This is a genomic window from Enterobacter sp. H2G27 (genome assembly GCF_054403075.1).
The window spans coordinates 1-57,671 of the sequence record NZ_JBSVSI010000001.1; the positions used below are offsets into that span (position 1 = coordinate 1).

A 57,671-nucleotide genomic window follows, 5' to 3' on the forward strand; every position below is an offset into this window, starting at 1 on the left:
ACTCCCTATAATGCGCCTCCATCGACACGGCGGATGTGAATCACTTCACAAACAGCCCGGTCGGTTGAAGAGAAAAAATCCTGAAATAACGGGTTGACTCTGAAGGAGGAAAGCGTAATATACGCCACCTCGCAACGGTGAGCGAAAGCCGCGTTGCACTGCTCTTTAACAATTTATCAGACAATCTGTGTGGGCACTCAAAGTGACATGGATTCTTAATGTCTTCGGACAATAAATGAATACCAAGTCTCTGAGTGAACATACGTAATTCATTACGAAGTTTAATTCACGAGCATCAAACTTAAATTGAAGAGTTTGATCATGGCTCAGATTGAACGCTGGCGGCAGGCCTAACACATGCAAGTCGAGCGGTAACACAGGGAGCTTGCTCCTGGGTGACGAGCGGCGGACGGGTGAGTAATGTCTGGGAAACTGCCTGATGGAGGGGGATAACTACTGGAAACGGTAGCTAATACCGCATAACGTCGCAAGACCAAAGAGGGGGACCTTCGGGCCTCTTGCCATCAGATGTGCCCAGATGGGATTAGCTAGTAGGTGGGGTAACGGCTCACCTAGGCGACGATCCCTAGCTGGTCTGAGAGGATGACCAGCCACACTGGAACTGAGACACGGTCCAGACTCCTACGGGAGGCAGCAGTGGGGAATATTGCACAATGGGCGCAAGCCTGATGCAGCCATGCCGCGTGTATGAAGAAGGCCTTCGGGTTGTAAAGTACTTTCAGCGGGGAGGAAGGCGTTGAGGTTAATAACCTCAGCGATTGACGTTACCCGCAGAAGAAGCACCGGCTAACTCCGTGCCAGCAGCCGCGGTAATACGGAGGGTGCAAGCGTTAATCGGAATTACTGGGCGTAAAGCGCACGCAGGCGGTCTGTCAAGTCGGATGTGAAATCCCCGGGCTCAACCTGGGAACTGCATTCGAAACTGGCAGGCTAGAGTCTTGTAGAGGGGGGTAGAATTCCAGGTGTAGCGGTGAAATGCGTAGAGATCTGGAGGAATACCGGTGGCGAAGGCGGCCCCCTGGACAAAGACTGACGCTCAGGTGCGAAAGCGTGGGGAGCAAACAGGATTAGATACCCTGGTAGTCCACGCCGTAAACGATGTCGACTTGGAGGTTGTGCCCTTGAGGCGTGGCTTCCGGAGCTAACGCGTTAAGTCGACCGCCTGGGGAGTACGGCCGCAAGGTTAAAACTCAAATGAATTGACGGGGGCCCGCACAAGCGGTGGAGCATGTGGTTTAATTCGATGCAACGCGAAGAACCTTACCTACTCTTGACATCCAGAGAACTTTCCAGAGATGGATTGGTGCCTTCGGGAACTCTGAGACAGGTGCTGCATGGCTGTCGTCAGCTCGTGTTGTGAAATGTTGGGTTAAGTCCCGCAACGAGCGCAACCCTTATCCTTTGTTGCCAGCGGTTAGGCCGGGAACTCAAAGGAGACTGCCAGTGATAAACTGGAGGAAGGTGGGGATGACGTCAAGTCATCATGGCCCTTACGAGTAGGGCTACACACGTGCTACAATGGCGCATACAAAGAGAAGCGACCTCGCGAGAGCAAGCGGACCTCATAAAGTGCGTCGTAGTCCGGATTGGAGTCTGCAACTCGACTCCATGAAGTCGGAATCGCTAGTAATCGTAGATCAGAATGCTACGGTGAATACGTTCCCGGGCCTTGTACACACCGCCCGTCACACCATGGGAGTGGGTTGCAAAAGAAGTAGGTAGCTTAACCTTCGGGAGGGCGCTTACCACTTTGTGATTCATGACTGGGGTGAAGTCGTAACAAGGTAACCGTAGGGGAACCTGCGGTTGGATCACCTCCTTACCTTAAAGAACCTGCCTTTGTAGTGCTCACACAGATTGTCTGATGAAAAGTAAATAGCAAGGCGTCTTGCGATTGAGACTACACGTCCCCTTCGTCTAGAGGCCCAGGACACCGCCCTTTCACGGCGGTAACAGGGGTTCGAATCCCCTAGGGGACGCCACTTGCTGGTTCGTGAGTGAAAGTCACCTGCCGTCATATCTCAAAACTGACTTACGAGTCACGTTTGAGATATTTGCTCTTTAAAAATCTGGATCAAGCTGAAAATTGAAACGACACATCTTTAATGGTGTGTTCGAGTCTCTCAAATTTTCGCAATCATGAAGTGAAACATCTTCGGGTTGTGAGGTTAAGCGACTAAGCGTACACGGTGGATGCCCTGGCAGTCAGAGGCGATGAAGGACGTGCTAATCTGCGAAAAGCGCCGGCGAGGTGATATGAACCTTTGACCCGGCGATGTCCGAATGGGGAAACCCAGTGCAATTCGTTGCACTATCGTTAACTGAATACATAGGTTAACGAGGCGAACCGGGGGAACTGAAACATCTAAGTACCCCGAGGAAAAGAAATCAACCGAGATTCCCCCAGTAGCGGCGAGCGAACGGGGAGCAGCCCAGAGTCTGAATCAGCTTGTGTGTTAGTGGAAGCGTCTGGAAAGTCGCACGGTACAGGGTGACAGTCCCGTACACGAAAGCACACAGGTTGTGAACTCGAAGAGTAGGGCGGGACACGTGGTATCCTGTCTGAATATGGGGGGACCATCCTCCAAGGCTAAATACTCCTGACTGACCGATAGTGAACCAGTACCGTGAGGGAAAGGCGAAAAGAACCCCGGCGAGGGGAGTGAAAAAGAACCTGAAACCGTGTACGTACAAGCAGTGGGAGCACCTTCGTGGTGTGACTGCGTACCTTTTGTATAATGGGTCAGCGACTTATATTCTGTAGCAAGGTTAACCGTATAGGGGAGCCGAAGGGAAACCGAGTCTTAACTGGGCGTTAAGTTGCAGGGTATAGACCCGAAACCCGGTGATCTAGCCATGGGCAGGTTGAAGGTTGGGTAACACTAACTGGAGGACCGAACCGACTAATGTTGAAAAATTAGCGGATGACTTGTGGCTGGGGGTGAAAGGCCAATCAAACCGGGAGATAGCTGGTTCTCCCCGAAAGCTATTTAGGTAGCGCCTCGTGAACTCATCTTCGGGGGTAGAGCACTGTTTCGGCTAGGGGGCCATCCCGGCTTACCAACCCGATGCAAACTACGAATACCGAAGAATGTTATCACGGGAGACACACGGCGGGTGCTAACGTCCGTCGTGAAGAGGGAAACAACCCAGACCGCCAGCTAAGGTCCCAAAGTCATGGTTAAGTGGGAAACGATGTGGGAAGGCACAGACAGCCAGGATGTTGGCTTAGAAGCAGCCATCATTTAAAGAAAGCGTAATAGCTCACTGGTCGAGTCGGCCTGCGCGGAAGATGTAACGGGGCTAAACCATGCACCGAAGCTGCGGCAGCGACACTATGTGTTGTTGGGTAGGGGAGCGTTCTGTAAGCCGTTGAAGGTGTGCTGTGAGGCATGCTGGAGGTATCAGAAGTGCGAATGCTGACATAAGTAACGATAAAGCGGGTGAAAAGCCCGCTCGCCGGAAGACCAAGGGTTCCTGTCCAACGTTAATCGGGGCAGGGTGAGTCGACCCCTAAGGCGAGGCCGAAAGGCGTAGTCGATGGGAAACAGGTTAATATTCCTGTACTTGGTGTTACTGCGAAGGGGGGACGGAGAAGGCTATGTTAGCCGGGCGACGGTTGTCCCGGTTTAAGCATGTAGGCGGAGGTTCCAGGTAAATCCGGTACCTTATTAACGCTGAGGTGTGATGACGAGGCACTACGGTGCTGAAGTAACAAATGCCCTGCTTCCAGGAAAAGCCTCTAAGCATCAGGTAACACGAAATCGTACCCCAAACCGACACAGGTGGTCAGGTAGAGAATACCAAGGCGCTTGAGAGAACTCGGGTGAAGGAACTAGGCAAAATGGTGCCGTAACTTCGGGAGAAGGCACGCTGATATGTAGGTGAAGCCCCTGCGGGTGGAGCTGAAATCAGTCGAAGATACCAGCTGGCTGCAACTGTTTATTAAAAACACAGCACTGTGCAAACACGAAAGTGGACGTATACGGTGTGACGCCTGCCCGGTGCCGGAAGGTTAATTGATGGGGTTAGCGGCAACGCGAAGCTCTTGATCGAAGCCCCGGTAAACGGCGGCCGTAACTATAACGGTCCTAAGGTAGCGAAATTCCTTGTCGGGTAAGTTCCGACCTGCACGAATGGCGTAATGATGGCCAGGCTGTCTCCACCCGAGACTCAGTGAAATTGAACTCGCTGTGAAGATGCAGTGTACCCGCGGCAAGACGGAAAGACCCCGTGAACCTTTACTATAGCTTGACACTGAACACTGGTCCTTGATGTGTAGGATAGGTGGGAGGCTTTGAAGCGTGGACGCCAGTCTGCGTGGAGCCGTCCTTGAAATACCACCCTTTAATGGCTGGTGTTCTAACGTAGACCCGTGATCCGGGTTGCGGACAGTGTCTGGTGGGTAGTTTGACTGGGGCGGTCTCCTCCCAAAGAGTAACGGAGGAGCACGAAGGTTAGCTAATCCTGGTCGGACATCAGGAGGTTAGTGCAATGGCATAAGCTAGCTTGACTGCGAGAGTGACGGCTCGAGCAGGTGCGAAAGCAGGTCATAGTGATCCGGTGGTTCTGAATGGAAGGGCCATCGCTCAACGGATAAAAGGTACTCCGGGGATAACAGGCTGATACCGCCCAAGAGTTCATATCGACGGCGGTGTTTGGCACCTCGATGTCGGCTCATCACATCCTGGGGCTGAAGTAGGTCCCAAGGGTATGGCTGTTCGCCATTTAAAGTGGTACGCGAGCTGGGTTTAGAACGTCGTGAGACAGTTCGGTCCCTATCTGCCGTGGGCGCTGGAGAATTGAGGGGGGCTGCTCCTAGTACGAGAGGACCGGAGTGGACGCATCACTGGTGTTCGGGTTGTCATGCCAATGGCACTGCCCGGTAGCTAAATGCGGAAAAGATAAGTGCTGAAAGCATCTAAGCACGAAACTTGCCCCGAGATGAGTTCTCCCTGACCCTTTAAGGGTCCTGAAGGAACGTTGAAGACGACGACGTTGATAGGTCGGGTGTGTAAGCGCAGCGATGCGTTGAGCTAACCGATACTAATGAACCGTGAGGCTTAACCTTACAACGCCGAAGGTGTTTTGGCGAAGAGACGCGATATTTTTAGCTTTGATACAGATTTAACAGAATTTGCCTGGCGGCTTTAGCGCGGTGGTCCCACCTGACCCCATGCCGAACTCAGAAGTGAAACGCCGTAGCGCCGATGGTAGTGTGGGGTCTCCCCATGTGAGAGTAGGGAACTGCCAGGCATCAAAATAGAAGAACCCCGTACCGAAAGGTGCGGGGTTTTTTGCTTTTGTTTTTCACTCTCTCCCTGCGGGAGAGAGACGGGGCGAGGGGCATCAAACCGTACCATTCTCTCCTTGAAACTTTCTCACCTTCCGCTTGCAGACTCGACATTCAAACCGTTTCTGAGTATTGTTAGCTATCTGGATGTCTAAACGTTTATACGTATGCTGTGAGGATATAAAGCTATGCCGATTCGGGTGCAGGACGAGCTACCAGCCGTCAATTTCTTGCGTGAAGAAAATGTATTTGTCATGACGACTTCACGTGCGACAGGTCAGGAAATTCGCCCGCTGAAGGTGCTTATTCTCAATCTGATGCCAAAAAAGATCGAAACAGAGAACCAGTTCCTGCGTCTTCTGTCGAACTCCCCGCTGCAGGTCGATATTCAGCTGCTGCGAATCGATGCCCGTGAGTCACGCAACACGCCTTCCGAGCATCTGAACAACTTCTACTGTAACTTCGATGACATTCAGGGTGAAAATTTCGACGGACTGATTGTGACCGGCGCGCCGCTCGGTCTGGTTGAATTTAACGATGTCGCCTACTGGCCGCAGATCAAACAGGTTCTGGAGTGGGCAAAAGATCACGTCACGTCCACGCTGTTTGTCTGTTGGGCGGTACAAGCCGCACTGAATATTCTTTATGGCATCCCGAAGCAAACCCGCACTGAAAAGCTCTCCGGCGTATACGAACACCACATTCTCCATCCACATGCGTTGCTGACGCGTGGTTTCGATGATTCTTTCCTGGCCCCACATTCTCGCTACGCCGATTTCCCGGCCCAGCTAATTCGTGATTACACCGATCTGGAGATCCTGGCCGAAACGGAAGATGGGGACGCTTACCTGTTTGCCAGTAAAGATAAGCGCATTGCCTTTGTGACCGGACATCCTGAGTACGATCCGCACACCCTTGCGGCAGAATATTTCCGTGATGTCGAAGCGGGTCTTAACCCGGATGTCCCGTACAACTATTTCCCGAAGGACGATCCACAAAACAAACCGAGAGCGACCTGGCGCAGCCACGGGAATTTGCTTTTTACTAACTGGCTCAACTATTACGTCTACCAGATCACACCATACGATCTGCGTCACATGAATCCAACTCTGGAGTAATCGTCTGCACTAAACGATCCTAAAGCGTTTCAGCTATTCAAATCAGGCACCTTCGGGTGTCTTTTTTATTTCCGAAATACCACTCATCATTCTTTAAAATTTTAATTTCAATAAAATCAAACAATTAAATTCAATTTATAATTAAAATGGAAATTGTTTTTGATTTTAGAAGAAATAGAGATAGTCTTAATTCTGCTGAGCGAAAACTACCCAACGATCTTTCGTTCGCATCGGGAGCGTGATTTTGGATCTTTGATGAGGAGCAGAGTAATGACTCAACAGGCAACGACGGTCGATGAACTGGCCTTTACCCAGCCGTATGGTGAGCAAGAACAGCAGGTATTGACGGCAGAAGCGGTAGAATTTCTGACTGAACTGGTGACCCGCTTTACGCCGCAGCGTAATAAGCTGCTGGCGGCACGCATTCATCAGCAGCAGGAAATTGATAACGGCAAGTTGCCTGGTTTTATTTCGGAAACCGCTTCCATTCGCCGTGGCGAGTGGAAAATCCGCGGTATCCCTGAAGATTTACAGGATCGTCGCGTTGAGATCACCGGTCCGGTAGAGCGCAAAATGGTGATCAACGCCATGAACGCGAACGTTAAGGTCTTCATGGCCGATTTTGAAGATTCCCTGGCGCCGGACTGGCGTAAGGTCATCGAGGGGCAGATCAACCTGCGCGACGCCGTGAACGGCACCATCAGCTATACCAACGAAGCCGGTAAAATTTACCAGCTCAAACCGAACCCGGCGGTGCTGATCTGCCGCGTGCGCGGCCTGCACCTGCCTGAAAAACATGTCACCTGGCGTGGGGAAGCCATTCCGGGCAGCCTGTTTGATTTCGCGCTCTATTTCTTCCACAACTATAAAGCCCTGCTGGCGAAGGGCAGCGGCCCGTATTTCTATCTGCCTAAAACGCAGGCCTGGCAGGAAGCAGCCTGGTGGAGCGAGGTCTTCAGCTACGCGGAAGATCGTTTCAACCTGCCGCGCGGCACCATCAAAGCCACGCTGCTGATTGAAACGCTGCCTGCCGTATTCCAGATGAATGAAATTCTGCACGCCCTGCGTGACCACATTGTCGGTCTGAACTGCGGACGCTGGGACTATATTTTCAGCTACATCAAAACCCTAAAAAACTATCCCGATCGCGTACTGCCGGATCGCCAGGTCGTGACCATGGATAAACCGTTCCTGAGCGCCTACTCGCGTCTGCTGATCAAAACCTGCCACAAGCGCGGCGCCTTTGCGATGGGCGGCATGGCGGCTTTTATCCCGAGCAAAGACGCAGAGCGCAACAATCAGGTGCTCAACAAGGTGAAAGCCGATAAAGAGCTTGAAGCCCGTAACGGTCACGACGGCACGTGGATTGCGCATCCCGGCCTGGCCGATACGGCAATGGAGGTCTTCAACCGCGTCCTCGGTGACAACAAAAACCAGCTGTTTGTCACGCGTGAAGACGATGCCCCAACGGCTGAAGAACAGCTGCTGGCCCCGTGCGCGGGCGAACGGACGGAAGAGGGGATGCGGGCCAATATTCGCGTTGCGGTGCAGTACATCGAAGCGTGGATCTCCGGCAACGGCTGCGTACCGATCTACGGCCTGATGGAAGATGCCGCGACGGCGGAGATCTCACGTACCTCTATCTGGCAGTGGATCCACCATCAAAAAACGCTCAGCAACGGCAAGCCGGTGACCAAATCCCTGTTCCGCCAGATGCTGGCCGAAGAGATGCGGGTGATCCAGGACGAGCTGGGCGAACACCGCTTCAGCAGCGGACGCTTTGACGACGCCGCGCGCCTGATGGAGCAAATCACGACATCAGATGACTTAATCGACTTCCTGACCCTGCCGGGCTACCGCTTCCTGGCGTAATCCACCACATAACAATATGGAGCATCTGCACATGAAAACCCGTACCCAACAAATCGAAGAATTGAAGAAAGAGTGGACACAACCTCGCTGGGAAGGCATCCGCCGTCCTTACAGCGCTGAGGAAGTGGTGAAATTACGCGGCTCGGTCAATCCGGAATGCACGCTGGCGCAAAATGGCGCGGCGAAAATGTGGAAGCTGCTGCACGGCGGTTCCAAAAAAGGCTACATCAACAGCCTCGGTGCGCTGACCGGCGGTCAGGCCCTGCAGCAGGCGAAGGCGGGTATTGAGGCTATTTACCTCTCCGGCTGGCAGGTCGCGGCGGACGCCAACCTGGCCTCCAGCATGTATCCGGATCAGTCGCTCTATCCAGCTAACTCCGTGCCGTCGGTCGTGGATCGGATCAACAACACCTTCCGTCGTGCGGATCAGATCCAGTGGGCTGCCGGTATCGAACCTGGCGATCCGCGCTTTATTGATTACTTCCTGCCGATCGTTGCGGATGCGGAAGCGGGCTTCGGCGGCGTGCTGAACGCCTTCGAGCTGATGAAATCGATGATTGAGGCCGGTGCAGCGGCCGTTCACTTCGAAGACCAGCTGGCGTCAGTGAAGAAGTGCGGACATATGGGCGGTAAGGTGCTGGTTCCCACACAGGAAGCGGTTCAGAAGCTGGTTGCCGCGCGTCTGGCTGCTGACGTGCTCGGCGTGCCGACGCTGGTCATTGCCCGTACCGATGCGGACGCGGCTGACCTGATCACCTCTGACTGCGATCCGTACGACAGCGAGTTCATCACCGGCGAGCGTACCAGTGAAGGTTTCTATCGTACCCACGCGGGTATCGAGCAGGCGATCAGCCGCGGTCTGGCGTACGCGCCGTACGCGGATCTGGTCTGGTGTGAAACGTCCACGCCGGATCTGGCGCTGGCAAAACGCTTTGCTGATGCCATTCATGCGAAGTATCCGGGCAAACTGCTGGCCTATAACTGCTCGCCGTCCTTCAACTGGCAGAAAAAGCTGGATGACAAAACCATCGCCAGCTTCCAGCAGCAGCTGTCCGACATGGGCTACAAATACCAGTTCATTACCCTGGCCGGTATCCACAGCATGTGGTTCAACATGTTCGACCTGGCGCACGCCTACGCGCAGGGTGAGGGCATGAAGCACTACGTTGAGAAGGTGCAGCAGCCGGAGTTTGCGGCGGGCAAAGATGGCTACACCTTCGTCTCTCACCAGCAGGAAGTGGGCACCGGCTACTTTGATAATGTGACCACGATTATTCAGGGCGGCACCTCCTCCGTCACCGCCTTGACGGGTTCAACGGAAGAAGCACAGTTCTAATCTTTTCCCCCTCTCCCCCCTGGGGAGAGGGCTGGTGGTGAGGGGGAATATATGTCGCGTGGCCTGGAATTACTGATTGCCCAAACTATTTTGCAGGGCTTCGATGCCCAGTATGGTCGTTTTCTTGAAGTGACCTCCGGCGCGCAGCAGCGCTTCGAACACGCAGACTGGCATGCGGTTCAGCAGGCCATGAAGCAGCGTATCCATCTTTATGACCACCACGTGGGTCTGGTGGTGGAGCAGCTGCGCTGTATTACCGACGGTAAAAGTCCGGACGCGGAATTTTTACTGCGCGTGAAGGAGCACTACACCCATCTGTTACCCGACTACCCGCGCTTCGAGATTGCGGAGAGCTTTTTCAACTCCGTCTATTGCCGGTTATTTGACCACCGCTCATTATCTCCTGAGCGGTTATTTATCTTCAGCTCCCAGCCCGAGCGGCGCTTTCGTACCATTCCGCGTCCGCTGGCGAAAGATTTCTTTCCCGATCGCGGATGGGAAAAGCTCCTGCACCGCGTGCTAACGGATTTGCCGCTGCGCCTGCCCTGGGAGAATAAAACCCGAGATATTGGTTATATCCACGCGCATCTCAACGAAACCTTCGGCGCGGAGTTGCTCAGCCACAGCCATTTGCAGGTTGCCAACGAGCTTTTCTACCGCAATAAAGCCGCCTGGCTGGTGGGTAAACTGGTTACCCCTACGGCCATTGTGCCGTTTCTGCTGCCCATTCACCGCACCGACGGTGGGGAACTGTTTGTCGATACCTGTCTGACCACCGGCGCCGAGGCCAGCATCGTGTTTGGCTTCGCACGCTCCTATTTTATGGTCTATGCACCGTTACCTGCCGCGCTGGTGGAGTGGCTGCGCGAGATCCTGCCGGGCAAAACCACCGCCGAGCTGTATATGGCTATTGGCTGCCAGAAGCACGCCAAAACGGAAAGCTACCGGGAATACCTGCGTTATGTCACCACGGCCGATGAGCAGTTCATCGAAGCGCCCGGCATTCGCGGCATGGTGATGCTGGTGTTTACGCTGCCGGGTTTCGACCGGGTATTTAAGGTGATCAAAGACAGATTCGCGCCGCAGAAAGAGATGACCGCCGCGCACGTCCGCGCCTGCTATCAGCTGGTTAAAGAGCACGACCGCGTCGGTCGCATGGCGGATACCCAGGAATTTGAAAACTTTGTGCTGGATAAGCAGCAGATCGACCCGGCGCTCATGGCGCTATTAATGCAGGAAGTACCGGCTAAGATCACCGATCTTGGTGATAAAATCGTGATTAGCCATCTCTATATTGAACGCCGCATGGTGCCGCTGAATATCTGGCTGGAGCAGTCCGAAGGTCAGGCTTTAAGAGATGCGATTGAAGAGTACGGCAACGCGATTCGCCAGCTTGCCGCCGCCAATATCTTCCCGGGCGATATGCTGTTCAAAAACTTCGGCGTTACCCGTCACGGGCGGGTGGTGTTCTACGATTACGACGAAATTTGCTACATGACTGAAGTGAATTTCCGCGATATCCCACCGCCCCGCTACCCGGAAGATGAGCTTTCCAGCGAGCCGTGGTACAGCGTCTCGCCGGGCGATGTTTTTCCCGAAGAGTTTCGCCACTGGCTGTGCGCCGACCCGCGCATCGGGCCGCTATTCGAAGAGATGCATGCCGATCTGTTTCGCGCCAGCTACTGGCGCGGCCTGCAAACGCGGATCAAAAATGGGCATGTCGAAGATGTGTATGCATACCGCCGCAAGCAGCGGTTTTGCATCAGGTTTTCAGAGGGCATCATGTAGGCCGGGTATGGCGAAGCCGCCACCCGGCAATGCATGCTTAACGAATCCCACCGTACGCCAGCGTCACCTCTTTCGCCGCCTTAATTACCAGTGCGCCCAGCTCGGTAACCCGGTCATCGGTCATGCGCGAAATCGGTCCGGAGATGGAGATGGCGGCAAACGGCTCGCGGTGCTCGTCAAAAATACAGGCTGCGATACAGCGCAGGCCGAGGGCGTGCTCCTCGTCGTCAAACGAATAGCCGCGCTTGCGGGTCAGGGCCAGATCTTCTTTCAGATGGACGGGTGACACCAGCGTGGCGTGGGTATAGGCGTGCAGCCCTTTACGGTGCAGCAGCCCCGTCACCTGCTCCTCGCTCAGCTGCGAGAGAAATGCCTTTCCCGCGCCGGAGGCGTGCATCGGCAGCTTGCCGCCAATCGGCGCGGACATGCGCATCAGCTGCGTGCACTGCACCTGGTCGATGATAATCGCCTGATGGTCGCTCTGGTCCAGCACCGCCAGGTTTACGGTCTCGCCGGAGTCCTCCATCAACTTGCGCAGAATCGGGTGAACAATCGCCAGCAGGTTGCGGCTCTGCAGGAAGCTGCTGCCAACAATAAATGCATGCGCGCCCACCGCCCAGTGCCCCAGCTCGCCCACCTGGCGGACAAAGCCCAGCTGCTGCATGGTGGTCAGAAGACGGTGCGTCGTGGAGTTCGGCAGGCCAGCCTGCTGGGCAAGCTCCGTCAGGGCCACGCTGCTGTGCGACTCGGCTATCCACTCCAGCAGCTTCAAACCGCGCGTGAGCGATTGAACCTGTCCGCCCTGTTGTGCGGTGGTGGCAGCAGCAGGTTTTCTGCCGCGTTTAGCGGGAACGGTCGCGACCATGACGATCTCCTTTTTCTGTATCGTGGAAATCATTTTCGTTTTATTTGGTGAATTTGCAACCGTTCTCCTGACTGATCGGAGGAGTGATGGTGAACATGTCTCATGTTACCGCTGAGCGGCTTTTCCACCCTGCGAGATTGTGCCAGTATGGAACGCAGCCTTTTGGCCTTGTTGAGCGTTGTCGGGAGCAAGTGTGAGCAGCAAAGTAGAGCAACTGCGTGCGCAGTTAAATGAACGAATTCTGGTGCTGGACGGCGGCATGGGCACCATGATCCAGGGGTATCGTCTGAGTGAAGGCGATTTCCGCGGCGAACGCTTTGCCGACTGGCCCTGCGACCTGAAAGGGAACAACGACCTGCTGGTGCTCAGCAAGCCGTCCGTCATTAAGGATATCCACAACGCCTACTTCGAAGCGGGTGCGGATATCATTGAAACCAACACCTTTAACTCGACAACCATCGCCATGGCGGATTACCAGATGGAATCCCTGTCGGCGGAAATCAACCTGGAAGCCGCGAAGCTGGCGCGCGCCTGCGCCGACGAGTGGACGGCCCGCACGCCGGACAAGCCTCGCTACGTTGCCGGGGTGCTTGGCCCAACCAACCGCACCGCGTCGATTTCACCGGACGTCAACGACCCGGCGTTTCGTAATATCACCTTTGACCAGCTGGTTGCTGCCTACCGTGAATCGACCAAAGCGCTGGTGGAAGGCGGTTCCGATCTGATCCTGATTGAAACGGTATTCGACACCCTCAACGCCAAGGCCGCGATTTACGCGGTAAAAGAGGAGTTTGAGGCGCTGGGCGTTGACCTGCCGATCATGATTTCCGGTACCATCACCGACGCTTCCGGGCGCACTCTGTCCGGCCAGACCACCGAAGCGTTTTATAACTCCCTGCGTCATGCCGACGCGCTCTCCTTCGGCCTGAACTGCGCGCTGGGGCCGGATGAACTGCGCCAGTACGTGCAGGAGCTTTCGCGCATTGCGGAATGCTACGTCACCGCCCACCCGAACGCCGGTCTGCCGAACGCCTTCGGCGAATACGATCTTGATGCCGATACCATGGCGGCGCAAATCCGCGAGTGGGCCGAGTCTGGGTTTCTGAACATCGTCGGCGGCTGCTGCGGCACCACGCCTGAACATATCGCTGCTATGAGCAACGCCGTGGCGGGGCTGCCGCCGCGCAAGCTGCCCGAGCTTCCGGTTGCCTGTCGTCTCTCCGGCCTTGAGCCGTTGACCATCGGCGAAGACAGCCTGTTTGTGAACGTGGGCGAGCGTACGAACGTTACCGGTTCCGCGAAGTTCAAACGCCTGATCAAAGAAGAGAAGTACAGCGAAGCGCTGGACGTCGCGCGTCAGCAGGTGGAAAACGGCGCGCAGATTATTGATATCAACATGGATGAGGGGATGCTCGACGCCGAAGCGGCGATGGTGCGTTTCCTCAACCTGATTGCCGGTGAGCCGGACATTGCCCGCGTGCCGATCATGATCGACTCCTCCAAATGGGAAGTGATCGAGAAGGGGCTCAAGTGCATTCAGGGAAAAGGCATCGTCAACTCTATCTCGATGAAAGAGGGCGTGGATATCTTTATCCACCACGCGAAGATGGTGCGCCGCTACGGTGCCGCCGTGGTGGTGATGGCTTTTGACGAAGTGGGCCAGGCCGATACCCGCGCGCGTAAAATTGAGATTTGCCGCCGCGCGTACAAAATACTGACCGAAGAGGTGGGCTTCCCGCCGGAAGACATCATCTTTGACCCGAACATCTTCGCCGTGGCGACCGGTATCGAAGAGCACAATAACTACGCCCAGGACTTTATCGGCGCGTGCGAGGACATTAAGCGCGAGCTGCCGCATGCGCTGATCTCCGGCGGCGTGTCGAACGTGTCGTTCTCGTTCCGCGGTAACGACCCGGTGCGCGAAGCGATCCACGCCGTGTTCCTCTACTACGCCATCCGCAACGGGATGGACATGGGGATCGTCAACGCCGGCCAGCTGGCGATTTACGACGACCTGCCCGCAGAGCTGCGCGACGCGGTAGAAGACGTGATCCTTAACCGTCGCGACGACGCCACCGAGCGCATGCTGGACCTGGCGGAAAAATACCGCGGCAGCAAATCGGATGAATCGGCCAACGTTCAGCAGGCCGAGTGGCGCGCCTGGGACGTGAAAAAGCGTCTGGAATATTCGCTGGTAAAAGGCATCACCGAGTTTATCGAGCAGGATACCGAAGAGGCGCGTCAGCAGTCAGCCCGCCCGATCGAGGTGATCGAAGGGCCGCTGATGGACGGCATGAACGTGGTGGGCGATCTGTTCGGTGAGGGCAAAATGTTCCTGCCGCAGGTGGTGAAATCCGCCCGAGTGATGAAGCAGGCCGTGGCGTACCTGGAGCCGTTTATCGAGGCCAGCAAAGAGAAAGGCTCCAGCAACGGCAAAATGGTCATTGCCACCGTCAAGGGCGACGTGCACGACATCGGCAAGAACATTGTCGGTGTGGTGCTGCAGTGCAATAACTACGAGATTATCGACCTTGGCGTCATGGTCCCCGCGGATAAAATCCTCAAGACCGCGCGCGAAGTGAATGCCGACCTGATTGGCCTCTCCGGGCTGATCACCCCGTCGCTGGACGAAATGGTTAACGTGGCGAAGGAGATGGAGCGCCAGGGCTTCACCATTCCTCTGCTGATTGGCGGCGCGACCACCTCCAAAGCGCACACGGCGGTCAAAATCGAGCAGAACTACAGCGGGCCGACGGTCTACGTTCAGAACGCCTCGCGCACGGTGGGCGTGGTGTCCGCGCTGCTCTCTGACACCCAGCGCGACGAGTTTGTTGAGCGCACCCGCAAAGAGTACGAAACCGTTCGCATCCAGCACGGGCGCAAGAAACCGCGCACCCCGCCAGTTTCACTCCAGGCGGCGCGCGATAACGATCTGGCTTTTGACTGGTCGAGCTATACGCCGCCGGTCGCGCATCGGCTGGGCGTTCAGGAGGTCAGCGCCAGCATAGAAACGCTGCGCAACTACATCGACTGGACGCCGTTCTTTATGACCTGGTCGCTGGCGGGCAAATATCCGCGCATCCTGGAAGATGAGGTCGTAGGTGAAGAAGCGAAACGCCTGTTTAAAGATGCCAACGATATGCTCGACACGCTGAGTGCTGAGAAAACCCTCAATCCGCGCGGCGTGGTGGGGCTATTCCCGGCCAACCGCGTGGGAGACGACATCGAAATTTATCGCGATGAAACCCGCACCCACGTGCTGGCGGTCAGCCGCCATCTGCGTCAGCAAACCGAGAAAGTGGGCTTTGCCAACTACTGCCTGGCCGATTTTGTCGCGCCGAAGCTGAGCGGAAAAGCCGACTATATCGGCGCCTTTGCGGTAACCGGCGGTCTGGAAGAAGATGCGCTGGCGGACGCGTACGAAGCGCAGCACGACGATTACAATAAAATCATGGTGAAAGCGATAGCCGACCGCCTGGCAGAAGCCTTCGCCGAGTACCTGCACGAGCGCGTGCGCAAGGTGCACTGGGGCTACGCGGCGAATGAAAACCTCAGCAACGAGGAGCTGATCCGCGAAAACTACCAGGGTATTCGTCCGGCACCGGGATATCCGGCCTGTCCGGAACACACCGAAAAGGGCACTATCTGGCAACTGCTGGACGTCGAAGCCCATACCGGAATGAAGCTCACCGAGTCGTTCGCCATGTGGCCGGGTGCGTCCGTCTCCGGCTGGTACTTCAGCCACCCGGACAGCAAGTACTTTGCCGTGGCGCAGCTGCAGCGCGATCAGATTGAAGATTACGCCCTGCGCAAAGGCATGAGCGTATCAGAAGTCGAGCGCTGGCTGGCACCGAATTTAGGCTACGACGCAGACTAACGTCACTTTTCCTTACAACAAACAGGGCACCTCAAGGGTGCCTTGTCTCTTTCTTACGCTTAAACCCTTATACTGAACCTATGGAAAACGAATAACGATAAGGAGGAAAACCTTTCGTGCTGACCTTGTTACACCTGCTTTCTGCAGTCGCACTGCTCGTATGGGGCACCCATATCGTTCGTACCGGCGTGATGCGCGTCTTTGGCGCGCGCTTGCGTACCGTTCTCAGCAGCAGCGTTGAGAAGAAGCCGCTCGCCTTCTGCGCGGGTATTGGCGTAACGGCACTGGTGCAGAGCAGTAACGCCACAACCCTGCTTGTCACCTCCTTTGTGGCGCAGGATCTGGTGGCGCTGGCTCCGGCGCTGGTCATTGTGCTGGGGGCCGACGTGGGGACCGCGCTGATGGCGCGTATCCTGACCTTCGATCTCTCCTGGCTGTCGCCGCTGCTGATTTTTGTCGGCGTCATCTTCTTCCTCGGCCGCAAACAGACGCGCGCCGGCCAGCTTGGACGCGTGGGCATTGGCCTGGGGCTGATTCTGCTGGCGCTGGAGCTGATTGTGCAGGCGGTCACCCCTATTACCGAGGCCAACGGCGTTCAGGTCATCTTCGCTTCCCTGACCGGGGACATCATGCTCGACGCGCTGATTGGCGCGGTGTTTGCCATCGTCAGCTACTCCAGCCTGGCCGCCGTGCTGCTGACGGCCACGCTTACTGCCGCCGGGGCGATCTCCTTCCCGGTGGCGCTGTGTCTGGTGATAGGTGCCAACCTCGGCTCTGGCCTGCTGGCGATGCTCAATAACAGCGCGGCCAACGCTGCCGCCCGCCGCGTGGCGCTCGGTAGCCTGCTGTTTAAGCTGGTGGGCAGCCTGATTATCCTGCCCTTTATCCATCCGCTGGCGAACCTGATGGACAACCTCCCGCTGCCGAAGGCGGAGCTGGTGATCTACTTCCACGTGTTCTATAACCTGGTGCGCTGCCTGGCGATGGTGCCTTTTGCCGGGCCGATGGCCCGCTTCTGCGAACGTCTCATTCAGGACGAACCGGAGCTGGATGCGCGCCTGAAGCCGAAGCACCTGGATACGTCCGCGCTGGATACCCCGGCACTGGCGCTGGCGAATGCCGCGCGCGAGACGCTGCGCATGGGCGACGCGATGGAAACCATGCTCGAAGGCCTGCAAAAGGTGATGCACGGCGAGCCGCGAGAGGAGAAAGAGCTGCGCAGACTGGCGGACGATATCAACGTGCTCTATACCGCCATTAAGCTTTACCTGGCGCGCATGCCGCAGGACGAACTGGCGGAAGAGGAGTCCCGCCGCTGGGCGGAAATCATTGAGATGTCGCTTAACCTTGAGCAGGCCTCCGATATTGTTGAGCGCATGGGCAGCGAGATAGCCGATAAATCGCTGGCCGCACGCCGGGCGTTCTCCGTTGAAGGCTTAAAAGAGCTTGAAGCGCTGCACGAACAGCTGGTCAGCAACCTCAAGCTGGCGATGCTGGTCTTCTTTTCCAGCGACGTGCCGAGCGCGCGCCGCCTGCGCCGCAACAAGCATCGTTTCCGTATCCTGAACCGCCGCTATTCGCACGCCCACGTTGAGCGTCTTCACCAGCAGAACGTGCAGAGCATCGAAACCAGCTCGCTTCATCTGGGGCTGCTGGGGGATATGAAGCGTCTCAACTCGTTGTTCTGCGCGGTGGCCTACAGCGTGATGGAACAGCCGGATGAAGATGACGAGCGGGATGAGTATTAATCTCTGAAAGCGCCTCGCAAAACTTTTTTGCGAGGCGTGACACCTTATCATGCGCCATTTACACACTACACTTCGCCAATTCATGCGCATTCCGATGGGGGGCTCATGCGCACTACTCATGGCTGCACTGCAGGAGCAGTTTCGTGCGCATCAGCGCGCAGAGTGGTTAGCAGAAAATAAAGTTTCTATCGAGGCCATTAACCAGTGGGTTGATGAAAACGGCTCCTTTAGTGACTTTCAGAGGTCATTCTGATGGATCAATAGGCAGGCATATCGCCAAAAGAGTTAGGCGAGCGTGTCGCCGATCTTACGCAAAACAGTGCTTCATTGCGGGATGCACTCGATTTTTTGATCAACGGTTACTAACACTTTTTTGTCAGCCGCAAGGTAAGGTATATTTCGCCCTTCACAGGAGAAACTATGCTGCCAACTCAATCAACCCGATTAAACAAATACATCAGCGAGAGCGGAATCTGCTCACGTCGCGAGGCTGACCGTTACATTGAACAAGGTAACGTGTTTCTTAACGGCAAACGCGCCACCATCGGCGATCAGGTGGTCCCTGGCGATGTGGTTAAAGTGAATGGTCAGGTCATCGAACCGCGTGATGCTGAAGACCTGGTGTTTATCGCGTTGAACAAACCGGTTGGGATTGTCAGCACCACGGAAGACGGCGAGCGGGACAACATCGTTGATTTCGTGAACCACAGCAGCCGTATCTTCCCGATCGGCCGTCTGGATAAAGACTCTCAGGGGCTGATTTTCCTCACCAACCACGGCGATCTGGTCAACAAAATTCTGCGTGCCGGTAACGACCACGAGAAAGAGTATATCGTGACGGTGAATAAGCCGATCACGGACGACTTTATTCGCGGCATGGGCGCCGGTGTGCCGATCCTCGGTACCGTTACGAAAAAGTGTAAGGTGAAAAAAGAAGCGCCGTTCGCGTTCCGTATTACCCTGGTGCAGGGCTTAAACCGCCAGATCCGCCGCATGTGCGAGTATTTCGGTTATGAAGTGACGAAGCTTGAGCGCACGCGCATCATGAACGTTAGCCTGTCCGGCATCCCGCTGGGTGAGTGGCGCGACTTAACGGACGACGAGCTGATCGAGCTGTTCAAGCTTATCGAGAACTCCTCGTCCGAAGCGAAGCCGAAGGCCAAAGCAAAACCGAAAGCTCAGGCGATTAAGCGCCCGGTCGTGAAGGCGCCGCAGGCGGAAGAGAAAGGGCGAGGCAAGCCGGGCAACGGAAAACGCTTTACCCAGCCGGGGCGTAAAAAGAAAGGGCGCTGATTAGCGCCTTCCACGGGTTGATGTGGTGGCGGACCAGGAAAAGGTCGCTTCTGCATCAGGTTTATAAGCCTGCTCTTTTTTCAGCTTGCGGGCCTTTTTCGCCGCGGCGTCACGTTGCGCCATCAGCTTATCGATGTACTCTTTTTTCACCTGATTGGTTTCGGCGTTCGTCAGCGTGCGGCCATGTGCGATACGAGCGCGGTCGAGAAGCGTTTTCAGCTCGCGCTGCTCGGCTTCCGTCATGTCTTTCTGGGTCAAACGTGGTGTAGCCATTGCTGAAGCCTCCTGATGTGGAGGCTTCAGTGTAAAGCAAGCAGCGTAAATTAACCCTGCTTCACCGCATCTTTTTTCGTTTGTTCCTCAATCGGTTTGCCGGACCAGTAGCCCGCCAGCAGAGAGCCGGAGAGATTGTGCCAGACGGAGAACAGCGCACCCGGCAGGGCCGCCAGCGGCGAGAAGTAGATTTTACCGAGCGCCGCCGCCAGGCCGGAGTTCTGCATCCCTACCTCGATTGCCAGCGTGCGGCAGGTCGATTCGTCGAAGCCAAACAGTTTCCCGCCCCAGTAGCCGCCCAGCAGGCCGATGGTGTTATGCAGCACAACCGCGACGATCACCACAAAGCCTACGGAAGCAATGTGCGAGGCGGAGCCCGCCACCACGGCGCTGATGATGGCCAGAATGCAGATCATCGAAAACGCGGGCAGATACGGCTCAACGGCCTTCACCACGCGAGGGAACAGGTGGTGAATGACCAGCCCAAGCGCAATCGGGATCACCACGATTTGCAGAATGCTCAGCAGCATCCCCATCACGTCCACCTGAATATGCGCATCCACGTACAGGCGGGTTAACAGCGGCGTGGCAATCACGCCCACCAGCGTGGAGACGGACGAGATAGTGACGGAGAGCGCCACGTCGCCTTTCGCCAGATAGATCATGACGTTGGACGCCGTGCCGCTGGCCACGCTGCCCACCAGCACCATCCCGGCGGAGAGATCGGGCGGCATCTTAAAAGCCATCGCCAGCAGCCACGCCGCGAGCGGCATCACCAGGTAGTGCAGAAATATCCCTGCCGCGACGGGCGCAGGGCGAGACAGCACGCGCTTAAAATCGTCTACTTTCAGATGCACACCCATACCGAACATGATCAGCATCAGCAGCGTGGCGACCCACGGACCAATACCGGTGAACGTGGTGGGCGTGTAATACGCGAGTACGGAGAGCAGCAGCGCCCATAACGGGAACAGCCGCGTAATAGCGGATAACATAATGATTTCCTTGCGATGAATGTTGCGTGTGTTTGTTATAAAAAGCCGGGATCGAGCCCGGCTATAGTTATTGTTTATCGCGTAAGGAAGTAATATTCAAATGAATTATGACCGGATGCTTTCCCAGCTCAGACTAAAGCGAGCCAGATATTTACGCAGTCGGTCGGCGTCGTTAGGATTGGCTTTTTTGAGCCGTGAAACGGCAAACAGCTCACGTCCGGCTTCAGACAACGATGCGCTGCGGCGACATACCTCCAGCACCGTTTCCAGTTGCCGCTGGTCAAAGAGGTCAATCTCCATGTCAGTTGCAGGCTGCGTCACGTCAGTTTGCCAGTCGGTCTGAAGACGTGAGATCTCCTCCAGCACCAGATCCTGAGTAATACGCCCTCGTTCCGCCAGCGTCGCCATGCGTGCGACGCTGGCGCTCAGTTCGCGAAAGTTGCCCCGCCACAGCGCTCTGCTGGAACAGGCAAAGGCCAGATAGCCTTCGCGTGCCTCTTTATCGAAGCGGATTTGCGTCTGGCTTTCGCGAGAGAAACGTTGAAGTTCGTAGTCAACATTCGGCGTGATGTCTTCTTTCCGTTGGGCAAGGCCGGGTAATGCAAAGCTCCACATATTAATACGGGCATAGAGATCTTCTCGAAAACGTCCTTCTGCCACCCACTGGCGCATATCACGGTGGGTTCCGGCGATAAGTTGAAAATCGCTGTGAACTTCTTTATCGGAGCCAAACGGGAAAAAAGTTTTCTCTTCAATGGCTTTGAGCAGCATCGCCTGTTCATCCAGGCCTAGTTCGGCAATCTCGTCGAGGAAAAGGACACCGCCATCGGCTTCACGCAGCAGGCCGCTGCGCGCCGACAGTGCGCCGGTAAAGGCCCCTTTCACATGGCCGAACAGCGTGGACATGGCGTTATCACCGCGCAGGGTCGCGCAGTTGACGGAAACCAGTTTGCCGGAAACCTGATGGCGTGACTGCTTCAGCTGATAAATGCGGTTCGCGAGGAACGACTTGCCCGCGCCGGTGGGGCCGGTCAGCAGGATCGGGGCTGTTGAACGTAGCGCCACGCGTTCAATCTTGTCGATCAGACTGTTAAAGGTGGCATTTCGCGTCTCAATACCCGCTTTCAGAAATGAGATTGACTGCTGCTGCTCGCGCTGAAAACGGTTGGTAAGGGTCGTGTAGCGGCTTAAATCCAGGTCGATAATTGAGTAAGTTCCGGCTGCAGTCTCCTCAGCAGAGGCTTCTTTTCTGGCAGGGCCAGTCTGCAAAAGGCTGGCGGGAAGATAGCGGGCTTCCGTCAGCAGGAACCAGCAGATCTGCGCCACATGCGTGCCGGTGGTGATGTGGACGAAATACTCTTCGCGATCGGTATCAAAAGTGTACTGGGTGGCGAAATCGAGAAACGCGGCATAAACCTCTTCGAAATCCCACGGGTCTTCAATGATTACCGTGCTGGGACGCACCTCGGTGTGGGGGGAAACCAGCACAATATCTTCCGCCAGTTGCTGAGCCATGCCGAGATCTCGCGGTTGATGTAGCAGCTCCAGCCTGTCGACCGGGAAATCCGGCTGTTGGCACAGCCCGACGGTCGGTCGCCATTTGCGAAAGCGATTAGCCCGCTTTCCCCGTTTATCCATCACGGTGCCAAGCACCCCGATCACCACCTTCCGCTTCTTCATGTTTATCCAGAAAGATAATTGTCGATATAGCAGGATAAGAAATGTTGAGCCGAACAGCAATGCATGAAAAGCGCGATAAATAAAAATCATTAATTATCAATAAAATAAAAAAATAAAACAGCGATTTTTGTTTTTGGCACGCTTCTGGCAATACAGATAACGTCACGACGTTGAGCACACTGGGGGTTAAGGCCCCGTCGGCGCACCAGGAACGGCAAGGCTGTTTTCCGGGGGCGTTCCGTCAACCAATGACAGATAGAAGGGTTCGATTCCCGATTCATTCTCCCAATGAAAACTGGTTGTAAACATCAAAGTAAAAACGGGTATTGCGCAGTCAGCAATCCCAATGAAGGTCGCCGGTAATGGCGCCGGATCGCAGGCGAAAAGGCATTCCCCTGTGATTTCGTGCCTGCACCCGCGCCTGACTTTAAGGAATATAAAATGGCTAAAAAAATCACGATAAAAAAAGGTCAGTTAGGACTGGTAGCAAAAGCTGGCGATTATTACCGGGTACTGGAGGCGGGTGAACACCGTCTGGGTTGGTTCAATACTGACGACGTGCTGGTGGTGAGCCAGGATGGCAGCGAGGTGCCGGGTGCGCTGGCGGATTATCTGCGCCGCTTTCAGCCTGACTGGGTGGTACGTTACTGCCTGGCGGTTGACCTTACTGCAGATGAAATCGGGGTGTTATCGAACAACGGCGTATTGCAGGAAATTGTGCCGCCTTCGACTCGTCGTCTGTACTGGCAGCAGGATGCGGCGTTGAGCCTGCAAAGAATCGATACCCGCGACGTGCGGGTGCCAGTGGACGTGATGAATGCTGCTCTGCAACCGCGTCGTAATGGCGCGCTAAAGGGGCGCGACGCGATGCTGGTCGTACAGGTACCTGCCTGGCACGTCGGGGTGGTGAAAATCGACGGAGAAATTCAGGCACTGTTACCGCCGGGACTGACGGCTTACTGGAAAATTAACCATCTGGTTGAGGCAGAGGTAGTGGATACGCGCCTTCAGGTGGTGGAAGTGAGCGGGCAGGAGATCCTGACGAAGGACAAAGTTAACCTGCGCCTGAACCTGGCGGCTAACTGGCGCTACAGCGACGTGCTGCAGGCCTGCGGACAGCTTACGAAACCGCTGGAACATTTGTACCGCGAACTCCAGTTCGCACTGCGTGAGGCGGTCGGCACCCGCACGCTCGATGAGTTACTGGAAGATAAGCAGATCATTGATGAGGTGGTCAGCAAACAGGTGCAAGGCCGCCTGTCATCCTTTGGAATGGAAATTGCGTCGCTTGGGGTAAAAGATATTGTTTTACCTGGTGATATGAAAACGATTTTATCCCGTCTGGTAGAGGCCGAAAAATCGGCCCAGGCGAATGTTATTCGCCGACGTGAAGAAACGGCGGCGACACGATCGCTGTTAAACACCGCAAAGGTGATGGAGAACAACCCGGTGGCGCTGCGTTTAAAAGAGCTGGAAACCCTGGAAAGGGTCGCGGAGCGTATCGACAAAATTTCAGTATTTGGTGGCCTGGACCAGGTATTACACGGCCTTGTTAACCTGAAAGGATAACGCAATGCAACAGAATGATTTTGAATTACTGACGGCGTCAAACGGCGCCCCGATCAAAATGTGGACTCACGGCGTTCCCGTGGAGCCAGAGGCACAGGCGCAGTTACTGAATACTGCAAAGATGCCGTTTATTTTCAAACACCTTGCGGTGATGCCCGACGTTCATCTCGGTAAAGGCTCAACCATCGGCAGCGTGATTCCGACCAAAGGGGCAATTATTCCTGCGGCGGTTGGCGTGGATATTGGCTGCGGGATGATTGCCGTTCGCACTTCGCTGGTGGCCGGTGATTTGCCGGATAATCTCAGCGGTTTACGTAGCGCCATTGAACAGGCAGTACCGCATGGGAGAACCAATACGCGTTCTCGACGGGATAAAGGCGCGTGGGAAACGCCACCGAAAGAAGTGGACGATCGCTGGTTGGTGTTGGCCCCACGTTTTAAACAACTCACGGATAAATACCCGCAGTTGCGGAAAACCAACAACTACCAGCATCTGGGCACGTTGGGTACCGGAAACCACTTTATTGAAATTTGCCTCGATGAGCAGCAGCGCGTCTGGGTGATGTTGCACAGCGGCTCGCGCGGCGTAGGAAACGCCATCGGTAATGTGTTTATCGCCCTGGCACAGCAGGATATGCAGCATCACCTGGGACATCTGCCGGATAAAAATCTGGCCTATTTTCAGGAGGGGAGTCGTCACTATGAGGACTACATTGAGGCGGTGGAGTGGGCGCAGGATTTTGCCCGCCACAATCGGGAAGTGATGATGTCGCGCGTGCTGGCGGCGCTCTCTCGCGAAGTGACAAAGCCCTTTATTACGCAGCAGGAGGCGGTTAACTGCCATCACAACTATGTGCAGAAAGAGCATCACTTTGGGGAAGAGGTACTGATCACGCGCAAAGGTGCGGTGTCGGCGCAGAAAGGGCAGATGGGGATTATTCCGGGCTCAATGGGCGCAAAGAGCTTCATCGTGCGTGGCCTCGGCAACGAGCAAAGCTTCTGTTCCTGCAGCCACGGCGCCGGGCGAGTGATGAGCCGAACGGCGGCAAAAAAACGCTATACCCTTAGCGACCATATTCAGGCGACCTCTCACGTAGAGTGTCGCAAAGACAATGAGGTGATCGATGAAACGCCGATGGCCTATAAAGACATTGACGCCGTGATGGCCGCGCAATCGTCGCTGGTGGAGATCGTTCACACCCTGCGTCAGGTAGTGTGTGTAAAAGGATAAAAAAATGAGCAACAACGATGTTGATAGCGCGATGCGCGCACGTGTCTGCGCGCAACTTCGCGATATAGAGCAGCGCTATAACGTGCGCGTGCTCTACGCCTGTGAATCGGGCAGCCGGGGATGGGGATTTGCCTCACCGGATAGCGATTATGATGTGCGGTTTTTGTACGTTCACCACCCAGAATGGTATCTGCGCGTCGAATCCCAGCGGGATGTGATCGAGCTGCCGATAGATGATGAACTGGACGTTTGTGGCTGGGAATGGCGCAAGGCACTGGGCCTGCTGAAGGGGGCAAACCCGACGCTTATCGAGTGGCTGGATTCCCCTGTTGTTTATCAGGAGGATGAGACGGTAGTGGCCGAGTTGCGTGCGCTGATACCTGCGTGGTTTTCGCCATTGCGCGCCCGCTGGCATTATTACTCAATGGCCCGAAAAAACTTCCGTGGATATTTACAGGGGGAAACGGTTCGGCTGAAAAAGTACTTTTATGTTCTGCGCCCTTTGCTGGCGGCGCGGTGGGTAGAAGCGGGGAAAGGCGTTCCACCGATGCGTTTTGCCGAACTGCTTGCCGGGAGCGAACTGTGCGCGCCGTTACGTGCGGAAATCGATGCATTACTGGAAATAAAACAGCGCGCAGGTGAAGCGGAATATGGTCCTAAACGGCCCTTACTCCACGCTTTTTTGCAAAGTGAGCTGGTGAGAGGAGAAGTGCCGCCGGTACTACCCGACAGCAGAGAAGGAAATTTAAAAGATCTGGATTCGCTGCTGATGAGAACAGTTATGAAAAGCTAGAGAATGGCCCGGTAGTGAAAACGCCCGGGCCACTCTTGCGCTTATTCAAACAAATTCTGATGAAGTTTCTGCACGACCTGCTCGGCCTGATCGGCTGGCACCAGGAAGCAGAGGTTATAGCTGGACGCACCGTAGCAAATCATGCGGATGTTGAACGGGTCGAGCACGCCAAATACCTCTTTGCCCACGCCGCAGGCGCGCGACAGCTTGTTGCCGATGATGGCAACCAGCGCCAGGTCTTCTTCCACTTCCACGCGGCACAGCTCAGACAGCTCAATCAGCAGCGACTGCGTCAGCAGGGTATCACCGGTTGAGGTTGAACCGGTGGTGTCCAGCGTCAGCGCAATGCTCACTTCCGAGGTGGTGATCAGATCCACGGAGATGTTGTGGCGTGCCAGAATGCCAAACACTTCCGCCAGGAAACCGCGGGAGTGCAGCATATTGTGACTGTGGAGCGTCACCAGCGTCTGGCGACGGCGCAGGGCAAGGGCGCGGAACAGCGGTGGGTTTTCCGTTTTCTTGCAGACCAGCGTCCCGCCGGCTTTTGGATCTTTACTGGAGCCGACGAAGACCGGGATATCGCTGCGTACGGCAGGCAGCAGCGTGGCCGGGTGAAGCACTTTCGCGCCGAAGGTGGCCATTTCCGCCGCTTCTTCAAAGGCGATCACATCAATACGTTTCGCCGCGGAAACGACGCGCGGGTCGGTGGTGTAAATGCCCGGAACGTCAGTCCAGATATCCACGCGAGTGGCATGCAGGGCCTCGCCCAGTAGCGCTGCGGTGTAGTCGCTGCCGCCACGGCCAAGCGTGGTGGTGCGGCCCTTCGCTTCGCTGCCGATAAAGCCCTGTGTGATTACGATGCCGTCTGCCAGACGCGGGGCCAGCTGCTGATTGGTCAGTTCCGCCAGCGCCTCAACGTCCGGCTCGGCGCGGCCAAAGCGGTCGCTGGTACGCATGATTTTGCGCACGTCAAACCACTGCGCCTGAACGTTACGCTCGCGCATGATTTCAACAAACAGCAGGGTGGACATCAGCTCACCGTGGCTGACCAGCTCGTCGGTCAGGGCGGTGGAGGTTGCCAGAGAAGCCGCTTCTGCCAGGGTAGTGATATTTTCCAGCAAACGTTCCACTTCCTCGCGGATGACGTTAGGGTTCTGCAGACGTTCAAGAATGTCGAACTGAATTTTGCGCAGTGCATCCAGCTTCACGAAACGTTCTGTCGCTTCCAGTCCTTCAGACAGAGAAACCAGCAGGTTCGTCACGCCGGCGGAGGCAGACAGCACCACCAGGCGGGTATTCGGATCGGCCAGCACCACATCGGCGCTGCGGTTCATGGCATCGTAATCGGCCACACTGGTGCCGCCAAATTTGGCGACCACAAAACTCGTCATAACAACCTCGTGTCAGGGAATGAATAAGCGACCTTGGCACAAGAGTGAAACGAAAACAGGTGCAGGCGCAAAATACGGCCCTATAAATAAAATGCGGGGGAGGTCCTGTCAATGCTGGGATTATGCGGATTTTTTATGGGGGGGTACCCCTGAGAAACAGGACTTATAACAGGGCCAGATTTTATGCTCCGTTTTAGGGCATTTTGACCGACATTTATCCGCTCCGGGAGGGCGCTTCAGCAGCTATACTTTTCGGGTCTTTTCACCTGTGTTTGATGCAGGCCAGGGCAATGGCATAAAAACCATCACAATTTTTATTTGCAGGCGCTACAATCGACCGCAGTCACAATTCTCAAATCAGAAGAGTATTGCTAATGAAAAACATCAACCCAACGCAGACCGCTGCCTGGCAGGCACTCCAGAAACATTATGATGAAATGAAAGACGTCACCATCGCGGATCTTTTCGCGAAAGATGCCGATCGTTTCAACAAGTTCTCCGCGACCTTCGACGACCTGATGCTGGTGGATTTTTCTAAAAACCGCATTACCGAAGAGACGCTGGCAAAACTGCAGGATCTGGCGAAAGAGACTGAGCTTGCAGACGCCATCAAATCCATGTTCTCCGGCGAGAAGATCAACCGCACCGAAGATCGTGCCGTGCTGCACGTGGCCCTGCGTAACCGTAGCAATACGCCAATCATCGTTGACGGCAAAGACGTCATGCCGGAAGTGAACGCGGTGCTGGAAAAGATGAAAGCGTTCTCCGAAGCGATTATCTCCGGTAGCTGGAAAGGCTACACCGGCAAACCGATCACCGACGTGGTTAACATCGGTATCGGCGGTTCTGACCTCGGCCCGTTCATGGTGACCGAAGCGCTGCGTCCGTATAAAAACCACCTCAACATGCACTTTGTGTCTAACGTCGATGGTACCCACATCGCCGAAGTGCTGAAAAACGTGAACCCGGAAACCACCCTGTTCCTGGTTGCGTCTAAAACCTTCACCACTCAGGAAACCATGACCAACGCCCACAGCGCGCGCGACTGGTTCCTGAAAACCGCTGGCGACAACAAGCACGTGGCGAAACACTTCGCGGCGCTTTCTACCAACGGTAAAGCCGTCAGCGAGTTCGGTATCGACACCGCGAACATGTTCGAGTTCTGGGACTGGGTTGGTGGCCGCTACTCTCTGTGGTCTGCAATTGGCCTGTCCATCATCCTGTCCGTGGGCTTCGACAACTTCGTTGAGCTGCTCTCCGGCGCCCACGCGATGGACAAACACTTCTCCACCACCGCGCCTGAGAAAAACCTGCCGGTGCTGCTGGCGCTGATCGGGATCTGGTACAACAACTTCTTCGGCGCTGAAACCGAAGCGATCCTGCCGTACGACCAGTATATGCACCGCTTTGCGGCTTACTTCCAGCAGGGCAACATGGAATCCAACGGTAAGTACGTTGACCGTAACGGCAACGCGGTGGACTACCAGACTGGCCCAATTATCTGGGGCGAGCCGGGCACTAACGGTCAGCATGCTTTCTACCAGCTGATTCACCAGGGCACCAAAATGGTACCGTGCGATTTCATCGCTCCGGCTATCACCCATAACCCGCTGTCCGACCACCATCCGAAGCTGCTGTCCAACTTCTTCGCCCAGACCGAAGCGCTGGCGTTCGGTAAATCCCGCGAGGTGGTTGAGCAGGAATACCGTGACCAGGGTAAAGATCCTGCCACGCTGGAGCACGTGGTACCGTTCAAAGTGTTTGAAGGCAACCGTCCAACCAACTCCATCCTGCTGCGCGAAATCACGCCGTTCAGCCTGGGCGCGCTGATTGCCCTGTACGAGCACAAAATCTTCACGCAGGGCGCGATCCTGAACATCTTCACCTTTGACCAGTGGGGCGTTGAGCTGGGCAAACAGCTGGCAAACCGTATTCTGCCAGAGCTGGGTGACGATAAAGCGATTACCAGCCATGACAGCTCGACAAATGGTTTGATCAACCGTTATAAAGCATGGCGTGCGTAATTAAAACGACATGAAAACGTGCCGGCTTAATGCCGGCATTTTTTTATCGGATAATTCCTGATGTCTGTTAGTTAACTCAAATTCTGGATCTGAGTTTAATCCGAAAAAGACGCTTAACCCGTTAATTGCTGCGGTTTATTTTAAGAAAATACGCAGAAATCAGATAATGTAAATATATTATAAGTATTTGTTTTGTATTTCTTTTGTATTTTTTGGATTTGTCCTTCATTTCAATTTTAACCATTATTCCGAAAACCCACTCCCTATTTCCCCTTACGGCAAACCCACGGCATGAGTTGTGTATACTCGATTCCGCCTGAAATTCTTTTCGGGCAAATCTCCATTCATTCATTGAAGGGAAATTGTTATGAAGAAAGTACTGTATGGCATTTTTGCCATATCTGCGCTTGCGGCGACATCTGTTTATGCAGCTCCGGTTCAGGTCGGGGAAGCGGCAGGGTCGGCTGCGACGTCTGCGTCTGCGGGAAGTTCTACCGCAGCCAGCGCCAGCACCGTAAGTTCAGCCGTGGGTGTCGCGCTGGCGGCAACCGGTGGCGGTGATGGCTCCAACACCGGAACCACAACCACCACGACAACCAGCACCCAGTAATAGCGGGTGTTTTAATCATAACCACACTTCGGTGTGGTTATTTCGCCCCTTCGGAGAAGAGTCGTGAAGCGACCTGCAATCATTCTGATTTGCCTGCTGCTGCAGGCGTGCTCGGCCACCACTAAAGGGCTGGGAAATTCACTGTGGGAAAGCATGTTCGGCACGCCGGGCGTGCATCTGACCGATGACGAACTTCAGAACATGCCTTATGCCAGTCAGTACATGCAGCTTAACGATGGCCCGCAGCTTTTTGTGGTGCTCGCTTTCGATGAAAACGGGCAGCAGAAATGGGTGACGCAGGATCAGGCCACCATCGTGACGCAGCATGGCCGTATCGTGAAAACCCTGCTGGGCGGCGACAACCTGCTGGAGGTGAATAATCTCGCCGACGACCCGCTGATCAAGCCGAACCAGATCGTCGACGGCGCAGGCTGGACGCGCACGATGGGCTGGACTGAACACAAGCAGGTGCGTTACGCCACGGCACGCTCGACCTTCCGCTGGGACGGCACGGACAGCGTGAAGGTCGGCAGCGACGAAACGCAGGTTCGCGTGCTGGATGAAGAGGTCACTACCGATCGGGCCACCTGGCACAACCGCTTCTGGATTGACGAGGAAGGGCAGATCCGCCAGTCATTACAGTATCTTGGTGCCGGATTCTTTCCGGTCAAAACCACCCTGATCAAGGCGGCGAAATCATGAAAATGCTCATCCACGCTGCGCTTATCGCCAGTTTTGCCGCGCCGCTGGCATGGTCCGCCGGGACTGTGAAGGTCTACACGCCGGACAGTGAAAAACCCAAAACCTTAACCCACGCCGAGCATCTTCTCGATCTCGTCGGACAGCCAAGGCTCGCCAACAGCTGGTGGCCAGGCGCGGTCATCGCTGAACGGCAGAAGACCGCTGAAGCGGAACAGCAGCACAAGGCGCTCCTTGCCAGGCTAACGGGATTAGCGGAGCAGGAAGACGGCGACGACGCGGCGGCGATTAATAGCGTTCGCCAGCAGCTGCAGGCGCTGAAGGTGACGGGCCGACAGAACGTCAATCTTGACCCGGATGACGTGCGCGTCACGGAAAACGGCAACCCGACCCTGGAAGGGGACTATACGCTCTGGCTTCCGGCGAAGCCGACGACGGTGACCGTGATGGGGCTGATCGGCAGCCCGGGTAACAAGCCCTTTACCCCCGGTCGTGACGTGGCGAGTTATCTCGACGAGCAGAGTCGGCTGAGCGGCGCGGATAACAGCTACGCCTGGGTGATTTACCCCGACGGCCACACGCAAAAAGCCCCCGTTGCTTACTGGAATAAACGTCATATCGAACCCATGCCGGGCAGCATTATTTTTGTCGGTTTTGCCGACCATTTCTGGACGAAGGCGTATGACGGGCTTAACGCCGATATCCTTCACTCCCTGATTCAGCGGATACCGGAATAATGAAAAGAACCTATCTCTACAGCATGCTGGCGCTCTGCGTGAGTGCCGCCTGCCATGCAGAAACGTATCCGGCACCCATTGGCCCGTCTCAGTCAGACTTCGGCGGCGTCGGTTTACTGCAAACGCCCACCGCGCGTATGGCGCGCGAAGGGGAAATTAGCCTTAACTACCGTGATAATGACCAGTATCGCTACTACTCGGGGTCAGTGCAGCTGTTCCCGTGGCTTGAAACCACGCTGCGCTATACCGACGTACGGACGAAACAATACAGCAGCGTCGAGGCGTTCTCAGGCGATCAGACCTACAAAGATAAAGCCTTCGACGTCAAGCTGCGCCTGTGGGAAGAGAGCTACTGGATGCCGCAGGTCTCCGTGGGCGCCAAAGATATCGGCGGTACCGGCCTGTTTGATGCGGAATACATCGTGGCCAGCAAGGCCTGGGGGCCGTTCGACTTCTCGCTTGGCCTGGGATGGGGCTATCTCGGCACCAGCGGAAACGTGAAAAACCCGTTTTGCTCCTACAGCGATAAATACTGCTACCGCGATAACAGCTATAAGAAAGCGGGCTCCATCAACGGGGATCAGATGTTCCACGGTCCGGCATCGCTGTTTGGCGGTGTGGAGTATCAAACCCCATGGCAGCCGTTACGCCTGAAGCTGGAGTACGAGGGGAATGATTACTCGCAGGACTTCGCCGGGAAGATTGAGCAGAAGAGCAAGTTTAACGTCGGCGCAATTTATCGCGTCACCGACTGGGCCGACGTTAACTTCAGCTACGAGCGCGGCAATACGGTGATGTTCGGCTTCACGCTGCGCACCAACTTTAACGACATGCGGCCGCACTACAATGATAACGCGCGGCCTGCATACCAGCCGGAACCGCAGGATGCGATTCTGCAGCACTCCGTGGTGGCAAACCAGCTGACGCTGCTGAAATACAATGCCGGCCTGGCGGATCCGAAAATTCAGGTGAAAGGCGATACGCTTTACGTCACCGGCGAGCAGGTGAAATACCGCGACTCGCGGGAAGGGATCGAGCGCGCCAACCGGATCATCATGAACGATCTGCCAGAGGGGATCCGCACGATCCGCGTGACCGAGAATCGTCTCAACCTGCCGCAGGTGACGACGGAAACGGATGTTGCCAGCCTTAAGCGCCACCTGGAAGGCGAGCCGCTGGGACATGAAACCGAGCTGGTGCAAAAACGTGTTGAGCCGATCGTGCCAGAAACCACAGAGCAGGGCTGGTATATCGACAAGTCGCGCTTCGATTTCCATATCGATCCGGTGCTGAACCAGTCCGTCGGTGGGCCGGAAAACTTCTACATGTATCAGCTGGGCGTCATGGCGACGGCGGATCTGTGGCTGACCGACCATCTGCTGACCACCGGCAGCCTGTTCGGCAACATCGCCAATAACTACGACAAGTTCAACTACACCAATCCGCCAAAAGACTCGACGCTGCCGCGCGTGCGTACCCGCGTGCGTGAGTACGTGCAGAACGATGCCTACGTGAATAACCTGCAGGCCAACTACTTCCAGTACTTCGGTAACGGCTTCTACGGCCAGGTGTACGGCGGGTATCTGGAAACCATGTACGGCGGCGCGGGGGCGGAAGTGCTTTATCGTCCTGTCGACAGCAACTGGGCGTTCGGGGTGGATGCTAACTATGTTAAACAGCGTGACTGGCGCAGCGCGCAGGACATGATGAAGTTCACCGACTACAGCGTCAAAACCGGTCACCTGACCGCCTACTGGACGCCGTCGTTCGCGCCTGACGTGCTGGTGAAAGCCAGCGTAGGCCAGTATCTGGCGGGCGATAAGGGCGGTACGCTGGACATCTCCAAACACTTCGATAGCGGCGTCGTGGTGGGCGGCTACGCCACCATTACCAACGTCTCGCCGGACGAATACGGGGAAGGGGACTTCACCAAGGGAGTCTATGTGTCGATTCCGCTGGATCTGTTCTCGTCAGGCCCAACCCGCAGCCGTGCAGCGGTTGGCTGGACGCCGCTGACGCGCGACGGCGGCCAGCAGCTTGGACGTAAGTTCCAGCTGTACGACATGACCAGCGATAAGAACATTAACTTCCGCTGATTCTTTACGCCGGGCGGCACTGCGCTTACCCGGCCTACGGCTTCGTAGGCCGGGTAAGCGCAGTGCCACCGGGAAAATCACAAGCGGCGCAGCAGCCTCGCCGGGTTACCGGCATAGACACCTTTCTCGACAATCGATTTTGTTACCACGCTTCCTGCTCCAATCACCGCCCCGTCGCAGATGGAGACCGCCAGGATGGTGGCACCGCTGCCTATTGATACGTCATTACCCACGGTAATGCGTCCCCAGCTGTTTCGGTCAGCATTGGGTTTGCCTTCGCGGAACATATCGTTGGCAAACATCACCCCATGGCCAATAAAACAGCGTTCGCCTACGGTAACGTACTCGCAAATGAAGGTGTGCGACTGAATTTTGCTGTCGTCGCCAATGTACGTATTGCCCTGGATTTCAACAAACGGGCCGACGAATACGGCGTTGCCCAGCACGCAGTCGTAAAGATTAGTAGGTTCATATACGGTCACATTGTCGCCGCAGGTCACGTTGCGAACCCCGGTTGGTTTACGATCCATCGGTTACCTCCCTACATAAAACATAATTAAAAAATATAGATCTCCGTCACATTTTTGCGTTATACAGAAACCTCGCCCTGGAGAATGAGGTGCTGTATGACATCCCTGACTCGCCCGCGCGTTGAGTTTATCTCAACTATCCTCCAGACCGTGCTGAACCTCGGTCTGTTGAGCCTTGGCCTGATACTGGTCGTCTTTTTGGGTAAAGAGACGGTGCATCTGGCGGATGTGCTGTTTGCCCCTGAACAAACCAGCAAATATGCGCTGGTGGAAGGCCTGGTGGTCTACTTTCTCTACTTTGAATTTATCGCCCTGATTGTGAAGTATTTTCAGTCCGGCTTTCACTTCCCACTACGTTATTTTGTCTACATTGGGATCACCGCCATTGTGCGGCTGATCATCGTCGATCATAAATCCCCGCTCGACGTGCTGATCTACTCGGCGGCGATCCTGCTGCTGGTGATCACCCTCTGGCTGTGCAATTCGAAGCGGCTGAAACGGGAATAAAAAAATGGCGCTCCGAAGAGCGCCTAACAACAGTCACAAGTTGGGTCAATACAATACGTCTAAAGTTGAGGGTTGCAGTGGCATAACAAAACGAAACTTAACCTTTCACACCGCCCGCCGTCAGGCCGTTCACCAGCCAGCGCTGCGCCAGCAGGAACACCACGGTTATCGGGATGGCAGAGAGTACGGCCGCCGCGGCAAAGTCGCCCCACAGGTAGTTTTGCGGGTTGAGGTATTGCTGCATACCCACGGCCAGGGTGTAGCTGTTCACATCACGCAGTAACAGTGAGGCAACCGGTACTTCAGTGATCGCAGCGATAAACGACAGGATAAACACCACCGCCAGAATCGGCACCGACAGCGGCAGCAGCACCAGGCGGAACGCCTGCCACGGGGTAGCCCCATCCAGCGCGGCGGCTTCTTCCAGCGAGCCGTCGATAGTTTCGAAATAGCCTTTAATGGTCCACACATGCAGTGCGATACCGCCAAGGTAGGCGAAGATCACGCCGCCGTGGGTGTTCAGGCCGATAAACGGGACGTACTGGCCCAGGCGGTCAAACAGGGCATACAGCGCCACCAGCGACAGCACCGCCGGGAACATCTGGAAAATCAGCATCCCTTTCAGCAGCGTCGCTTTGCCCGGGAAACGCATACGGGCAAAGGCGTAGGCGCAGGTGGTGGACAGCGCCACGATACCAATGGCGGTAATGCCTGCGATTTTCACCGAGTTCCACAGCCACAGCAGCACCGGGAACGGCGGCGGCGTGACGCGGCCATCCGCGTGTTCCACGCTAAAGCCCAGCGCGAGCTTCCAGTGCTCCCAGGAGATTTCGTCCGGGATCAGGCTTCCTGTCGCGAAGTTACCCGAACGCAGGGAGATGGCGATAACCATCAGCAGCGGGAACATGATCGCCGCGATGAAAATCAGCAGGCCTAAGTGTGTCGCCAGGAGGCGCAGTTTCTGAGATTTGGGTTGTACCATTGCCATGATCGATGCCCTCCTTAGTCGAATTTCATACGTGTGGCTTTCAGGTTCACAATCGCCAGTGCGCCTACCAGCAGGAAGATCAGGGTGGCAATCGCTGCCGCCAGACCGAAGTCCTGGCCGCCGCCGCCTTCGAAGGCGATACGGTAGGTGTAGCTCACGAGCAGGTCGGTATAGCCTGCCGGCGTCGTAGTGCCGAGGCGGTCCGGGCCGCCGTTGGTCAACAGCTGAATCAGCACGAAGTTGTTAAAGTTAAAGGCGAAGCTGGCAATCATCAGCGGGGTGAGCGGCTTGATGAGCAGCGGCAGCGTAATCTTAAAGAAGTTCTGGAACGGGCCCGCGCCGTCCATCGCCGAAGCTTCGTACAGGTCATCCGGGATGGCCTTCAGCAGCCCCATGCACAGGATCATCATGTACGGATAGCCCAGCCAGGTGTTCACGATGATGATCATCGAGCGGGCGGTGGTCGGGTCGCTGAACCAGGCCGGTTTGATGCCAAACAGCGCGCTCAGCATGATGTTGATTTCACCGAAGCTCTGGTTAAACAGCCCTTTGAAAATCAGAATCGAGATAAACGACGGCACGGCATACGGCAGAATCAGCAGCACGCGGTAGATCGCTTTGCCCTTCAGGGATTCCCACTGGACCAGACAGGCCAGAACCATGCCCACGGCAACGGTCAGTATCACCGTCAGCACCGAGAAGACCACCGTCCAGACGAAGATGGCGAAGAACGGTTTCTGAATGCCTTCGTCGGTAAATACGCGGGTAAAGTTGTCCCAGCCGATGGTGACTGTGTAGCCCGGGCTGAGCTTGTCATCACCCCATTTGCCGTCGGCAGTAATGGACTGATAGAAACCAATGTCGTTATTCGGACGGTACTTCACGCCGCTCTGGTTGTTGGTCAGCGTGCCGTCATCCGCCAGGGTATAGAGCGGTTGGGTGCCGGAGAACTGGCGCAGCGAGCTCATGGTCACTTTGCTTTCATCTGGCAGCACGGCGGTGAGCTGGGTCAGCGCCTGGCGGTTCTGGGTAATGACACGCAGGTTGGCACGTTCACCTTCCGGCAGGGCTTGGGCCTCTTTTAAGGCCAGCTTCTGCTCGCCGCCAAATTTGAACGCGTCGGAAACGTAGTATTTGCCGCTTGCTTCGTCAGTAAGCGCTAACTTCCACTCGTTCCCGGCAGGATAAAGGCCGAAGTTAAAGGTCTTGCCTGCCTGATATGAGCGATCCAGCAGGACCTGCTGGGCGCGTTCCTGCGCAAGCTGGTTGGTGCTGCTGTAGTTGGTAAACGCAATGGCGATGGTACAAATCAGCGGGAACAGGACAAACAGCCCCATCCCGGCCACGCCTGGGTAAACATAGCGCCAGGCATAGGCTTTACGGTTGGCGAAAATATACAGGCCAGCAGAGCTTAAAATCAGCGTCATGATGGCGAACAGATATTCCCCTTGTACGTACATTAAAACAACAAGGTAACCCACCAGCAGACACAGCAGACCTATCGCTGACCACTTCAGCGCGTCGCTTTGCCACCAGCGTTTCTTTTTAATGACATCCATGGGGTTTTTCCTCTACAACGTTTGATCTTTTCTCCCTCTCCTGGGGGAGAGGGCCGGGGTGAGGGCGTGCGAATAGCGACAACCCTCACCCTAACCCTCTCCCAAAGGAAGAGGGGACTACGTCATTACTTAGTAATACGACCCTGAGCATCTTTCAGCGCGGCATCAACGGTCTGGCGACCGCTTGCAGCGTTGATGACCGCGGTACGGGTGGCGTACCAGAACGCAGCCATCTGCGGGATGTTCGGCATGATTTCGCCTTTCTGGGCGTTATCCATGGTAGCCGCGATACGTGGGTCTTTCGCCAGCTGATCCTGGAAGGATTTCAGCGCAACGGCGCCCAGCGGTTTGTCCTTGTTCACTTCATCCAGACCCTGATCGGTCAGCAGGTAGTTTTCCAGGAACTCTTTCGCCAGCTCTTTGTTCGGGCTGGCGGCGTTGATACCCGCGCTCAGCACGCCAACGAACGGTTTAGACGGCTTGCCTTTGAAGGTTGGCAGCAGCGTCACGCCGTAGTTGATTTTGCTCTTATCGATGTTGGTCCAGGCCCACGGACCGTTGATGGTCATCGCGGTTTCGCCTTTGTTGAACGCCGCTTCCGCGATGGAGTAATCGGTATCCGCGTTCATGTGTTTGTTCTTGATCAGGTCAACCAGGAAGGTCAGGCCCGCTTTCGCGCCCGCGCTGTCGACGCCCACGTCTTTCACGTCATACTTGCCGTTTTCAAACTTGAACGCGTAACCGCCGTCGGCAGCAATCAGCGGCCATGTGAAGTACGGCTCTTGCAGGTTGAACATCAGGGCAGATTTACCTTTCGCCTTCAGCTCTTTATCCAGTTTCGGGATCTCTTCCCAGGTTTTCGGCGGGTTAGGTACCAGGTCTTTGTTATAAATCAGAGACAGAGCTTCAACCGCGACAGGATAAGCGATCAGCTTGCCGTTATAGCGAACAGCGTCCCAGGTGAACGGGAACAGCTTGTCCTGGAAAGCTTTGTCCGGGGTGACTTCAGCCAGCAGGCCAGACTGCGCGTAACCACCGAAACGGTCATGCGCCCAGAAGATGATGTCCGGGCCGTCGCCGGTTGCCGCAACCTGCGGGAATTTCTCTTCCAGTTTGTCCGGGTGTTCTACGGTAACTTTGATGCCGGTGTCTTTCTCGAATTTTTTGCCCACTTCGGCCAGGCCGTTATAGCCTTTGTCGCCGTTAATCCAGATAACCAGTTTGCCTTCTTCAATTTTGGCGAGCGCCGGTGCGGAAATCATCATTGCTGCGAGGGCGGACAATGCGAAAACGCGTGCGCCAGTCTTGATATTCATAGCTGCCATCCTTTTTGGTGATGTCTCGTGGTATGACTTCAGTGGTTCAACGTGTCTCAGTCTCCTTATTTGACATCCTCTTTCCATCCTCCCAACCCCTACGCCCCACCCCCCGTTTGTGTGATCTCCGTTGCATAAATTTAAGTTATGAGTGCTGGCGCACATAAAAACCCACCGAATTTTGCAGGCGGCTTCACGAATTTTGCCTCAGCCCTCCCACGGCGGTCGCAGAGCCTGCTCTCTCATCCTCCCGCCTCCTCCCCCATAAAAAAGGCGGGGGGTGGAGGATTCGGGAAAGTAATGGATACCCCATAGTGAACTTATCTTGAATGTTTCTGTCGGTGACAGGTTGTAACGAAGGGAGAAGGGCATGGCGAGCGTACAGCTGCGTAATGTAACGAAAGCCTGGGGTGACGTTGTGGTGTCGAAAGACATCAATCTGGACATCAACGAAGGCGAATTCGTGGTGTTTGTTGGCCCATCAGGCTGTGGTAAATCTACTCTGCTGCGTATGATTGCCGGTCTTGAAACCATCACCAGCGGCGACCTGCTGATTGGTGATACCCGAATGAATGACATCCCGCCTGCCGAACGTGGCGTAGGCATGGTGTTCCAGTCTTATGCACTCTATCCCCATCTTTCCGTTGCCGAGAACATGTCCTTTGGCCTGAAGCTGGCCGGCGCGAAGAAAGAGGTCATTAACCAGCGCGTGACGCAGGTAGCTGAAGTATTACAGCTGGCGCACCTGCTGGAGCGTAAGCCGAAAGCGCTTTCCGGCGGTCAGCGTCAGCGCGTGGCGATTGGCCGTACCCTGGTCGCCGAGCCGCGCGTCTTCCTGCTCGACGAACCGCTTTCCAACCTGGATGCCGCCCTGCGCGTCCAGATGCGTATCGAAATCTCCCGTCTGCACAAGCGTCTTGGCCGCACGATGATTTACGTCACCCACGATCAGGTCGAAGCGATGACCCTCGCCGACAAAATCGTGGTGCTGGATGCCGGTCGCGTGGCGCAGGTGGGTAAACCGCTGGAGCTGTATCACTACCCGGCAGACCGCTTTGTTGCGGGCTTCATTGGCTCGCCAAAGATGAACTTCCTGCCCGTCAAAGTGACCGCGACAGCCATTGAACAGGTACAGGTGGAGCTGCCAAACCGCCAGCAGGTCTGGCTGCCGGTCGACAGCGCCAACGTACAGGTCGGGGCAAACATGTCCCTCGGTATTCGCCCTGAGCATCTGCTGCCGAGCCACATCGCTGATGTGACCCTGGAAGGTGACGTTCAGGTCGTCGAACAGCTTGGTCACGAAACACAGATTCATATCCAGATCCCCGCCATCCGTCAGAACCTGGTCTACCGCCAGAACGACGTGGTGTTGGTAGAAGAGGGTGCCACATTCGCTATCGGCTTGCCGCCAGAGCGTTGCCATCTGTTCCGTGAGGATGGCACTGCATGTCGTCGGTTGCACAAAGAGCCAGGCGTTTAAGCAATCCCAAAAGAAGACACGAAACCGACAGGTGAAGTGTTCAAAGAAAAGCAATGATCTCAGGAGATAGAATGATGATTACTCTGCGCAAACTTCCTCTGGCAGTTGCCGTCGCAGCGGGCGTAATGTCTGCTCAGGCAATGGCCGTGGATTTCCATGGTTATGCTCGTTCCGGTATTGGCTGGACGGGTAGTGGCGGCGAACAACAGTGCTTCCAGGCAACCGGTGCTCAAAGTAAATACCGTCTCGGTAACGAATGTGAAACTTACGCCGAGATTAAACTGGGCCAGGAAGTGTGGAAAGAAGGTGATAAGAGCTTCTACTTCGACACCAACGTAGCGTACTCCGTGGGGCAGCAGAACGACTGGGAAGCCACTAACCCGGCGTTCCGTGAAGCCAACGTGCAGGGAAAAAACCTGATTGAATGGCTGCCAGGTTCGACTATCTGGGCCGGTAAGCGCTTCTACCAGCGTCATGACGTTCACATGATCGACTTCTACTACTGGGATATTTCTGGTCCTGGTGCGGGTATCGAAAACGTCGATCTGGGCTTCGGTAAACTGTCTCTGGCAGCGACCCGTTCTCAGGAAGCGGGTGGTTCCTACACATTTAGCAGCCAGAATATCTATGACAAATCGAAAGATACGGCGAACGACGTGTTTGACATGCGTCTGGCGGGACTGGAGACCAACCCGAACGGTACTCTGGAACTGGGCGTCGACTATGGACGTTCCAATAAAACTGATGGTTACAGCTATGCAGACGGCGCGTCGAAAGACGGCTGGATGTTCACCGCTGAACACACCCAGAGCATGCTGAAGGGCTATAACAAGTTCGTTGTTCAGTATGCAACGGACGCGATGACCACTCAGGGCAAAGGCCTTTCACAAGGTTCCTACGGTTCGACCTTCGATATTAAAAATGACGATGGCTCAGTTACCCACTATGTTGATGACTACATCAATAACAACGGTAAGCTGTGGCGCGTGCTGGATCACGGTGCCATCTCCCTCGGCGATAAGTGGGATCTGATGTACGTCGGTATGTACCAGAAACTGGATCTTGATAACGACCTCGGTACCGACTGGTGGACCGTTGGTGTTCGTCCAATGTACAAGTGGACGCCAATCATGAGTACCCTGCTTGAAGTCGGTTACGACAACGTTAAGTCACAGCAGACTGGCGATCGTAACAACCAGTACAAAATTACCCTGGCACAACAGTGGCAGGCTGGCGACAGCATTTGGTCTCGTCCGGCGCTGCGTATCTTTGCAACCTACGCCAAGTGGGATGAGAACTGGGGTTACATCAAAAACGGCGATAAAGTCCTGAAATACGCCGCCGACAATAACTCCGGCTTCACAACCACTAGCCGTGGTGACAGCGATGAGTGGTCCTTCGGCGCCCAGATGGAAATCTGGTGGTAATACCGTCTTAACCTGACGTAATGACCAAACTGAGGGGCGTAAGCCCCTCAATCCTTGGGACGGCGCGCTATTGCCTGGCTACCGCTGACCTGTGCATTTTGAGGTGATAACAATGAAAATGAACAAAACTCTCCTTGCCCTTTGTTTATCCGCAGGGCTGCTGGCGAGCGCGCCTGCAGTAACGCTCGCTAATGTGAATTTCGTTCCGCAAAACACTACATCCGCGCCGGCCATACCAGCAGCTGCGTTGCAACAGCTTGTCTGGACGCCTGTCGATCAATCTAAAGCCCAAACGACCCAGCTCTCGACGGGTGGGCAACCGCTTAATGTTCCGGGCATCAGTGGCCCGGTGGTCGCGTACAGCGTGCCCGCTAACATAGGTGAACTGACGTTAACGCTCTCCAGTGAAGTTAATAAGCAGACCAGCGTCTTTGCACCTAACGTGCTGATTTTTGACCAGAACATGACGCCTTCTGCGTTCTTCCCGAGCGAATACTTTACCTATCAGGAACCCGGCGTCATGAGCGCAGACCGCCTCGAAGGGGTAATGCGACTGACGCCTGCGCTGGGTCAGCAGAAAATTTATGTACTCGTCTTCACCACGGAAAAAGATTTGCAGCAAACCACCACGCTGCTTGATCCCGCTAAGGCCTATGCCAAAGGCGTAGGTAACGCCGTGCCGGATATCCCGGACCCGATCGCCCGCCACACCACTGACGGCCTTGTGAAGCTGAAAGTGTCGACCAACAGTGCGTCCAGCGTCCTGGTCGGACCGCTGTTTGGCTCCTCCGGTACCGGCCCTGTCACCGTAGGCAACACCGCTGCACCTGCCTATACCGCACCCGCTGCCACGGCAGCCGCACCGGTAGCGACTGCAGCGCCTGCCTCGGCGAAGAAAGCCGAGCCGGTACTGAACGACACCGAAGAGTACTTCAACAACGCCATTAAGCAGGCGGTGAAGCGCGGCGATGTCGATAAAGCGCTGAAGCTGCTTGATGAAGCCGAACGTTTAGGTTCAACCACTGCCCGTTCCACCTTTATCAGCAGTGTAAAAGGCAAGGGGTAACCGTTTCCCCACAGTGCTGATTTGTTAGTAGTTTGGTGCGCCTGAGTGGGCGCACTTTTTTTCGTATCGGCCAGGCTGTTGCGCCCATGTTGCGATCGTGATCGTTAAATAACGTTTGGCCCCCCTCAATCCGTGTTTCTGCGATACAATGCCATTACGTTATGTATCGGAGAGTCTGGCATGTCACACCCTGCGCTAACGCAACTGCGTGCGCTGCGCTATTTCGACCAAATACCTGCGCTTGATCCGCAGCAGCTCGACTGGTTGCTGCTGGAAGATTCCATGACGAAACGTTTTGAGCAACAGGGTAAAACGGTCACGGTGACCCTGATTCAGGAAGGGTTTGTCTCTGGCGATGAGATCGCCAACGAGCTGCCGCTGCTGCCGCACGAGCCACGTTACTGGCTGCGCGAAATTTTGCTCTGTGCCGATGGCGAGCCGTGGCTTGCCGGACGGACGGTAGTGCCCGAGTCCACCCTTTCCGGGCCAGAGCTGGCACTGCAACGTCTGGGGAAAACGCCTCTGGGGCGTTACCTTTTCACCTCGTCTGAGCTTACCCGGGATTTTATTGAGATTGGTCGTGATGCTGAACTGTGGGGGCGTCGTTCCCGCCTTCGCCTGAGCGGTAAACCGTTAATACTGACGGAGCTTTTTTTACCGGCATCACCGTTGTACTAAGAGGAAGAAAAAATGGAGTGGAGCCTGACGCAGAATAAGCTGTTGGCGTATCACCGCTTAATGCGTACCGATAAACCGATTGGCGCGTTGCTGCTGCTGTGGCCGACCCTCTGGGCGCTGTGGCTTGCCACGCCGGGCGTGCCGCCGCTGTGGATCCTGGGCGTGTTCGTTGCCGGCGTCTGGCTGATGCGCGCGGCGGGCTGCGTGGTGAATGACTATGCCGATCGTAAATTCGACGGTCATGTTAAGCGTACTGCCGGTCGTCCGTTACCCAGCGGGCAGGTCACCGGGAAAGAAGCCCGCGTGCTGTTTATTGTTCTGGTGCTGCTCTCTTTCCTGCTGGTGTTAACCCTGAACACCATGACCATTCTGCTTTCCATTGCGGCGCTGGCCCTGGCCTGGGTTTATCCGTTTATGAAGCGCTATACCCACCTGCCTCAGGTGGTGTTGGGCGCGGCGTTTGGCTGGTCGATTCCGATGGCGTTTGCGGCGGTTAGTGAGTCCTTACCGCTCAGCTGCTGGCTGATGTTCCTGGCGAACATTCTCTGGGCGGTGGCTTACGACACGCAATATGCAATGGTAGACCGCGACGATGACCTGAAAATCGGCATCAAATCCACCGCCATCCTCTTTGGTCGTCACGACAAGCTGATTATCGGTATCCTGCAGGTCGCGGTATTGGCGCTGATGGTGGCGATTGGCCGCCTGAACGGGCTGAACTGGGAGTTTTACTGGTCCGTGCTGGTGGCGGGGCTGCTGTTTGCTTATCAGCAGAAGCTGATCGCTAAGCGTGAACGTGATGCCTGCTTCAAGGCGTTTATGAACAATAACTACGTCGGTCTGGTGCTGTTTTTAGGCCTGGCGATGAGCTATTTCTTATAAAAAAGTCGGGTGGCGGCTTCGTCTTACCCGATCCACGATCTGGCAGGAAATGTAGGCCCGGTAGCGTTAGCGCCACCGGGCGTTTTTTTACCGGCGACGCAGCAGCCGAAGCGCGTTCGCCGTCACCAGCACCGTTGCCCCGGTATCCGCCAGCACCGCCAGCCACAGTCCGGTCATGCCGAGCAGGGTCGTCACCAGGAAAATCCCCTTCAGCCCGAGCGCGATGCCGATGTTCTGACGGATATTGGCCCGCGTCGCGCGCGCAAGATCGATCATCTGGGCCAGCCCGGTCAGGCGGTTGTGGGTCAGCGCCGCGTCGGCGGTCTCCAGCGCCACGTCAGTACCGCTACCCATCGCAATACCAATGGTGGACGCTTTCATCGCCGGGGCATCGTTAATCCCGTCACCGACCATCGCCAGCGGAGCCTGAGCGTTCAGTTCCGTCACCGCGCTGACCTTATCCGCAGGCAGCAATCCGGCTTTAAACGCCAGCCCCAGCTCACCGGCAATCGCTGCCGCCGCGCGAGGGTTATCACCGGTGAGAATCACGCCCTTCACGCCCAGCTGATGCAGCGCCGCCACGGCCTCTTTTGCGTCATCGCGCAGGGTGTCGCGTAGCGCCAGCATCCCTTTTGCGGTGCCGTCCTGCATGACGGTCACGACAGTCTGTCCGGTCTGTTCTAACGTCTCCACCTCTGGAGTAGAAGACTTACCCGCCGCGACAATCAGCACCTTTTTACCGTCAACGGTGGCCTCAATCCCTGACCCTACCAGCGCCCGCTGGGCGGTTGCCGGAGGTATGTTTAGTCCGCGCGACTGCGCTTCACGCACAATCGCCTGCGCCAGCGGATGGGTGGAGCCCTGTTCAACGGCGGCGGCCAGGGTCAGCAGTTCATCCTCACTGATATCCTGCGGATACACGCCGGTCACCTGCGGCTTGCCCACGGTCAGCGTACCGGTTTTATCAAAAGCGATATGCTGGACCTGGCTGAGCTGCTCCAGCGCCGCGCCGCCCTTAATCAGCGCCCCGCGACGTGCCGCAGCCGCCAGACCGGACGTAATCGCCGCCGGGGTGGAAATCACCAGCGCGCATGGGCAGCCGATCAGAAGCAGCGTCAGCCCTTTATAAATCCAGCCCTCCCACGGCGCGCCAAAGAACAGCGGTGGGACGACGGTAACCAGCAGGGCCACCAGCATAATGGCGGGCGTGTAGATCCGGCTGAAGCGGTCGATAAAGCGTTCGACCGGCGCGCGGCGCTCCTCAGCCTCTTCAATCAGCTTCAGGATACGGTCGATGGCGCTGTCGCCTGGCTCGGAAAGCACGGTGAGCTGTACCAGACGATCGACGCTGGTGGCGCCTGCAGGCACTTTTTCACCCGCCTCACGTTCAACCGGAATGGACTCGCCGGTCAGGGCGCTTTCATCAAAGCTTGCGGTGGCGGTAAGCAGCGCGCCGTCTGCAGGCAGGCGTCCGCCTGCCGCGACTTCTATCACGTCGCCCGGACGCAGCGTAGTGATGGCGACCGTTTCACGCGTACCGTTTACCACGCGAATGGCTGTTTCCGGCTTCAGCGCCATCAGCGCGCTGACCCCTTTACGCGCCCGGCTCGCCGCCCAGCCCTCAAGACGTTCGCCGATTAAGAACAGCAGCAGCACCATCGCCGCTTCTGCCGTCGCGCCAATGAACAGCGCGCCGATGGCCGCCACGCTCATCAGCGTTTCGATGGCAAACCAGCTGCCGCTTTTCATCAGGCGCAGCGCCTGACGGGCAATCGGGAACAGACCGACCAGGGTGGTGGCGATAAACGCCAGATTGCCGAACGGGTGGTTAATCTGCTCCAGACCCCAGCTCAGGGACATCATGATGATGAGGGTAATGAGCGGCAGGTTTTCTTTCAGGGAGGAGACTTTTTCAACGGGCGCCGTTTCGCTGCGCAGGGTATAACCCGCCTTGCTGACGGCGGCTTCAACCTGCTTGCTGACGTCGTTATCGGCGCTAACCAGCAGCTTTTCGGTGGCGAACAGCACCTGAACGTGACTCACGCCCGGCACCTGTTTGACGGCGTTTTCCACTTTGCGCGCGCAGGCGGCGCAGTCCATGCCGTTGACGACCCAGCTGTAGCGGTTGCCGCTTTCAGGAAGGGGTTGAGTTTGCGTTTCACACGCGCCTTCGCAGCAGCAGTCGTCTTTCGACAGAGCCGGGCTGAGCTTAAGTGCCGAGAATTGAGGAACTTTTTTAGGTATTTCTGGAGTCGACATGGCAGTCTCCGGCAATGATAATTTTCTCATTAACCGCAGCATACACTCTGGAGTCGACTCCAGAGTCAAGCGCTATTTAGATATACAGCGAACGCACAATAAGGAAATGCCCGGCAAAGTAACAGGCGGCGGCAATCGCGTTATCCGCCCGGAAGCGGCGGCGATAGTGGCTGCCCAGCCAGACGACGTTCCCGATCAGCAGCAGTGCGGCGCCGAAGAACGCTGACATCGCCGGAGCGGTCGGACGAAAAAACCACAGTTCACCTGCCAGCCATACCATTACCAGCGTCATGGCGATAAACGTACAAACCGGCAAACGCATCTCTTCCAGACGCGACCAGATCACCGCGATCAGCAGGGCGCCAATCACCAGCAGGACCAGCGGCAGCGGCCAGAAGAAAGAGAGCGTCATCTGGCTGGCGAAGTAGATGGTATACAGCAGATGCGACAGGAAAAATGCCCCTACGGCATACAGCAGGCGCTGGCGCGGCAGCAGGGTCAGGGCATCGCCAATCAGAGAGGCGCACAGCCCGGCGAGCACCAGATAGCTGACGGCGTTAAACATTGGCGCTTGCCAGGCCAGCAGAAGCAGGAGCAGCAGCGTGACCGGTTTAAACAACCAGCGCTGCCAGGTGGGACCACGGTACGACGCATCGACATAAAGCCATGCGGAAAAACAGACAGCGATAAATGACCAAAGCATATTAACTCCCTGTATCTGTTAAGCCTGAATAATCAGTTTCTGATCCAGTGTAGTGACGCGGGCGGGCGTTTGGCAATGGTGGGGAAGGCAAGGTATCCTGAATTCCGCATAATCTGATGGGATTTTTCAATGAGCAAGATGCCGCTTTTTTTCATTATCGTGGTGGCGATTATCGTCATTGCCGCCTCGTTTCGTTTCGTGCAGCAGCGCCGCGAGAAGGCGGATAACGATGCCGCACCGCTGATGCAAAAGCGCGTGGTGGTGACGAACAAGCGTGAGAAGCCGCTCAACGACCGCCGCTCGCGCCAGCAGCAGGTGACGCCTGCAGGAACCAGCATGCGCTATGAAGCGAGCTTTAAGCCGGAAACGGGCGGCCTTGAGATGACCTTCCGCCTGGAGGCGCAACAGTACCACCAGCTGACGGTGGGAGAGAAAGGAACGCTGAGTTACAAAGGGTCGCGGTTTGAAGATTTTAGGGCTGAGTAATGCGCGATCGTTTCCCTCTCCCTGTGGGAGAGGGTTAGGGTGAGGGCATCAGGCCGCACCTTACTTCTTCACCTGCGCCTTAAACTTCTTCATCCACACCAGCAGCTCAAACACGCCGAAAATAAAGACGCGCAGCTGCTGCCAGCCCGTCATCTGCGGGCCGTCTTTCGGCAGGCCGTTTTTCAGCATCACCATCTGCAGGGCGTGCATAAACGACGTGAAAATCAGCGCCACGTTAACGAAAATGTTCATCGGGCGCGGGAACGGGTGCACCAGATTCAGAATCAAGAACGCCCAGACGCCCAGCATCAGCAAGCGTCCCAGGTTAATCAGTACCGGCATCGGATCCTCCTTGTGCCTGACGGTGATAAAGACGATAAGCAACCTGACCTGCCACTTTTTCACGGTGCAGATCCCAGTGGGCGGGAACCGGCGGTAAACCGTTTTCCACTTCGCTTTCAACATAAATTAGCGCGTCATCCGCCAGCCAGCCGTTTTGCTCCAGCAGGGATAACGTCTCTTCAAGCAGCCCCTTGCGGAACGGCGGGTCGACAAACACCACGTTATGCGGCGTGCCCTTTTGCGCGAGGAAGCTCAGCGTGTTGGTGTTCACCACTTTGGCGTTGCTCGCCTTCAGCGTCGCCAGATTTTGCTGCAGCGTCTGCGCAACGCCGCGCTCCATCTCCAGCAGCGTGGCGCTGGCGGCATAGCGCGACAGCGCTTCCAGCCCGAGGGCGCCGCTTCCGGCGAAGCAGTCCAGACAGTGGGCGTCTACCATAGACGGAGCCAGCCAGTTAAACAGCGTCTCGCGCACGCGGTCGGTAGTTGGGCGTAAACCGGGGCTGTCCGGCACCGGTAATTTCCGGCCTCGCCACTGACCGCCGATAATACGAATTTGACCGGCCGGGGCGCGGTTGGGTTTCTTCATCTCAGGAAAGCTCTGTTAACAATTGGCCTGCGATTGCGGGCGGTGATGTCAATTAAGTAAAGTGTTAGACTATTTCATCATTTTTTTAGCTTCCATGTATATAGCGCCGCGAGGAGTGTAGTCGCAGATGGCAAAACAAAAAAAACGTGGCTTCTTTTCCTGGCTGGGCTTCGGTGAAAAAGAGCAAGAAACAGAACAGAAAACCGAAGAGCAACAAGCCGTTGAAGAGCAGTCGCAGCCTGAAACGCCTGTAGAAACCGCCGCGGTTGTCGAAGCGGAAGAAACGGCGCACAGCAAAGAAGAAATTGAATCCTTTGCACAAGAGGTGATTGAAGTCACTGAACAGGTTCAGGAGAACGAGAAGCCAGAACCGATTATCGTCGAAGCCGTTACCGAAGCGCCACAGGCCGTTAACGAGCATGAAGAGCTGCCGCTGCCGGAAGAGGTCAAAGACGAAGCGGTGTCTGCCGAAGAGTGGCAGGCCGAAGCGGAAACCGTTGAAATCGTTGAGGCGGTGGAAGAAGAAGCGACGCTTGAGCCAGAGCTGACCGACGACGAGCTGGAAGCCCAGGCGCTGGCGGCGGAGGCAGCTGAAGAAGCGGTCATCGTTGTGCCGGTAGAAGAGCAGGCCGAAGACGAGATCGTTCAGGAGCAGGAAAAACCGACCAAAGAAGGTTTCTTCGCGCGCCTGAAGCGCAGCCTGCTTAAAACCAAAGAAAACTTAGGTTCCGGATTTATCAGTCTGTTCCGCGGCAAGAAGATCGACGACGATCTGTTTGAAGAGCTGGAAGAACAACTGCTGATTGCTGACGTTGGGGTAGAAACTACCCGTAAGATCATCGCCAATCTGACCGAAGGGGCGAGCCGCAAACAGCTGCGCGACGCCGAAGCGCTGTACGGCCTGCTGAAAGACGAGATGGGTGAAATTCTCGCAAAAGTTGACGAACCGCTTAATATTGAAGGCAAAACGCCATTTGTTATTCTGATGGTCGGCGTGAACGGCGTGGGTAAAACCACCACCATCGGCAAGCTGGCGCGCCAGTTCGAGCAGCAGGGCAAATCGGTGATGCTGGCGGCGGGCGATACCTTCCGTGCAGCGGCGGTTGAGCAGCTGCAGGTGTGGGGCCAGCGCAACAACATTCCGGTGATTGCCCAGCATACCGGCGCGGATTCCGCGTCCGTTATCTTTGACGCCATCCAGGCGGCGAAGGCGCGCAACGTGGACGTGCTGATTGCCGATACCGCAGGGCGTTTGCAGAACAAATCGCACCTGATGGAAGAATTGAAGAAAATTGTTCGCGTCATGAAGAAGCTGGACGAAGACGCACCGCATGAAATTATGCTGACCATTGATGCCAGCACCGGACAGAACGCCATCAGCCAGGCGAAGCTGTTCCATGAAGCGGTAGGACTGACGGGGATCACGCTGACCAAACTGGACGGCACCGCGAAAGGCGGGGTGATTTTCTCCGTGGCTGACCAGTTCGGCATTCCTATCCGTTACATCGGTGTGGGCGAGCGTATTGAGGATTTACGTCCGTTTAAGGCGGACGACTTTATTGAGGCATTATTTGCCCGAGAGGACTAACAATGATTCGCTTTGAACACGTCAGCAAGGCCTATCTCGGTGGGAGACAAGCGCTGCAGGGGGTCACATTCCACCTGCAGCCGGGCGAGATGGCATTCCTGACCGGCCATTCCGGCGCGGGGAAAAGTACCCTGCTCAAGCTTATCTGTGGGATCGAGCGGCCAAGCGCCGGGAAGATCTTTTTCAGCGGCCATGAGATCAGCCGCCTGAAAAACCGTGAGGTGCCGTTCCTGCGTCGCCAGATCGGTATGATTTTCCAGGATCACCACCTGCTGATGGATCGCACCGTTTTCGATAACGTGGCCATTCCGCTGATTATTGCCGGCGCCAGCTATGACGATATCCGCCGCCGCGTCTCTGCGGCGCTGGATAAGGTCGGGCTACTGGACAAAGCGAAGAACTTCCCGATCCAGCTCTCCGGCGGTGAACAGCAGCGCGTGGGTATCGCCCGCGCGGTGGTGAACAAGCCTGCGGTGCTGCTGGCGGATGAACCGACCGGTAACCTGGACGATGCTCTGTCAGAAGGGATTTTGCGTCTGTTTGAGGAGTTTAACCGCGTAGGGGTCACCGTATTGATGGCAACGCACGACATCGGGCTGATTTCCCGTCGTTCGTACCGCATGCTGACCCTGAGCGACGGTCATTTGCACGGAGGCCACGGTGAATAAGCGTGATGCAATAAACCAGATTCGGCAGTTCGGGAACCGGTTTGACCGTTTCCGTAAGCCGCAGGGCGGGGGGGACGGCAATCGTAATGCGCCGAAGCGCCAGAAGGCCGCGCCAAAACCGGCCTCCCGTAAAACCAACGTGTTTAACGAGCAGGTGCGCTACGCGTTCCACGGCGCGCTGCAGGACCTGAAAAGCAAACCGCTGGCGACGTTCCTGACGGTGATGGTGATTGCCATTTCTCTGACGCTTCCAAGCGTCTGCTATATGGTCTATAAAAACGTCAACCAGGCGGCCTCACAGTATTATCCGTCCCCGCAGATCACGGTCTATCTGGATAAAGCGCTCGACGATAACGCGGCGGCCCAGGTGGTTGGGCAAATTCAGGCCGAGCAGGGCGTGGAGAAGGTCAACTATCTCTCACGTGAAGACGCGCTGGGCGAGTTCCGTAACTGGTCTGGCTTTGGCGGCGCGCTGGATATGCTTGAAGAGAACCCGCTGCCCGCCGTGGCGGTGGTGATCCCGAAGCTGGATTTCCAGGGGACCGAGTCGCTTAACACCCTGCGCGATCGCATCACGCGCATTAAGGGCATTGATGAAGTGCGCATGGATGACAGCTGGTTTGCGCGCCTTTCTGCTCTCACCGGGTTGGTAGGCCGCGTCGCGGCGATGATTGGCGTGCTGATGGTGGCGGCGGTCTTCCTCGTCATCGGCAACAGCGTGCGCCTGAGCATTTTCGCCCGTCGCGATACCATCAACGTTCAGAAACTGATTGGTGCGACGGATGGCTTCATCCTCCGACCGTTCCTTTACGGTGGCGCACTGCTCGGTTTTTCCGGCGCATTTCTTTCACTGATATTGTCAGAAATTTTGGTGATGCGGCTTTCGTCTGCCGTGACTGAAGTGGCGCAGGTTTTCGGAACGAAGTTTGATATCAGTGGCTTAGGGTTCGATGAGTGCCTGTTACTGCTGCTGGTGTGTTCGATGATTGGGTGGGTGGCAGCGTGGCTGGCAACCGTTCAACATTTACGTCACTTTACTCCCGACTAATAAAAGCGTGATATAATCTTTCCCTGCACCGAGATGTTCGCTCTGCAGGGAAAGCGTCCCTGTTGTCTCTTCCCCTGTTATCATCTCCATGTCACATTTTGTGCGTAATTTATTCACCGTTGCACCTGGAACTTGTGGATAAAATCACTGTCTGATAAAAGAGTGAATGCTAATCTCGTTGCTCAAACGCTTTGGCATGGTTGTTGCCTGACGGGGACAGCCTGGACCAGAAGAAATACTGAGAGGAATGAATGACCAAAGAAATGCAAACTTTAGCTTTAGCCCCTGTTGGTAACCTGGAATCTTATATCCGGGCTGCGAACACCTGGCCGATGTTAACGGCCGAGGAAGAAAAGGAGCTTGCTGAAAAGCTGCATTACCAGGGCGATCTGGAAGCAGCGAAAAAGCTGATCCTGTCTCACCTGCGCTTTGTTGTTCACATTGCTCGTAATTATGCGGGCTATGGCCTGCCGCAGGCGGACTTGATTCAGGAAGGTAACATCGGTCTGATGAAGGCTGTGCGTCGCTTTAACCCGGAAGTGGGTGTGCGACTCGTCTCCTTCGCCGTACACTGGATCAAAGCAGAAATTCATGAATACGTGCTGCGCAACTGGCGTATCGTGAAAGTCGCCACGACAAAAGCGCAACGCAAACTGTTCTTTAACCTGCGTAAAACCAAGCAGCGTCTGGGCTGGTTCAACCAGGATGAAGTGGAAATGGTGGCGCGCGAGCTGGGCGTAACCAGCAAAGACGTGCGTGAGATGGAATCCCGTATGGCCGCGCAGGACATGACCTTTGATATGTCCTCCGACGACGACGCCTCCGACAGCCAGCCGATGGCACCGGTTCTGTATCTGCAGGATAAAACCTCTAACTTTGCTGATGGCATCGAAGAGGACAACTGGGAAGATCAGGCCGCGAACAAGCTGACCCATGCGATGGAAGGCCTCGACGAACGTAGCCAGGATATTATCCGCGCCCGCTGGCTGGACGAAGACAACAAGTCCACGCTGCAGGAGCTGGCTGACCGTTACGGCGTCTCTGCAGAACGTGTGCGTCAGCTTGAAAAGAACGCCATGAAAAAACTTCGCGCCGCTATCGAAGCGTAATTTCCGCGAAGTACACCGAGAACCCCTGGATGAGAGTCTGGGGGTTTTGTTTTTTTAGCGCCCGCTCTGGCGAATTCCCTCCCCCTGGCAAACACTTACTGATGCGCTAAGCAGGCGACTTTCTCAGGGGGACAGGGTGAAAAACAACGAACTGAACGACCGGCGTTTACAGGCGACGCCGCGCGGCATCGGCGTGATGTGTAACTTCTATGCCGATAAAGCCGAAAACGCCACGGTGTGGGACGTGGAAGGCAATGAGTATATCGACTTCGCCGCCGGGATCGCGGTGCTGAATACCGGCCATCGGCATCCCAAAGTCATTTCCGCCATCGAAAAACAACTCCACGCGTTTACCCACACGGCCTACCAGATTGTGCCGTACGAAGGCTACGTGGCGCTTGCCGAGCGTATCAACGCACGCGTGCCCGTAGAAGGTCCTGCCAAAACGGCGTTCTTCTCCACGGGGGCTGAGGCGGTCGAAAACGCGGTCAAAATTGCGCGCGCCTATACCAAACGTCCTGGCCTTATCACCTTCGGCGGCGCGTTCCACGGCCGCACCTTTATGACCATGGCGCTTACCGGCAAAGTTGCGCCGTACAAGCTCGGCTTCGGACCCTTCCCCGGCTCGGTTTACCACGCGCAGTATCCGAATGAACTGCACGGCGTCAGCACCGCTGAGGCGTTGAAAAGCCTGGAACGTATCTTTAAAGCGGATATTGCTCCTGACCAGGTCGCGGCGATTATGCTCGAACCGGTTCAGGGGGAGGGCGGCTTCAACATTGCGCCTGCTGATTTTATGCAGGCTCTTCGCACCCTGTGCGATACCCACGGTATTTTGCTGATTGCCGACGAGGTGCAAAGCGGCTTCGCCCGCACCGGCAAGCTTTTCTCGATGGAACACCACTGCGTGAAGCCGGACCTGATCACCATGGCAAAAAGCCTGGCGGGCGGGATGCCGCTCTCGGCGGTATCGGGCCGTGCCGACGTGATGGACGCGCCTGCGCCGGGCGGGCTGGGCGGCACCTACGCGGGTAATCCGCTGGCGATTGCCGCAGCGCACGCGGTGCTGGACGTGATTGACGAGGAAGATCTCTGCACGCGCTCGGCGCATCTCGGCCATCACCTGGTGGAAGTGCTCAACAAAGCCAAGGAACACTGCCCGTATATCGCTGACATTCGCGGGCAGGGCTCGATGGTGGCGGTAGAGTTTAACGACCCGCAAACGGGCCAGCCTTCGCCGGAATTTACCCGCCAGGTGCAGGAACGTGCGTTGAACCAAGGGCTGCTTCTGCTGAGCTGCGGCGTCTACGGCAACGTCATTCGTTTCCTCTATCCGCTGACTATCCCTGAAGCGCAGTTCCGTAAAGCGCTGGACATTATCTCCGCGTCGCTGACACGTTAAAGCCACATGCCCGGCGGTAAATCCTGCCGGGCTTATCATATATTCATTTCAAATTAGCTATTCCAAAATCATAAAAATCGGGTATGTTTTAGCAGAGTATGCTGAAAAAGCGCGGACAGCACACCTATAACTGACATAAAGCGCTGCACAACAACATCACAACAATCGTAATAACCATAATAATGGGGAATCTCAGGATGAACATGAAGGGTAAAGCGTTACTGGCAGGATGTATCGCGTTGGCATTCAGCACCATGGCACAGGCAGACATCAAGGTGGCTGTGGTTGGCGCGATGTCCGGTCCGGTAGCACAGTACGGCGACCAGGAATTTACCGGCGCTGAACAGGCGGTTGCAGACATTAATGCTAAGGGCGGTATCAAAGGCGAAAAACTGCAGATCGTAAAATATGATGATGCCTGTGACCCGAAACAAGCGGTCGCGGTCGCGAACAAAGTGGTGAACGACGGGATCAAATACGTTATCGGTCACCTGTGCTCTTCCTCTACTCAGCCCGCGTCTGACATCTACGAAGACGAAGGTATTCTGATGATCACCCCGGCAGCGACCGCACCGGAGCTGACTGCGCGTGGCTACAAGCTGACCCTGCGCACCACCGGCCTGGACTCAGACCAGGGCCCAACCGCGGCGAAATACATCGTTGAAAAAGTGAAGCCGAAGCGCATTGCTATCGTTCATGACAAGCAGCAGTACGGTGAAGGTCTGGCGCGTTCAGTGCAGGACAACCTCAAGAAAGCCAATGCCGACGTGGTGTTCTTCGACGGGATCACCGCCGGTGAGAAAGACTTCTCCACCCTGGTTGCGCGTCTGAAGAAAGAGAATATCGACTTTGTTTACTACGGCGGCTACCATCCGGAAATGGGCCAGATCCTGCGTCAGGCGCGCGCTGCTGGCCTGAAAACCCAGTTTATGGGCCCGGAAGGCGTGGCGAACGTTTCTCTGTCTAACATTGCGGGTGAATCAGCCGAAGGTCTGCTGGTGACCAAACCGAAGAACTACGACCAGGTCCCTGCGAACAAACCTATCGTAGATGCCATCAAGGCGAAGAAACAGGATCCAAGCGGCGCGTTCGTCTGGACCACCTACGCGGCGCTGCAGTCTCTGCAGGCAGGCCTGAACCAGTCAGCCGATCCGGCTGAAATTGCCACCTGGCTGAAAGCGAATACGGTCCAGACTGTTATGGGGCCACTCTCCTGGGACGAGAAGGGCGACCTGAAGGGCTTCGAGTTCGGCGTGTTTGACTGGCATGCCAATGGCACGGCGACAGACGCAAAATAATTTTCCCGTCTCCTTTCGCGCCGCAGGTGCGTTGGCTGCGTTATTCAACCCCGGTCACTTACTTATGTCAGCTCCCGGGGATTTCATAACTTGCCGCCTTCCTGCAACACGAAATGCTTGGGAAAATACAGTGGAGAATGTAGGCCGGGTAAGGCGCAGCCGCCACCCGGCTTTCTTTTAGCGCTTCTCCCACCCGCTCTCCTGCGCCGTAAAGCCTAACGCCTGCATAAACGCTGCCATCACGCCGCGGTCTTCTACGCCCACGTCGGCCATCCACCATGAGGTCACGCTTGGGTTTTCGCGGATCACTTCTTCAATTAAATACTGTCCCACGCCGCGACGACGGGTGACGTCACGAACGCGCAGTGAGTCCAGCGCTCCTTCTGTACCGCTCAGGGTGACGCGAACCGCAGCCAGCAGGCGCTCGTTAAAACGCGCGGCATAAATGCGGTGGGTCTCATCAACGCGCAGCGACGAAGGGGAATATTCCGGCCAGATCTTGCCCAGGTCGATATGATCCTGGTCGCTAAAGGTCACCAGACGCACGATAGTCAGTTTCATTAGCTACTTGTCCAAATCAAATTGAGTAGAGGCAGTGTACTCAATTTATTCACTCAGCGGCTTCCTCTTTTTATTCTCATTAACCAGGTGATTAGTTTTTTGGCAACGCGATGGGCAGTTTGAAAACACATGGATCGAAAAATAAGCAGAATTTTAACCTGAATGGTAGTGATTTATTCGGCGCTTTGTACCGTTATTTTATGCTGCAAACTGCACTTTTATTTGTTTATCTCTGCCTGATTTCAGAATATTATCTTTGCTTAATCGCCTGAAAAATAGAGATTTTAGTCTGGTTTTTGACAAAAACCTGCGCTAAACCATTAAAGGCACTGGTAAAAATAGCGTTGTTCATTAAAAGTACAGAATGCTTTTTAACCATAATAAAACAAAATATAAACACGACATCACGAATGGGGATTCAGAGATGAAAAGGAACGCGAAGACGTTAATCGCGGGGATGGTCGCACTGTCGATCTCGCATGCCGCCATGGCGGAGGACATTAAAGTTGCGGTAGTGGGCGCGATGTCCGGCCCTGTTGCGCAGTGGGGTGATATGGAGTTCAACGGTGCGCGCCAGGCCATCAAAGACATCAACGCTAAGGGCGGCATCAAAGGCGACAAGCTGGTGGGCGTAGAATATGACGACGCCTGCGATCCGAAACAGGCCGTCGCGGTCGCCAACAAAATCGTTAACGACGGCATCCAGTATGTTATCGGCCACCTGTGCTCGTCGTCCACCCAGCCCGCTTCTGATATCTACGAAGACGAAGGCATTCTGATGATCACCCCTGGCGCCACTAACCCTGAGCTGACCCAGCGCGGATACCAGCACATCATGCGTACCGCGGGGCTGGACTCCTCTCAGGGGCCAACCGCCGCCAAATACATCCTTGAAACCGTCAAGCCGCAGCGTATCGCCATTATTCATGACAAGCAGCAGTACGGCGAAGGCCTGGCGCGCTCCGTTCAGGACGGCCTGAAAAAAGGCGACGCAAACATCGTCTTTTTCGACGGGATTACCGCCGGTGAGAAAGACTTTTCCGCGCTGATCGCCCGCCTGCAAAAAGAGAATATCGACTTTGTTTACTACGGCGGCTACTACCCGGAGATGGGCCAGATGCTGCGTCAGGCGCGCGCCACCGGTCTGAAGACCCAGTTTATGGGGCCAGAGGGCGTGGGCAATGCCTCTCTGTCAAACATCGCCGGGGATTCTGCTGAAGGCATGCTGGTGACGATGCCAAAACGCTATGACCAGGATCCGGCCAACAAGGCTATCGTGGATGCGCTCAAGGCGCAGAAGAAAGATCCGAGTGGTCCGTACGTCTGGATCACCTACGCCGCCGTACAGTCTCTGGCCACCGCGCTGGAACGCTCCGGCAGCAAAGAACCGCTGGATCTGGTGAAAGATTTAAAAGCACACGGGGCGAACACCGTGATTGGGCCGCTGAACTGGGATGAGAAAGGCGATCTGAAGGGATTTGAGTTTGGTGTCTTTAAGTGGCACGCCGACGGTTCATCCTCGGCCGCCAAATAATTATCCCACCGCCCGGACTGACGGGCGGGTATAAAAAGGTTTGCATATGTCCGAGCAGTTTCTCTATTTCCTGCAGCAGATGTTTAACGGCGTTACGCTGGGAAGCACCTACGCGCTGATCGCCATCGGCTATACGATGGTTTACGGCATTATCGGCATGATCAACTTCGCCCACGGCGAGGTCTACATGATCGGTAGCTATGTCTCCTTTATGATTATTGCTGCCCTTATGATGATGGGCATCGACAGCAGCTGGCTGCTGGTCGCAGCCGGGTTTGTTGGCGCGATTGTAATTGCCAGCGCCTACGGCTGGAGCATCGAGCGCGTGGCCTACCGGCCGGTGCG

General features: G+C 55.9%; 45 protein-coding genes, 1 tRNA gene and 3 rRNA genes (1 of these 49 running past the window's edge). 35 read left to right on the plus strand and 14 right to left on the minus strand.

From position 1 onward, the window contains the following. The first annotated feature begins 303 nt into the window (after positions 1 to 303). The 8 genes from ACW9E7_RS00005 to aceK all read left to right on the plus strand — a co-directional run bounded on the left by ACW9E7_RS00005 (position 304) and on the right by aceK (position 11,428). Positions 304 to 1,843, plus strand: a 16S ribosomal RNA gene (locus ACW9E7_RS00005). An 84-nt stretch (positions 1,844 to 1,927) separates the two neighbouring features. After that, positions 1,928 to 2,003, plus strand: a tRNA-Glu gene (locus tag ACW9E7_RS00010). 184 nt (positions 2,004 to 2,187) lie between these two features. Then, a 23S ribosomal RNA gene (locus ACW9E7_RS00015) occupies positions 2,188 to 5,092 on the plus strand. Between the two features lie 69 nt (positions 5,093 to 5,161). Then, positions 5,162 to 5,277 (plus strand): 5S ribosomal RNA (rrf, locus tag ACW9E7_RS00020). Together the 16S, 23S and 5S rRNA genes with 1 tRNA gene alongside form the textbook arrangement of a ribosomal RNA operon. A 225-nt stretch (positions 5,278 to 5,502) precedes the next feature. Beyond that, a complete protein-coding gene (metA, locus tag ACW9E7_RS00025; RefSeq protein ID WP_136195985.1) occupies positions 5,503 to 6,432 on the plus strand; it encodes a homoserine O-acetyltransferase MetA in 930 nt (309 codons plus the stop codon). Between the two features lie 270 nt (positions 6,433 to 6,702). Continuing rightward, the gene (gene aceB / locus ACW9E7_RS00030) at positions 6,703 to 8,304 is read left to right on the plus strand and encodes a malate synthase A (protein ID WP_115876957.1); all 1,602 of its coding nucleotides are present in this window, start codon (positions 6,703 to 6,705) and stop codon (positions 8,302 to 8,304) included. A 31-nt stretch (positions 8,305 to 8,335) separates the two neighbouring features. Then, entirely contained in the window at positions 8,336 to 9,640 is a 1,305-nt protein-coding gene (gene aceA, locus ACW9E7_RS00035) for an isocitrate lyase (protein WP_024906665.1), read from the plus strand. Positions 9,641 to 9,691: 51 nt separating this feature from the next. Next, positions 9,692 to 11,428, plus strand: a complete 1,737-nt coding sequence (gene aceK, locus ACW9E7_RS00040; protein ID WP_458727051.1) for a bifunctional isocitrate dehydrogenase kinase/phosphatase — start codon at positions 9,692 to 9,694, stop codon at positions 11,426 to 11,428. Positions 11,429 to 11,465: 37 nt separating this feature from the next. Here the strand turns inward: aceK and iclR are convergent, their stop codons facing one another. Next, complete coding sequence (gene iclR, locus ACW9E7_RS00045; RefSeq protein WP_127729219.1) at positions 11,466 to 12,293, minus strand: glyoxylate bypass operon transcriptional repressor IclR; 828 nt, start codon at positions 12,291 to 12,293, stop codon at positions 11,466 to 11,468. 193 nt (positions 12,294 to 12,486) lie between these two features. Here iclR and metH point away from each other — a divergent pair, with 193 nt between their 5' ends. The 4 genes from metH to rluF all read left to right on the plus strand — a co-directional run bounded on the left by metH (position 12,487) and on the right by rluF (position 19,211). Further along, positions 12,487 to 16,170 (plus strand): methionine synthase, encoded by a 3,684-nt coding sequence (metH, locus tag ACW9E7_RS00050; protein WP_458727052.1) that lies wholly within the window; start codon positions 12,487 to 12,489, stop codon positions 16,168 to 16,170. Positions 16,171 to 16,286: 116 nt separating this feature from the next. Further along, positions 16,287 to 17,918 carry a Na/Pi cotransporter family protein gene (locus tag ACW9E7_RS00055; protein ID WP_111965810.1) on the plus strand — a complete coding sequence of 544 codons (1,632 nt, stop codon included), beginning with the start codon at positions 16,287 to 16,289 and terminating at the stop codon, positions 17,916 to 17,918. A 49-nt stretch (positions 17,919 to 17,967) separates the two neighbouring features. Next, positions 17,968 to 18,171 carry a type II toxin-antitoxin system CcdA family antitoxin gene (locus tag ACW9E7_RS00060; protein ID WP_127729223.1) on the plus strand — a complete coding sequence of 68 codons (204 nt, stop codon included), beginning with the start codon at positions 17,968 to 17,970 and terminating at the stop codon, positions 18,169 to 18,171. Positions 18,172 to 18,338: 167 nt separating this feature from the next. Beyond that, complete coding sequence (gene rluF / locus ACW9E7_RS00065; RefSeq protein WP_133293565.1) at positions 18,339 to 19,211, plus strand: 23S rRNA pseudouridine(2604) synthase RluF; 873 nt, start codon at positions 18,339 to 18,341, stop codon at positions 19,209 to 19,211. On the opposite strand, the gene ACW9E7_RS00070 is transcribed toward rluF, so the two are convergent. From ACW9E7_RS00070 to rtcR, 3 genes are all read right to left on the minus strand, one after another. After that, positions 19,212 to 19,484 carry a YjbD family protein gene (locus ACW9E7_RS00070; RefSeq protein WP_023309994.1) on the minus strand — a complete coding sequence of 91 codons (273 nt, stop codon included), beginning with the start codon at positions 19,482 to 19,484 and terminating at the stop codon, positions 19,212 to 19,214. A 50-nt stretch (positions 19,485 to 19,534) separates the two neighbouring features. Continuing rightward, on the minus strand, positions 19,535 to 20,479 hold the full coding sequence (panS, locus tag ACW9E7_RS00075) for a ketopantoate/pantoate/pantothenate transporter PanS (RefSeq protein WP_458727053.1): 945 nt from the start codon (positions 20,477 to 20,479) through the stop codon (positions 19,535 to 19,537). A 105-nt stretch (positions 20,480 to 20,584) separates the two neighbouring features. After that, on the minus strand, positions 20,585 to 22,159 hold the full coding sequence (rtcR, locus tag ACW9E7_RS00080; RefSeq protein WP_039024657.1) for an RNA repair transcriptional activator RtcR: 1,575 nt from the start codon (positions 22,157 to 22,159) through the stop codon (positions 20,585 to 20,587). 441 nt (positions 22,160 to 22,600) lie between these two features. On the opposite strand from rtcR, the gene ACW9E7_RS00085 reads away from it, so the two are divergent. From ACW9E7_RS00085 to ACW9E7_RS00095, 3 genes are read left to right on the plus strand one after another with little or no spacing between them, the layout of a single operon-like run. Next, positions 22,601 to 23,728: a slipin family protein gene (locus ACW9E7_RS00085; RefSeq protein ID WP_133293567.1), complete on the plus strand. Its 1,128-nt coding sequence runs from the start codon at positions 22,601 to 22,603 to the stop codon at positions 23,726 to 23,728. Between the two features lie 4 nt (positions 23,729 to 23,732). Then, complete coding sequence (locus tag ACW9E7_RS00090) at positions 23,733 to 24,959, plus strand: RtcB family protein (protein WP_047073138.1); 1,227 nt, start codon at positions 23,733 to 23,735, stop codon at positions 24,957 to 24,959. Positions 24,960 to 24,963: 4 nt separating this feature from the next. Continuing rightward, the gene (locus tag ACW9E7_RS00095) at positions 24,964 to 25,752 is read left to right on the plus strand and encodes a nucleotidyltransferase domain-containing protein (RefSeq protein WP_115876950.1); all 789 of its coding nucleotides are present in this window, start codon (positions 24,964 to 24,966) and stop codon (positions 25,750 to 25,752) included. A gap of 41 nt (positions 25,753 to 25,793) precedes the next feature. Here the strand turns inward: ACW9E7_RS00095 and lysC are convergent, their stop codons facing one another. Then, positions 25,794 to 27,143, minus strand: a complete 1,350-nt coding sequence (gene lysC, locus ACW9E7_RS00100; RefSeq protein WP_008503421.1) for a lysine-sensitive aspartokinase 3 — start codon at positions 27,141 to 27,143, stop codon at positions 25,794 to 25,796. A 374-nt stretch (positions 27,144 to 27,517) separates the two neighbouring features. Between lysC and pgi the strand changes: the two genes are divergently transcribed. The 5 genes from pgi to ACW9E7_RS00125 all read left to right on the plus strand — a co-directional run bounded on the left by pgi (position 27,518) and on the right by ACW9E7_RS00125 (position 33,309). Next, positions 27,518 to 29,167 (plus strand): glucose-6-phosphate isomerase, encoded by a 1,650-nt coding sequence (pgi, locus tag ACW9E7_RS00105; RefSeq protein WP_115876949.1) that lies wholly within the window; start codon positions 27,518 to 27,520, stop codon positions 29,165 to 29,167. Positions 29,168 to 29,534: 367 nt separating this feature from the next. Beyond that, entirely contained in the window at positions 29,535 to 29,777 is a 243-nt protein-coding gene (yjbE, locus tag ACW9E7_RS00110; protein WP_008503423.1) for an exopolysaccharide production protein YjbE, read from the plus strand. Positions 29,778 to 29,840: 63 nt separating this feature from the next. After that, entirely contained in the window at positions 29,841 to 30,479 is a 639-nt protein-coding gene (locus ACW9E7_RS00115; protein ID WP_115876948.1) for a YjbF family lipoprotein, read from the plus strand. After that, entirely contained in the window at positions 30,476 to 31,213 is a 738-nt protein-coding gene (locus ACW9E7_RS00120) for a capsule biosynthesis GfcC family protein (protein WP_133293570.1), read from the plus strand. Before ACW9E7_RS00115 ends, ACW9E7_RS00120 begins: the two co-directional genes overlap by 4 nt. Next, on the plus strand, positions 31,213 to 33,309 hold the full coding sequence (locus ACW9E7_RS00125) for a YjbH domain-containing protein (protein ID WP_458727054.1): 2,097 nt from the start codon (positions 31,213 to 31,215) through the stop codon (positions 33,307 to 33,309). Before ACW9E7_RS00120 ends, ACW9E7_RS00125 begins: the two co-directional genes overlap by 1 nt. Positions 33,310 to 33,386: 77 nt before the next feature. On the opposite strand, the gene ACW9E7_RS00130 is transcribed toward ACW9E7_RS00125, so the two are convergent. Continuing rightward, positions 33,387 to 33,839 carry an acyltransferase gene (locus ACW9E7_RS00130; RefSeq protein WP_271369657.1) on the minus strand — a complete coding sequence of 151 codons (453 nt, stop codon included), beginning with the start codon at positions 33,837 to 33,839 and terminating at the stop codon, positions 33,387 to 33,389. 96 nt (positions 33,840 to 33,935) lie between these two features. Between ACW9E7_RS00130 and psiE the strand changes: the two genes are divergently transcribed. Further along, positions 33,936 to 34,346, plus strand: coding sequence for a phosphate-starvation-inducible protein PsiE (gene psiE, locus ACW9E7_RS00135; RefSeq protein ID WP_000202963.1), 411 nt, complete (start codon positions 33,936 to 33,938; stop codon positions 34,344 to 34,346). A 97-nt stretch (positions 34,347 to 34,443) separates the two neighbouring features. Here the strand turns inward: psiE and malG are convergent, their stop codons facing one another. From malG to malE, 3 genes are all read right to left on the minus strand, one after another. Continuing rightward, positions 34,444 to 35,334, minus strand: coding sequence for a maltose ABC transporter permease MalG (gene malG / locus ACW9E7_RS00140; RefSeq protein WP_023310002.1), 891 nt, complete (start codon positions 35,332 to 35,334; stop codon positions 34,444 to 34,446). 14 nt (positions 35,335 to 35,348) lie between these two features. Further along, positions 35,349 to 36,893 (minus strand): maltose ABC transporter permease MalF, encoded by a 1,545-nt coding sequence (gene malF / locus ACW9E7_RS00145; protein WP_458727055.1) that lies wholly within the window; start codon positions 36,891 to 36,893, stop codon positions 35,349 to 35,351. Between the two features lie 125 nt (positions 36,894 to 37,018). Next, positions 37,019 to 38,209 carry a maltose/maltodextrin ABC transporter substrate-binding protein MalE gene (gene malE / locus ACW9E7_RS00150; protein WP_045909150.1) on the minus strand — a complete coding sequence of 397 codons (1,191 nt, stop codon included), beginning with the start codon at positions 38,207 to 38,209 and terminating at the stop codon, positions 37,019 to 37,021. Between the two features lie 370 nt (positions 38,210 to 38,579). On the opposite strand from malE, the gene malK reads away from it, so the two are divergent. From malK to ubiA, 5 genes are all read left to right on the plus strand, one after another. After that, positions 38,580 to 39,689, plus strand: a complete 1,110-nt coding sequence (gene malK / locus ACW9E7_RS00155) for a maltose/maltodextrin ABC transporter ATP-binding protein MalK (RefSeq protein ID WP_023310005.1) — start codon at positions 38,580 to 38,582, stop codon at positions 39,687 to 39,689. A gap of 71 nt (positions 39,690 to 39,760) precedes the next feature. After that, on the plus strand, positions 39,761 to 41,116 hold the full coding sequence (locus tag ACW9E7_RS00160; protein ID WP_458727056.1) for a maltoporin: 1,356 nt from the start codon (positions 39,761 to 39,763) through the stop codon (positions 41,114 to 41,116). Positions 41,117 to 41,228: 112 nt separating this feature from the next. After that, positions 41,229 to 42,182, plus strand: a complete 954-nt coding sequence (malM, locus tag ACW9E7_RS00165) for a maltose operon protein MalM (RefSeq protein WP_458727057.1) — start codon at positions 41,229 to 41,231, stop codon at positions 42,180 to 42,182. 180 nt (positions 42,183 to 42,362) lie between these two features. After that, positions 42,363 to 42,860, plus strand: a complete 498-nt coding sequence (gene ubiC / locus ACW9E7_RS00170) for a chorismate lyase (protein WP_021242729.1) — start codon at positions 42,363 to 42,365, stop codon at positions 42,858 to 42,860. A 12-nt stretch (positions 42,861 to 42,872) separates the two neighbouring features. Beyond that, positions 42,873 to 43,742, plus strand: a complete 870-nt coding sequence (gene ubiA / locus ACW9E7_RS00175) for a 4-hydroxybenzoate octaprenyltransferase (RefSeq protein WP_143344521.1) — start codon at positions 42,873 to 42,875, stop codon at positions 43,740 to 43,742. Positions 43,743 to 43,829: 87 nt separating this feature from the next. Here ubiA and zntA read toward each other — a convergent pair whose 3' ends face one another. Beyond that, positions 43,830 to 46,001, minus strand: coding sequence for a Zn(II)/Cd(II)/Pb(II) translocating P-type ATPase ZntA (gene zntA, locus ACW9E7_RS00180; protein WP_458727058.1), 2,172 nt, complete (start codon positions 45,999 to 46,001; stop codon positions 43,830 to 43,832). A gap of 76 nt (positions 46,002 to 46,077) precedes the next feature. Next, positions 46,078 to 46,704, minus strand: coding sequence for a lysoplasmalogenase (locus ACW9E7_RS00185; protein ID WP_024906687.1), 627 nt, complete (start codon positions 46,702 to 46,704; stop codon positions 46,078 to 46,080). A 129-nt stretch (positions 46,705 to 46,833) separates the two neighbouring features. Here ACW9E7_RS00185 and ACW9E7_RS00190 point away from each other — a divergent pair, with 129 nt between their 5' ends. Beyond that, positions 46,834 to 47,190: a DUF2500 domain-containing protein gene (locus tag ACW9E7_RS00190; protein WP_115876941.1), complete on the plus strand. Its 357-nt coding sequence runs from the start codon at positions 46,834 to 46,836 to the stop codon at positions 47,188 to 47,190. A gap of 60 nt (positions 47,191 to 47,250) precedes the next feature. Here the strand turns inward: ACW9E7_RS00190 and ACW9E7_RS00195 are convergent, their stop codons facing one another. Both ACW9E7_RS00195 and rsmD read right to left on the minus strand, forming a co-directional pair. Then, positions 47,251 to 47,532 carry a DUF1145 family protein gene (locus ACW9E7_RS00195; protein ID WP_010436509.1) on the minus strand — a complete coding sequence of 94 codons (282 nt, stop codon included), beginning with the start codon at positions 47,530 to 47,532 and terminating at the stop codon, positions 47,251 to 47,253. Further along, the gene (gene rsmD / locus ACW9E7_RS00200; protein ID WP_023310014.1) at positions 47,516 to 48,118 is read right to left on the minus strand and encodes a 16S rRNA (guanine(966)-N(2))-methyltransferase; all 603 of its coding nucleotides are present in this window, start codon (positions 48,116 to 48,118) and stop codon (positions 47,516 to 47,518) included. The genes ACW9E7_RS00195 and rsmD overlap by 17 nt, the downstream gene beginning before the upstream one ends. Positions 48,119 to 48,245: 127 nt before the next feature. Between rsmD and ftsY the strand changes: the two genes are divergently transcribed. From ftsY to livJ, 6 genes are all read left to right on the plus strand, one after another. Next, positions 48,246 to 49,706: a signal recognition particle-docking protein FtsY gene (ftsY, locus tag ACW9E7_RS00205; protein ID WP_458727059.1), complete on the plus strand. Its 1,461-nt coding sequence runs from the start codon at positions 48,246 to 48,248 to the stop codon at positions 49,704 to 49,706. 2 nt (positions 49,707 to 49,708) lie between these two features. Further along, a complete protein-coding gene (gene ftsE, locus ACW9E7_RS00210) occupies positions 49,709 to 50,374 on the plus strand; it encodes a cell division ATP-binding protein FtsE (protein ID WP_045402529.1) in 666 nt (221 codons plus the stop codon). Continuing rightward, entirely contained in the window at positions 50,367 to 51,422 is a 1,056-nt protein-coding gene (ftsX, locus tag ACW9E7_RS00215; RefSeq protein WP_111965831.1) for a permease-like cell division protein FtsX, read from the plus strand. Before ftsE ends, ftsX begins: the two co-directional genes overlap by 8 nt. A 251-nt stretch (positions 51,423 to 51,673) precedes the next feature. Beyond that, positions 51,674 to 52,531 (plus strand): RNA polymerase sigma factor RpoH, encoded by an 858-nt coding sequence (rpoH, locus tag ACW9E7_RS00220; protein ID WP_115876938.1) that lies wholly within the window; start codon positions 51,674 to 51,676, stop codon positions 52,529 to 52,531. A 136-nt stretch (positions 52,532 to 52,667) separates the two neighbouring features. Further along, the gene (locus ACW9E7_RS00225; RefSeq protein WP_458727060.1) at positions 52,668 to 53,933 is read left to right on the plus strand and encodes a 4-aminobutyrate--2-oxoglutarate transaminase; all 1,266 of its coding nucleotides are present in this window, start codon (positions 52,668 to 52,670) and stop codon (positions 53,931 to 53,933) included. A 197-nt stretch (positions 53,934 to 54,130) separates the two neighbouring features. Further along, positions 54,131 to 55,231: a branched chain amino acid ABC transporter substrate-binding protein LivJ gene (livJ, locus tag ACW9E7_RS00230; protein ID WP_143344528.1), complete on the plus strand. Its 1,101-nt coding sequence runs from the start codon at positions 54,131 to 54,133 to the stop codon at positions 55,229 to 55,231. Between the two features lie 177 nt (positions 55,232 to 55,408). Here livJ and panM read toward each other — a convergent pair whose 3' ends face one another. After that, on the minus strand, positions 55,409 to 55,792 hold the full coding sequence (gene panM, locus ACW9E7_RS00235; RefSeq protein WP_023334145.1) for an aspartate 1-decarboxylase autocleavage activator PanM: 384 nt from the start codon (positions 55,790 to 55,792) through the stop codon (positions 55,409 to 55,411). Between the two features lie 424 nt (positions 55,793 to 56,216). Here panM and livK point away from each other — a divergent pair, with 424 nt between their 5' ends. Together livK and livH are read left to right on the plus strand one after the other, a co-directional pair. Continuing rightward, the gene (gene livK / locus ACW9E7_RS00240) at positions 56,217 to 57,326 is read left to right on the plus strand and encodes a high-affinity branched-chain amino acid ABC transporter substrate-binding protein LivK (protein WP_458727061.1); all 1,110 of its coding nucleotides are present in this window, start codon (positions 56,217 to 56,219) and stop codon (positions 57,324 to 57,326) included. A gap of 46 nt (positions 57,327 to 57,372) precedes the next feature. Continuing rightward, on the plus strand, positions 57,373 to 57,671 hold the 5' end (the start) of the coding sequence (gene livH / locus ACW9E7_RS00245) for a high-affinity branched-chain amino acid ABC transporter permease LivH (RefSeq protein ID WP_013099131.1). It continues 628 nt past the right edge of the window; 299 of the gene's 927 nt are visible here — the first part of the coding sequence; the start codon lies at positions 57,373 to 57,375; the stop codon falls past the right edge of the window.

Excerpts from the sequence above, each read along its gene's own strand:
- iclR (WP_127729219.1), bottom strand. The coding sequence starts at position 12,293 with ATGGTCGCGACCGTTCCCGCTAAACGCGGCAGAAAACCTGCTGCTGCC.
- malM (WP_458727057.1), top strand. The coding sequence starts at position 41,229 with ATGAAAATGAACAAAACTCTCCTTGCCCTTTGTTTATCCGCAGGGCTG.
- ACW9E7_RS00185 (WP_024906687.1), bottom strand. The coding sequence starts at position 46,704 with ATGCTTTGGTCATTTATCGCTGTCTGTTTTTCCGCATGGCTTTATGTC.
- rsmD (WP_023310014.1), bottom strand. The coding sequence starts at position 48,118 with ATGAAGAAACCCAACCGCGCCCCGGCCGGTCAAATTCGTATTATCGGC.
- yjbE (WP_008503423.1), top strand. The coding sequence starts at position 29,535 with ATGAAGAAAGTACTGTATGGCATTTTTGCCATATCTGCGCTTGCGGCG.
- livK (WP_458727061.1), top strand. The coding sequence starts at position 56,217 with ATGAAAAGGAACGCGAAGACGTTAATCGCGGGGATGGTCGCACTGTCG.
- aceA (WP_024906665.1), top strand. The coding sequence starts at position 8,336 with ATGAAAACCCGTACCCAACAAATCGAAGAATTGAAGAAAGAGTGGACA.
- malF (WP_458727055.1), bottom strand. The coding sequence starts at position 36,893 with ATGGATGTCATTAAAAAGAAACGCTGGTGGCAAAGCGACGCGCTGAAG.
- aceB (WP_115876957.1), top strand. The coding sequence starts at position 6,703 with ATGACTCAACAGGCAACGACGGTCGATGAACTGGCCTTTACCCAGCCG.
- ACW9E7_RS00130 (WP_271369657.1), bottom strand. The coding sequence starts at position 33,839 with ATGGATCGTAAACCAACCGGGGTTCGCAACGTGACCTGCGGCGACAAT.
- ACW9E7_RS00095 (WP_115876950.1), top strand. The coding sequence starts at position 24,964 with ATGAGCAACAACGATGTTGATAGCGCGATGCGCGCACGTGTCTGCGCG.
- ACW9E7_RS00195 (WP_010436509.1), bottom strand. The coding sequence starts at position 47,532 with ATGCCGGTACTGATTAACCTGGGACGCTTGCTGATGCTGGGCGTCTGG.
- ACW9E7_RS00070 (WP_023309994.1), bottom strand. The coding sequence starts at position 19,484 with ATGGCTACACCACGTTTGACCCAGAAAGACATGACGGAAGCCGAGCAG.
- ACW9E7_RS00190 (WP_115876941.1), top strand. The coding sequence starts at position 46,834 with ATGAGCAAGATGCCGCTTTTTTTCATTATCGTGGTGGCGATTATCGTC.
- rluF (WP_133293565.1), top strand. The coding sequence starts at position 18,339 with ATGCTGCCAACTCAATCAACCCGATTAAACAAATACATCAGCGAGAGC.
- ACW9E7_RS00160 (WP_458727056.1), top strand. The coding sequence starts at position 39,761 with ATGATGATTACTCTGCGCAAACTTCCTCTGGCAGTTGCCGTCGCAGCG.
- ACW9E7_RS00085 (WP_133293567.1), top strand. The coding sequence starts at position 22,601 with ATGGCTAAAAAAATCACGATAAAAAAAGGTCAGTTAGGACTGGTAGCA.
- malG (WP_023310002.1), bottom strand. The coding sequence starts at position 35,334 with ATGGCAATGGTACAACCCAAATCTCAGAAACTGCGCCTCCTGGCGACA.
- panM (WP_023334145.1), bottom strand. The coding sequence starts at position 55,792 with ATGAAACTGACTATCGTGCGTCTGGTGACCTTTAGCGACCAGGATCAT.
- ACW9E7_RS00090 (WP_047073138.1), top strand. The coding sequence starts at position 23,733 with ATGCAACAGAATGATTTTGAATTACTGACGGCGTCAAACGGCGCCCCG.
- aceK (WP_458727051.1), top strand. The coding sequence starts at position 9,692 with ATGTCGCGTGGCCTGGAATTACTGATTGCCCAAACTATTTTGCAGGGC.
- livJ (WP_143344528.1), top strand. The coding sequence starts at position 54,131 with ATGAACATGAAGGGTAAAGCGTTACTGGCAGGATGTATCGCGTTGGCA.
- ftsY (WP_458727059.1), top strand. The coding sequence starts at position 48,246 with ATGGCAAAACAAAAAAAACGTGGCTTCTTTTCCTGGCTGGGCTTCGGT.
- rpoH (WP_115876938.1), top strand. The coding sequence starts at position 51,674 with ATGACCAAAGAAATGCAAACTTTAGCTTTAGCCCCTGTTGGTAACCTG.
- ftsE (WP_045402529.1), top strand. The coding sequence starts at position 49,709 with ATGATTCGCTTTGAACACGTCAGCAAGGCCTATCTCGGTGGGAGACAA.
- ACW9E7_RS00060 (WP_127729223.1), top strand. The coding sequence starts at position 17,968 with ATGCGCCATTTACACACTACACTTCGCCAATTCATGCGCATTCCGATG.
- zntA (WP_458727058.1), bottom strand. The coding sequence starts at position 46,001 with ATGTCGACTCCAGAAATACCTAAAAAAGTTCCTCAATTCTCGGCACTT.
- malK (WP_023310005.1), top strand. The coding sequence starts at position 38,580 with ATGGCGAGCGTACAGCTGCGTAATGTAACGAAAGCCTGGGGTGACGTT.
- metA (WP_136195985.1), top strand. The coding sequence starts at position 5,503 with ATGCCGATTCGGGTGCAGGACGAGCTACCAGCCGTCAATTTCTTGCGT.
- ubiA (WP_143344521.1), top strand. The coding sequence starts at position 42,873 with ATGGAGTGGAGCCTGACGCAGAATAAGCTGTTGGCGTATCACCGCTTA.
- ubiC (WP_021242729.1), top strand. The coding sequence starts at position 42,363 with ATGTCACACCCTGCGCTAACGCAACTGCGTGCGCTGCGCTATTTCGAC.
- panS (WP_458727053.1), bottom strand. The coding sequence starts at position 20,479 with ATGTTATCCGCTATTACGCGGCTGTTCCCGTTATGGGCGCTGCTGCTC.
- malE (WP_045909150.1), bottom strand. The coding sequence starts at position 38,209 with ATGAATATCAAGACTGGCGCACGCGTTTTCGCATTGTCCGCCCTCGCA.
- ACW9E7_RS00125 (WP_458727054.1), top strand. The coding sequence starts at position 31,213 with ATGAAAAGAACCTATCTCTACAGCATGCTGGCGCTCTGCGTGAGTGCC.
- psiE (WP_000202963.1), top strand. The coding sequence starts at position 33,936 with ATGACATCCCTGACTCGCCCGCGCGTTGAGTTTATCTCAACTATCCTC.
- lysC (WP_008503421.1), bottom strand. The coding sequence starts at position 27,143 with ATGACGAGTTTTGTGGTCGCCAAATTTGGCGGCACCAGTGTGGCCGAT.
- ACW9E7_RS00120 (WP_133293570.1), top strand. The coding sequence starts at position 30,476 with ATGAAAATGCTCATCCACGCTGCGCTTATCGCCAGTTTTGCCGCGCCG.
- rtcR (WP_039024657.1), bottom strand. The coding sequence starts at position 22,159 with ATGAAGAAGCGGAAGGTGGTGATCGGGGTGCTTGGCACCGTGATGGAT.
- pgi (WP_115876949.1), top strand. The coding sequence starts at position 27,518 with ATGAAAAACATCAACCCAACGCAGACCGCTGCCTGGCAGGCACTCCAG.